The organism is Janthinobacterium paucivorans, from assembly GCF_051380805.1.
GTDB lineage: Bacteria > Pseudomonadota > Gammaproteobacteria > Burkholderiales > Burkholderiaceae_D > Janthinobacterium > Janthinobacterium lividum_D.
On record NZ_JBNYXR010000007.1, the window covers coordinates 1 to 57,671 of the forward strand.

At 58.8% G+C, this 57,671-nt stretch carries 45 protein-coding genes and 1 rRNA gene (1 of these 46 running past the window's edge); 30 read left to right on the forward strand and 16 right to left on the reverse strand.

Annotated elements, in window-relative coordinates:
* Window positions 1–107: ribosomal RNA gene (locus ACQ4V8_RS10400) — 16S ribosomal RNA — on the reverse strand; the annotation flags it as partial.
* Between the two features lie 465 nt (window positions 108–572).
* Here ACQ4V8_RS10400 and ACQ4V8_RS10405 point away from each other — a divergent pair.
* The 10 genes from ACQ4V8_RS10405 (at window position 573) to ACQ4V8_RS10450 (ending at window position 10,360) form a co-directional block, all read left to right on the forward strand.
* A complete protein-coding gene (locus tag ACQ4V8_RS10405) occupies window positions 573–2,093 on the forward strand; it encodes a B12-binding domain-containing radical SAM protein (RefSeq protein WP_010401963.1) in 1,521 nt (506 codons plus the stop codon).
* A gap of 57 nt (window positions 2,094–2,150) precedes the next feature.
* The gene (locus ACQ4V8_RS10410) at window positions 2,151–3,284 is read left to right on the forward strand and encodes an MlaE family ABC transporter permease (RefSeq protein WP_436571415.1); all 1,134 of its coding nucleotides are present in this window, start codon (window positions 2,151–2,153) and stop codon (window positions 3,282–3,284) included.
* Window positions 3,284–4,183, forward strand: a complete 900-nt coding sequence (locus tag ACQ4V8_RS10415; protein ID WP_010401975.1) for an ABC transporter ATP-binding protein — start codon at window positions 3,284–3,286, stop codon at window positions 4,181–4,183. The genes ACQ4V8_RS10410 and ACQ4V8_RS10415 overlap by 1 nt, the downstream gene beginning before the upstream one ends.
* Window positions 4,183–5,142 carry an MlaD family protein gene (locus ACQ4V8_RS10420; protein WP_010401977.1) on the forward strand — a complete coding sequence of 320 codons (960 nt, stop codon included), beginning with the start codon at window positions 4,183–4,185 and terminating at the stop codon, window positions 5,140–5,142. The genes ACQ4V8_RS10415 and ACQ4V8_RS10420 overlap by 1 nt, the downstream gene beginning before the upstream one ends.
* A 12-nt stretch (window positions 5,143–5,154) precedes the next feature.
* Entirely contained in the window at window positions 5,155–5,772 is a 618-nt protein-coding gene (locus ACQ4V8_RS10425; protein ID WP_010401980.1) for an ABC-type transport auxiliary lipoprotein family protein, read from the forward strand.
* A gap of 10 nt (window positions 5,773–5,782) precedes the next feature.
* Window positions 5,783–6,970 carry a VanZ family protein gene (locus ACQ4V8_RS10430; protein WP_010401981.1) on the forward strand — a complete coding sequence of 396 codons (1,188 nt, stop codon included), beginning with the start codon at window positions 5,783–5,785 and terminating at the stop codon, window positions 6,968–6,970.
* A 40-nt stretch (window positions 6,971–7,010) separates the two neighbouring features.
* Window positions 7,011–7,328, forward strand: coding sequence for a (2Fe-2S) ferredoxin domain-containing protein (locus ACQ4V8_RS10435; protein WP_029496727.1), 318 nt, complete (start codon window positions 7,011–7,013; stop codon window positions 7,326–7,328).
* A gap of 35 nt (window positions 7,329–7,363) precedes the next feature.
* Complete coding sequence (locus tag ACQ4V8_RS10440) at window positions 7,364–8,017, forward strand: alpha/beta hydrolase (protein WP_043463045.1); 654 nt, start codon at window positions 7,364–7,366, stop codon at window positions 8,015–8,017.
* A gap of 110 nt (window positions 8,018–8,127) precedes the next feature.
* A complete protein-coding gene (locus ACQ4V8_RS10445; RefSeq protein WP_010401984.1) occupies window positions 8,128–9,273 on the forward strand; it encodes a D-alanyl-D-alanine carboxypeptidase family protein in 1,146 nt (381 codons plus the stop codon).
* Between the two features lie 160 nt (window positions 9,274–9,433).
* Window positions 9,434–10,360, forward strand: a complete 927-nt coding sequence (locus ACQ4V8_RS10450; RefSeq protein WP_436571481.1) for an aldo/keto reductase — start codon at window positions 9,434–9,436, stop codon at window positions 10,358–10,360.
* A gap of 2 nt (window positions 10,361–10,362) precedes the next feature.
* On the opposite strand, the gene pssA is transcribed toward ACQ4V8_RS10450, so the two are convergent.
* Window positions 10,363–11,157 carry a CDP-diacylglycerol--serine O-phosphatidyltransferase gene (pssA, locus tag ACQ4V8_RS10455; RefSeq protein WP_261980836.1) on the reverse strand — a complete coding sequence of 265 codons (795 nt, stop codon included), beginning with the start codon at window positions 11,155–11,157 and terminating at the stop codon, window positions 10,363–10,365.
* 214 nt (window positions 11,158–11,371) lie between these two features.
* Between pssA and ACQ4V8_RS10460 the strand changes: the two genes are divergently transcribed.
* Both ACQ4V8_RS10460 and ACQ4V8_RS10465 read left to right on the forward strand, forming a co-directional pair.
* Complete coding sequence (locus tag ACQ4V8_RS10460; RefSeq protein WP_261980835.1) at window positions 11,372–12,322, forward strand: CAP domain-containing protein; 951 nt, start codon at window positions 11,372–11,374, stop codon at window positions 12,320–12,322.
* A 108-nt stretch (window positions 12,323–12,430) separates the two neighbouring features.
* On the forward strand, window positions 12,431–13,066 hold the full coding sequence (locus ACQ4V8_RS10465) for an Hpt domain-containing protein (RefSeq protein WP_010401989.1): 636 nt from the start codon (window positions 12,431–12,433) through the stop codon (window positions 13,064–13,066).
* A gap of 9 nt (window positions 13,067–13,075) precedes the next feature.
* On the opposite strand, the gene ACQ4V8_RS10470 is transcribed toward ACQ4V8_RS10465, so the two are convergent.
* The 6 genes from ACQ4V8_RS10470 to rpmH form a co-directional block, all read right to left on the reverse strand.
* Window positions 13,076–13,252 carry a hypothetical protein gene (locus tag ACQ4V8_RS10470; protein ID WP_436571416.1) on the reverse strand — a complete coding sequence of 59 codons (177 nt, stop codon included), beginning with the start codon at window positions 13,250–13,252 and terminating at the stop codon, window positions 13,076–13,078.
* 288 nt (window positions 13,253–13,540) lie between these two features.
* Window positions 13,541–14,920 carry a tRNA uridine-5-carboxymethylaminomethyl(34) synthesis GTPase MnmE gene (gene mnmE / locus ACQ4V8_RS10475; protein ID WP_436571417.1) on the reverse strand — a complete coding sequence of 460 codons (1,380 nt, stop codon included), beginning with the start codon at window positions 14,918–14,920 and terminating at the stop codon, window positions 13,541–13,543.
* 163 nt (window positions 14,921–15,083) lie between these two features.
* Window positions 15,084–16,820 (reverse strand): membrane protein insertase YidC, encoded by a 1,737-nt coding sequence (gene yidC / locus ACQ4V8_RS10480; RefSeq protein WP_436571418.1) that lies wholly within the window; start codon window positions 16,818–16,820, stop codon window positions 15,084–15,086.
* A gap of 11 nt (window positions 16,821–16,831) precedes the next feature.
* Entirely contained in the window at window positions 16,832–17,092 is a 261-nt protein-coding gene (gene yidD / locus ACQ4V8_RS10485; RefSeq protein ID WP_010401993.1) for a membrane protein insertion efficiency factor YidD, read from the reverse strand.
* A complete protein-coding gene (gene rnpA / locus ACQ4V8_RS10490) occupies window positions 17,089–17,526 on the reverse strand; it encodes a ribonuclease P protein component (RefSeq protein ID WP_128089130.1) in 438 nt (145 codons plus the stop codon). The genes yidD and rnpA overlap by 4 nt, the downstream gene beginning before the upstream one ends.
* A 23-nt stretch (window positions 17,527–17,549) precedes the next feature.
* Entirely contained in the window at window positions 17,550–17,684 is a 135-nt protein-coding gene (gene rpmH / locus ACQ4V8_RS10495; RefSeq protein WP_010401996.1) for a 50S ribosomal protein L34, read from the reverse strand.
* A 636-nt stretch (window positions 17,685–18,320) separates the two neighbouring features.
* On the opposite strand from rpmH, the gene dnaA reads away from it, so the two are divergent.
* From dnaA to ACQ4V8_RS10535, 8 genes are all read left to right on the forward strand, one after another.
* Window positions 18,321–19,715: a chromosomal replication initiator protein DnaA gene (gene dnaA, locus ACQ4V8_RS10500; protein WP_010401997.1), complete on the forward strand. Its 1,395-nt coding sequence runs from the start codon at window positions 18,321–18,323 to the stop codon at window positions 19,713–19,715.
* A gap of 271 nt (window positions 19,716–19,986) precedes the next feature.
* Window positions 19,987–21,093 carry a DNA polymerase III subunit beta gene (gene dnaN / locus ACQ4V8_RS10505; protein ID WP_010401998.1) on the forward strand — a complete coding sequence of 369 codons (1,107 nt, stop codon included), beginning with the start codon at window positions 19,987–19,989 and terminating at the stop codon, window positions 21,091–21,093.
* A 153-nt stretch (window positions 21,094–21,246) separates the two neighbouring features.
* On the forward strand, window positions 21,247–23,745 hold the full coding sequence (gyrB, locus tag ACQ4V8_RS10510; protein ID WP_070346067.1) for a DNA topoisomerase (ATP-hydrolyzing) subunit B: 2,499 nt from the start codon (window positions 21,247–21,249) through the stop codon (window positions 23,743–23,745).
* Between the two features lie 556 nt (window positions 23,746–24,301).
* Complete coding sequence (locus tag ACQ4V8_RS10515) at window positions 24,302–25,252, forward strand: WYL domain-containing protein (RefSeq protein ID WP_436571419.1); 951 nt, start codon at window positions 24,302–24,304, stop codon at window positions 25,250–25,252.
* Between the two features lie 4 nt (window positions 25,253–25,256).
* Window positions 25,257–27,152 carry a hypothetical protein gene (locus ACQ4V8_RS10520; protein ID WP_436571420.1) on the forward strand — a complete coding sequence of 632 codons (1,896 nt, stop codon included), beginning with the start codon at window positions 25,257–25,259 and terminating at the stop codon, window positions 27,150–27,152.
* Window positions 27,149–28,684, forward strand: a complete 1,536-nt coding sequence (locus ACQ4V8_RS10525; RefSeq protein WP_436571421.1) for a hypothetical protein — start codon at window positions 27,149–27,151, stop codon at window positions 28,682–28,684. Before ACQ4V8_RS10520 ends, ACQ4V8_RS10525 begins: the two co-directional genes overlap by 4 nt.
* Entirely contained in the window at window positions 28,678–34,071 is a 5,394-nt protein-coding gene (locus ACQ4V8_RS10530) for an FtsK/SpoIIIE domain-containing protein (RefSeq protein ID WP_436571422.1), read from the forward strand. The genes ACQ4V8_RS10525 and ACQ4V8_RS10530 overlap by 7 nt, the downstream gene beginning before the upstream one ends.
* A gap of 15 nt (window positions 34,072–34,086) precedes the next feature.
* Window positions 34,087–36,441, forward strand: a complete 2,355-nt coding sequence (locus ACQ4V8_RS10535; RefSeq protein WP_436571423.1) for a GmrSD restriction endonuclease domain-containing protein — start codon at window positions 34,087–34,089, stop codon at window positions 36,439–36,441.
* Window positions 36,442–36,443: 2 nt separating this feature from the next.
* Here ACQ4V8_RS10535 and ACQ4V8_RS10540 read toward each other — a convergent pair whose 3' ends face one another.
* From ACQ4V8_RS10540 to ACQ4V8_RS10550, 3 genes are read right to left on the reverse strand one after another with little or no spacing between them, the layout of a single operon-like run.
* The gene (locus tag ACQ4V8_RS10540) at window positions 36,444–37,283 is read right to left on the reverse strand and encodes a phosphoadenosine phosphosulfate reductase domain-containing protein (RefSeq protein ID WP_436571424.1); all 840 of its coding nucleotides are present in this window, start codon (window positions 37,281–37,283) and stop codon (window positions 36,444–36,446) included.
* The gene (locus tag ACQ4V8_RS10545) at window positions 37,276–40,614 is read right to left on the reverse strand and encodes an ATP-binding protein (protein WP_436571425.1); all 3,339 of its coding nucleotides are present in this window, start codon (window positions 40,612–40,614) and stop codon (window positions 37,276–37,278) included. The genes ACQ4V8_RS10540 and ACQ4V8_RS10545 overlap by 8 nt, the downstream gene beginning before the upstream one ends.
* Window positions 40,607–41,536, reverse strand: a complete 930-nt coding sequence (locus ACQ4V8_RS10550; protein WP_436571426.1) for a DUF4007 family protein — start codon at window positions 41,534–41,536, stop codon at window positions 40,607–40,609. The genes ACQ4V8_RS10545 and ACQ4V8_RS10550 overlap by 8 nt, the downstream gene beginning before the upstream one ends.
* A gap of 837 nt (window positions 41,537–42,373) precedes the next feature.
* On the opposite strand from ACQ4V8_RS10550, the gene ACQ4V8_RS10555 reads away from it, so the two are divergent.
* From ACQ4V8_RS10555 to ACQ4V8_RS10570, 4 genes are all read left to right on the forward strand, one after another.
* On the forward strand, window positions 42,374–42,805 hold the full coding sequence (locus ACQ4V8_RS10555; RefSeq protein ID WP_436571427.1) for a hypothetical protein: 432 nt from the start codon (window positions 42,374–42,376) through the stop codon (window positions 42,803–42,805).
* A 42-nt stretch (window positions 42,806–42,847) separates the two neighbouring features.
* Window positions 42,848–43,081 carry a hypothetical protein gene (locus ACQ4V8_RS10560; RefSeq protein WP_070346061.1) on the forward strand — a complete coding sequence of 78 codons (234 nt, stop codon included), beginning with the start codon at window positions 42,848–42,850 and terminating at the stop codon, window positions 43,079–43,081.
* The gene (locus ACQ4V8_RS10565; protein ID WP_436571482.1) at window positions 43,003–43,422 is read left to right on the forward strand and encodes a GGDEF domain-containing protein; all 420 of its coding nucleotides are present in this window, start codon (window positions 43,003–43,005) and stop codon (window positions 43,420–43,422) included. The genes ACQ4V8_RS10560 and ACQ4V8_RS10565 overlap by 79 nt, the downstream gene beginning before the upstream one ends.
* 223 nt (window positions 43,423–43,645) lie before the next feature.
* Entirely contained in the window at window positions 43,646–44,797 is a 1,152-nt protein-coding gene (locus ACQ4V8_RS10570) for an AI-2E family transporter (protein WP_010402017.1), read from the forward strand.
* A gap of 152 nt (window positions 44,798–44,949) precedes the next feature.
* On the opposite strand, the gene ACQ4V8_RS10575 is transcribed toward ACQ4V8_RS10570, so the two are convergent.
* The gene (locus tag ACQ4V8_RS10575) at window positions 44,950–46,683 is read right to left on the reverse strand and encodes a methyl-accepting chemotaxis protein (RefSeq protein WP_436571428.1); all 1,734 of its coding nucleotides are present in this window, start codon (window positions 46,681–46,683) and stop codon (window positions 44,950–44,952) included.
* Between the two features lie 608 nt (window positions 46,684–47,291).
* Between ACQ4V8_RS10575 and ACQ4V8_RS10580 the strand changes: the two genes are divergently transcribed.
* From ACQ4V8_RS10580 to ACQ4V8_RS10590, 3 genes are all read left to right on the forward strand, one after another.
* Window positions 47,292–47,891 (forward strand): MarC family protein, encoded by a 600-nt coding sequence (locus tag ACQ4V8_RS10580; RefSeq protein WP_029496732.1) that lies wholly within the window; start codon window positions 47,292–47,294, stop codon window positions 47,889–47,891.
* 54 nt (window positions 47,892–47,945) lie between these two features.
* Window positions 47,946–48,491: a DinB family protein gene (locus tag ACQ4V8_RS10585; protein WP_436571429.1), complete on the forward strand. Its 546-nt coding sequence runs from the start codon at window positions 47,946–47,948 to the stop codon at window positions 48,489–48,491.
* 303 nt (window positions 48,492–48,794) lie between these two features.
* Window positions 48,795–52,133 carry a DEAD/DEAH box helicase gene (locus tag ACQ4V8_RS10590; protein ID WP_436571430.1) on the forward strand — a complete coding sequence of 1,113 codons (3,339 nt, stop codon included), beginning with the start codon at window positions 48,795–48,797 and terminating at the stop codon, window positions 52,131–52,133.
* Window positions 52,134–52,237: 104 nt separating this feature from the next.
* Here the strand turns inward: ACQ4V8_RS10590 and ACQ4V8_RS10595 are convergent, their stop codons facing one another.
* Window positions 52,238–53,638 carry a heavy metal sensor histidine kinase gene (locus tag ACQ4V8_RS10595; protein ID WP_436571431.1) on the reverse strand — a complete coding sequence of 467 codons (1,401 nt, stop codon included), beginning with the start codon at window positions 53,636–53,638 and terminating at the stop codon, window positions 52,238–52,240.
* Window positions 53,635–54,354 carry a heavy metal response regulator transcription factor gene (locus ACQ4V8_RS10600; RefSeq protein ID WP_010402024.1) on the reverse strand — a complete coding sequence of 240 codons (720 nt, stop codon included), beginning with the start codon at window positions 54,352–54,354 and terminating at the stop codon, window positions 53,635–53,637. The genes ACQ4V8_RS10595 and ACQ4V8_RS10600 overlap by 4 nt, the downstream gene beginning before the upstream one ends.
* Before the next feature lie 138 nt (window positions 54,355–54,492).
* Between ACQ4V8_RS10600 and ACQ4V8_RS10605 the strand changes: the two genes are divergently transcribed.
* Together ACQ4V8_RS10605 and uraH are read left to right on the forward strand one after the other, a co-directional pair.
* A complete protein-coding gene (locus ACQ4V8_RS10605; protein WP_196856586.1) occupies window positions 54,493–54,987 on the forward strand; it encodes a GlcG/HbpS family heme-binding protein in 495 nt (164 codons plus the stop codon).
* A gap of 11 nt (window positions 54,988–54,998) precedes the next feature.
* Entirely contained in the window at window positions 54,999–55,409 is a 411-nt protein-coding gene (gene uraH / locus ACQ4V8_RS10610; protein ID WP_010402026.1) for a hydroxyisourate hydrolase, read from the forward strand.
* A gap of 14 nt (window positions 55,410–55,423) precedes the next feature.
* Here the strand turns inward: uraH and ACQ4V8_RS10615 are convergent, their stop codons facing one another.
* Complete coding sequence (locus ACQ4V8_RS10615) at window positions 55,424–56,122, reverse strand: glutathione binding-like protein (protein WP_010402028.1); 699 nt, start codon at window positions 56,120–56,122, stop codon at window positions 55,424–55,426.
* A gap of 196 nt (window positions 56,123–56,318) precedes the next feature.
* Here ACQ4V8_RS10615 and ACQ4V8_RS10620 point away from each other — a divergent pair, with 196 nt between their 5' ends.
* Window positions 56,319–56,744 carry a YdgH/BhsA/McbA family protein gene (locus ACQ4V8_RS10620; protein WP_010402030.1) on the forward strand — a complete coding sequence of 142 codons (426 nt, stop codon included), beginning with the start codon at window positions 56,319–56,321 and terminating at the stop codon, window positions 56,742–56,744.
* 1 nt (window position 56,745) lies between these two features.
* Here ACQ4V8_RS10620 and ACQ4V8_RS10625 read toward each other — a convergent pair whose 3' ends face one another.
* Window positions 56,746–57,671: the 3' portion of a methyl-accepting chemotaxis protein gene (locus tag ACQ4V8_RS10625; protein ID WP_010402032.1), read on the reverse strand. The gene runs 715 nt beyond the window's last position; the window shows 926 of its 1,641 coding nt (coding positions 716–1,641); its start codon lies off the right edge, out of view; its stop codon occupies window positions 56,746–56,748.

Here is a 57,671-nt window from a genome sequence, read left to right on the forward strand (position 1 = left end):
CCCGTTCGCCACTCGCCACCAGAGCAAGCTCCGTGCTGCCGTTCGACTTGCATGTGTAAGGCATGCCGCCAGCGTTCAATCTGAGCCAGGATCAAACTCTTCAGTTTAATCTCTGTTACTTTGCCGTTTTACCGGCACCATCATTGCTGATGGGTCGCTCACTCAAAAAACTGACAGGCCACTACTTTCGTAGCGCCTATTTCATTATTTCTTGTGAACATTTGATATTTTAAGTTTTACAGCGATCCGAAGATCACTGCTGCACTTACATCAAATGCCCACACTTATCGACTGTTAATTGTTAAAGAACTGTGATCGGTACTGCTTTCGCGCTATCGACAAAGCGTTGTGTTTGTCAGCTGCGAAGAAGAAAGAGTATGAAGCGTTTCGGCCATTTCGTCAACCTTCTTTTTTTACTACCCAGCCCCTGAAGGCTGTCCCTTTTGTGCCGCAAACTAGTGCGTCTCATCGGGGAGGCGAACTATAGCTAACTCTAGGCCGGGAAGCAAGCTTTATCCGGATAAATCATCGTTGCAGCGTAAAATGACTGTTTTCCCCGAATTACACCCGCCATGACCATCCTGCTCTCCACCTTGAACGCCCGCTATACCCACGCTTCGCTGGGCTTGCGCTATCTGCTGGCTAATATGGGGCCATTGCAGGCGCAAACGCGGCTGCAGGAATTCGTCATCGGCAGCAAGACAACGGAGCTGGTCGAACGCATCCTGACGAACAAGCCGCGCATCATCGGTTTTGGCGTATATATATGGAATGTCGAGGAGACGACGAAACTGGTGGCCATGCTCAAGCGCGTCGCGCCCGAGGTCATCATCGTGCTGGGTGGGCCAGAAGTGTCGCACGAGGCGGGCGAGCAGGAAATCGTCAAGCTGGCCGATTACCTGATCACGGGCTGGGGCGACGTCACCTTCCCCAAGCTATGCGGCGAGATCCTCAATGGCCCCAAGCCGCTGATGAAGATCCATGCTGGCGTACAAGCCCCTCTGGCGGAACTGCAACTGCCCTACTCTTTATATACGGACGACGATATACGGCACCGCACGATTTACGTGGAAGCGTCACGCGGCTGCCCGTTCAAATGCGAATTCTGTCTGTCGGCGCTGGATAAGACGGCCTGGCCCTTTGCCCTGGAGAACTTCCTGGCCGAGATGGAGTCCTTGCATGCGCGCGGTGCCCGCCTGTTTAAGTTCGTCGACCGCACCTTCAACCTGAATATCAAGACCAGCCTGAAGATCATGCAGTTCTTTCTGGACAAGATCGAGGCCAATCCGGACGATCCGATCTACGCCCACTTCGAGCTGGTGCCCGACCATCTGCCCGATGCCTTGAAAGAAGGCATCAGCAAGTTCCCGCCCGGTGCGCTGCAGTTCGAAATTGGCATCCAGAGTTTCAATCCGGACGTGCAATCGCTGGTTAGCCGCAAGCAAGATAATCAAAAGGCCGCCGATAACATTCGCTGGCTTTGCGAAGAATCAAACGCCCACTTGCACGTGGACTTGATCGCAGGCTTACCGGGCGAGGATGAAGCGAGCTTTGCGGCGGGCTTCAACAAGCTGGTGGCCTTGAAACCGCATGAAATCCAGTTCGGCATATTGAAGCGGCTGCGCGGCACGCCCATCATCCGCCATACGGAAAACTTTGGCATGGTGTTCGATCCGCACCCGCCCTACACCATCCTGGCGAATACACAGCTCGATTTCATGAGCATGCAGCGCTTGGTGCGCTTCTCCCGCTACTGGGACCTGGTCGCCAATTCGGGCCGCTTCGCCAATACGGTGCAATGGATGCTCGGCGATGCACCGTTTGAAAACTTCATGGACTTTTCGAACTGGCTGTACGCCCACACGGATGCCACCCACCGCATCGCCATGGAGCGCCTGGCCAAGCTGGTAGCGCAATGGCTGCAAACGCGCGGCATGAGCGCGCTTGAGGCCCACGCCCTGGTGGCAAGCGACTATGCGGGTGGCGCGCAAGCGGCCACGCAGGCCAAAACAAACGAAGTGAACACTAGCGGTGCCAAGGTGCGCCCGGACAGCGCCCTGCCACAGAGACAGGCGCGCCACCTGGCGTCCTGAGATGATGGCGATTGAACAGCGGTGGCGGTCTGCGCCATTCTCCCTTAAACTGGTGCGATGCCGACTGTACAATCGCCGAAACTGACCCTCTCCCAGACCAGCTCCCAACAGGGATCCCTTGTCACTGCCAGCGGCACTTGGCAAGTGCACGCGCTGGCGCATGACAATGCCATCAAGGCCATCGAAGCCCAGCTCAAGCCCTTGCAGGGCGATGCCAAGGTGCAATGGGACCTGTCGCAGATCGACAGCATTGACCATATCGGCGCCCAGCTGTTCTGGAACGCCTGGGACAAGCAGCGCCCAGCGCAGCTGACCCTGGCGCCTTCGCTGGAAGAGTTTTTCCGGCGCATAGAAGAAACGGGCCCCCTGGAAACGCCGTCCTCGCGCGCCAACCGCCTCACGCCCGTGATGAAGCTGGGCATGACCATGCTGCTGTTTTTCGAACATTTGAAGGGTTTTATTGCCCTGGTGGGCCAGGTGACGCAAGATATCGGCCGCTTTGCGCGCCATCCCATGCGCGGACCATGGCGTGAAATTTCCGCCAATATATTCCATGCGGGCTTCCAGGCGCTGGGTATCACGGCGCTCGTGGGTTTTCTGATCGGCGTGGTGCTATCCTATCTATCGGCACAGCAGCTGCGCGCCTTTGGCGGCGATATTTATCTGGTCAACCTGCTAGGCATGAGCGTCATCCGCGAACTGGGGCCGTTATTGGCGGCCATTCTCGTCGCTGGCCGCTCGGGTTCGTCGATCACCGCGCAACTGGGCGTCATGCGCGTCACGGAAGAGCTCGACGCCATACTGGTGATGGGCATTTCGCACGGTTTCCGCCTGATCATGCCGAAAGTACTGGCCCTGGCCATTTCCATGCCCCTGCTTGTCATCTGGACGGATACGGCCGCGCTGATCGGCGGCATGGTAGCGGCCAAGGTGGAATTGAACTTGTCGGCGCGCTACTTCATCCAAAAGCTGCCTGATGCCGTACCGCTGGCCAACTACATGATCGGCCTGGGCAAAGGCGTTATCTTCGGCATGCTGATCGCTCTCGTCTCTTGCCACTTCGGCCTGCGCATCAAGGCCAATACGGAAAGCCTGGGGCACGGCACCACCACCGCCGTCGTCACGGCTATTACCGTGGTGATCCTGGCCGATGCCGTGTTTGCCATCGTCTTCAATGGAGTAGGATATTGATGACTCACAACGATATCGCTGGCAAGGTGCGCGAGGGCAACGAGGGCCGCTTCAACCTGCATGGCAGCGCACCCGTGGTGGAAATCACCAACTTGTGGACCAAGTTCGGCCGCACCGTCGTGCACCAGGACTTGAACCTGGAAATCGAACGGGGCGAAATCCTCTCCATCGTGGGCGGCTCCGGCACGGGCAAGACGGTACTGCTGCGCCAGATGCTGGGCCTGGAACATCCGGCGCGGGGCTGCGTCAAAGTATTTGGCGAAGATATTAACAAGGCCAGCTCGGACCAGTTGCAGCAATTGCGTAACCACTGGGGCATGCTGTTCCAGCAAGGCGCGCTGTATTCGGCCCTGACCGTGTTCGACAATGTGGCACAGCCGATGCGCGAACTGCGCGTGCTGCCTGAAGCACTCATACGCGACGCGGTGCTGTTAAAGATGAACATGGTGGGACTGGGTCCGGAGCATGCGCTGAAAATGCCGTCTGACTTGTCGGGTGGCATGATCAAGCGCGTGGCGCTGGCGCGCGCATTGGCGCTGGAACCAAAACTGCTGTTCCTGGACGAACCGACGGCCGGCCTGGACCCGGACTTGTCGGAAAGCTTTGTCTCTTTGATCCAGTCGCTGCACCGCGAACTGGGCTTGACGGTGGTGATGGTCACGCATGACCTCGACACCTTGTTCGCCCTGTCCACGCGTATCGCCGTGCTGGCTGAAAAACACGTGATCGCCCTCGGCCCCACGCGCGAAGTGATCGAAGTGGACCACCGCTTCATCAAGCAATTTTTCCTCGGCGACCGCGGCAAGCGCGCGCTGGCCGTCCTGGACGAAAAACAGGCGGCAGCAAAGGCCGCACAGCCAGGCGACGACGCCGGCACAGACAAGAAAGCGGAGAAGTAATGGAAAACAGATCACATGCCCTGATGACGGGATTTTTTACCCTCACCCTGCTGGTGGCCGCCGTTTTGTTCGGCGTCTGGTTCAACCGCGACCGAGTGGAACGGGTCCCGTACTTGCTGGCCACCACCCTGTCCGTACCGGGCCTCAATCCACAGGCCACCGTGCGCTACCGGGGCCTGGAAGTGGGCAAGGTCGACGGCATCGATTTCGACACGCAAAAGGCGGGGCAAATCCTCGTGCACATCAGCGTCGCGCCCGACACGCCCATCACCAACACCACCTTTGCCACCCTGGGCTACCAGGGCGTAACGGGCATTGCCTATATCCAGCTCGACGATGAACATGTGGGCTCGACACTACTGGGCACCAGCAAGGACAAGCCGACACTGATTCCCCTGCGTGCCGGCTTGCTCGACCAGCTGGAAAAGCGCGGCAAGCGCATCCTCGACCAGGCCGAGCAGATCACCAACAAGGTCAACAATCTGCTCAGTTCCGACAACCAGGCGGCCATGCTGGGCGCCTTCAATGAAGTGGGTAAGGCGGCCAAGGCCTTTGGCGCCATTCCGCAGCAACTGGCGCCAACCTTGACGCAATTGCCGCAACTGACGGAACAAACGCGACAAACCTTGACAGCCGTCAGTACGGCCAGCAAGAACGTATCGGACTTGACGGCCACCTGGAAAAAACTCGGTAACGACATCCAAGCGCCAGGCGGCGTGCTGGAGAAGGTGAATGGCACGGTCGAACGGGTCGGCCATTCGGTGGAAACGGTGGCCAATGGCGTATCGCTGGAAGTGCTGCCGCAGGTCATCGAACTGAGTGGCGAGGCGCGCTCCTCGATGCGCGCACTGAAAACGACCATGAGCACGCTCAATGAACAGCCGCAGAGCATCTTGTTCGGCGCCCCAGACATCCCGCCCGGCCCGGGCGAGCCCGGTTTTTCGGCGCCGGGCAAATAAGGAGAACCCACCATGCAACTTTCACGCAACGTCACCGTGCTGGCCCTGGCCGGCACTTTCCTGCTGGGCGGCTGCGCCAGCCGCGCCCCCGTTCCCACGTTTTATGATTTCGGCCCAGCCGCGCCGCAAGCAGCGGCGGCACAAGCGGCCGCACCAGGCGTGCCCGTGCTGGTCATGGCCGACGCCACCGGCCCTTCCTGGCTGGACAGCCAGCGCATGTATTACCGATTACTGTACGCCGATGCACAGCAATCGCGTCCGTACGCCTACAACCGCTGGAACACGCCGCCGCTGCAACTATTAAGCCAGCGCCTGAAAACCCGCTTAGCGCAGAGCGGCGTGAAAGTGCTGTCGACCACGGACGCGGCCGCCGGCATGCCCCTGCTGCGCATCGACGTCGACGATTTTTCGCAAAACTTCGATACGCAAACGCGCAGCAGCGGCCACGTCTCGCTGCGCATCTCGCTGTTCCGCGGGCACCGCCTGATCGACCAGAAAACCTTCAGCCGCAGCAGCCCGGCCAACAGCGCCGATGCGCAAGGCGGCGCGCAGGCACTGGCGGCGGCCTCGGACGCCATCGCCGCCGACCTGCTGTCCTGGCTGGGCACGCTGACCATCGCGAAAGAATGACCGCTACAGAATGAGCGCATCCGCAGCCCCTGCCAGCTCGCCAGCGCCACTGCCGCCCGCACGCTCGTCGCCCGTATCGCGCGCGACCCTGCTCGCCTACGTCTTTCTGATCGTGTACGCCAGTTGGTTCCCGTTCACGGGCTGGCACAGCAATGGCTTGTCGCCGCTGACTTTCCTGGAAAACACGCACATGCCCCGCTACTGGACCGGCTTTGACGTGGGCATCAACGTCGTCGGCTACGTCCCGCTGGGCGCGCTGATCGTGTATTCGCTGTTTCCAAGAATGACTGGTTTCTTTGCCATCGTGATCGCCAGCCTGTGCGGCGTCCTTATTTCCGGCGGCATGGAAGCGGTGCAAACCTACCTGCCCAGCCGCGTGTCATCGAATCTCGACTTTTATACCAATTCGGCTGGCTGCTTCATTGGCGCCATCATCGGTGCCTTGACGGCGCGCAAGCTGCTCGACCATAGCCATCTGTACCGCTTGCGCCAGCGCTGGTTTGCCCAGCACGCCAGCCAGGGCCTGGTACTCGTGGCTCTGTGGCCGCTGGCGCAAATTTATCCGCAAGGTTATCTGTTCGGCCTGGGCCAGCTGCTGCCCATCCTGTCGGACTGGCTTTCCAGCCTGATGGACATGGACATCGACCTGGCGTCCTACCTGCGCCCCGATACAATATTGACTGTAGAGCAATATTGGCTATCGGAAACCATCATCACGGCTTGCGGCATGACGGGCGCTGTGCTCACCTTGCTGTGCCTGCTACGCCGCGCCGCGCCGCGTGCCGTGCTGATGCTGAGCCTGATCGCCGCCGCATTGATCGTACGTTCGATGGCCAGCGCGCTGCTGTTTTCGCCGGAAAACGCTTTCGTCTGGATCACGCCGGGCGCCCAGGGCGGCTTTTTGATCGGCCTGATCATGCTCGGCGGCCTGGCATTCGCACCCCACGTGGCACAGCGCCGTATTGCGGCCGCCACCTTGCTGCTGAGCCTAGTGATGGTGAATACAACGCCGATCAACCCGTATTTCATGTCTACCTTGCAAGGCTGGGTACAAGGTAAGTTTCTCAACTTCAATGGCGCGGCGCAATTCCTGGCCTTGCTATGGCCTTTCATGGCCCTGTGGTTCCTGTGCCTGCCCTCGCACCGCCTGAACCGGCAGGACGATGCGCAACGCCAGCGTCGCGAAGACCCCCTATAAGCGCTATCATGGCGCATTCATGAATCAGCAGGAGCATAGTATGAGCGACGCACCGTATTTTGAACGCCACGTTTTTTTCTGCATGAATAAACGTGAAGACGGCCGCAACAGTTGCGGCGACCATGGCGCGGAAGCGGCGCAAAAGCATTGCAAGCGCCGCATCAAGGAACTCGACATGAATGGCGCAGGCAAGATCCGCATCAACCAGGCCGGCTGCCTGGACCGCTGCGAAGAAGGCCCGCTGCTGGTCATCTATCCGGAAGCAACCTGGTACACCTATGTCGACACCAGCGATATCGATGAAATCATCGATACGCACCTGGTGGGTGGCAAGGTCGTCGAACGCCTGAAGATTTAATACCAATTTAAGACAATGCCACCAGTATGAGCATCATGAACAGAAACTCGGAAAAATTTACCCTGGCCGGCCATGCGGGCAGCATGCAAGGTTTGCTTGATTTCCCTGCAGACACCCCGCGCGGCATCGCCCTCGTTGCCCACCCGCATCCGCTGTATGGCGGCACAATGGATAACAAGGTCACGCAAACCCTGGCGCGCGCCTTTGTCGCCCTCGGTTACGTCGTGGCGCGCATCAATTTCCGCGGTGTCGGTGCTTCCGAAGGCGTACACGACCATGGCGTGGGCGAAACGGACGATATGCAATTGCTGTACGAACACATGCGCAGCCTGTATCCGGGCTTGCCCGTGGCCTTGTCCGGTTTCTCGTTCGGCACCTTCGTGCAATCGAAACTGCAGGAACGCCTGGCCGCCGCCGGCACGCCCGTCGAGCGCCTGGCGCTGATCGGCAGTGCGGCTGGCAAGTGGGCTATGGCCGAGATTCCGGCCGACACGATTTTGATCCATGGCGAACTGGACGACACGATTCCCCTGTCTGCCGTCTTCGACTGGGCCCGTCCACAGGACATTCCCGTAATCGTGATCCCCGGCGCCGACCACTTTTTCCACCGCAAGCTCAATCACATCAAGAACCTCGTGATTGCCCTGTGGCATGGTGACAAATCCGCCATCGCAGCAGATGATCATTGAAGTGTGGGCTTACTACCGTCTCCACGGCTATAATTGATCCGTTTTTTCCACGTGGCCATGTTAATAACAACATGGCCCCCAGCCTTCATCTTTTTCGCAGACCAGCCTCCATGAAAAAACTTTTAGCGGCACTGGCCTCCAGTGTACTTTTCCTATCCGCCGCCTACGCCCAGAGCGTTCCAGCTCCGACCATCGCCGCCAAGTCCTGGTTGCTGCTCGACGCCACCAGTGGCCAGATCATTGCTTCGCAAGATCCGGGCGCGCGCATCGAGCCAGCATCGTTGACCAAGATCATGACCGCTTACCTGACCTTCGCCGCCATCCGCGAAAAGAAACTGGCGCTGGACCAAAAAGTGAATGTTTCCGTGCGCGCCTGGAAAGTCGACTCGAGCAGCTCGAAGATGTTCATCGACCCGGCCACTCCTGTGTCGATCGACGACTTGCTGCATGGCCTGATGATTCAATCGGGTAACGATGCCGCCGTGGCACTGGCTGAAGCCGTTGCCGGCGATGAAAGCACCTTCGTCGTGCTGATGAACCGTGAAGCCCAGCGCATGGGCCTGAAAAATACGCGTTTTGCCAATCCGCATGGCTTGCCTAGCCCCGATAACTATTCCACGGCGCAAGACTTGTCCGTCCTGGCCCAGCGCGTGATCGCCGACTATCCGGAATTCTACAAGATCGATTCGGTTAAAAGTTTCACGTATAACAAGATCACCCAGCCTAACCGCAACCGCCTGCTGTGGCTGGACCCGACCGTGGACGGCATGAAGACCGGTCACACGGAAGCGGCGGGCTATTGCATGATCGCTTCGGCCCGCCGTCCAGGTGGCACCGGCGAGCGCCGTCTGATCTCCGTCGTGCTGGGCACTTCGTCGGACCAGGCGCGTACGCAGGAGAGCCAGAAGCTGCTGAACTGGGGCTTCCAGAACTTCGATACGGTCAAGCTGTACTCGAAAGGCCAGGCGGTGGCCACGCCGGAAGTGTGGAAAGGCTCGAAAGGCACCGTGAAAATCGGTTTTGCGCGCGATGTGCTCGTCACCGTGCCAAAAGGCATGGCTGCCAAAATGAAGCCGGTGCTGGAACGCAAGGACCCGCTGGTCGCGCCACTGGCTGAAAACGCCTCGGTCGGCAAACTGAAAATGATGGTGGACGACAAGGTTCTGCTGGAACTGCCTGTCGTGGCGTTGGAAACCATCAACCAGGCCACCATTTTTGGTCGCGCCTGGGATTCGATGCGCCTGTGGATGAAATAAGCACTGAGAAGCACTGAGCATCCCCCTAAAAAATGCCCGCAGACACTGCGGGCATTTTTTTCGTCTTGCGCCGCGTCCAATGACTTCAGCGCAGCATGCTATAGATTAGCTGGCTATAATCGTGGCAAGTCCCTCCACGCCACCATCAGAAAGCCAGCCCATGAGCCATGAGTTTCCCGCCAGCCTGCAAGCACCGCGCAGCCGTTTAAGCCACAACGGTCCCGAACTGTCGCGCATCGTCGCCGGCATGTGGCGCATCGGCGAATGGAATATGTCGGCGCAGCAGCGCCTGGCCTTCATCGAGCAATGCCTGGCGTTGGGCGTATCGAGTTTCGACCATGCCGATATCTATGGCGACTACAGCGCCGAAGGCTTGTTTGGGGAAGCGCTGGCCCTGCAGCCAGGCTTGCGCGACAAGATGGAACTGGTCAGCAAGTGCGGCATCAAGCTGCTCTCACCGCACCGTCCCGGTCATGCCATCCAGCATTACGACACGAGCGCGGCGCACATCACCAGTTCCGTGGAACACACCTTGCGCCAACTGCACACGGACCGTCTGGATTTGCTGCTGATCCACCGCCCCGATCCGTTGATGGATTTCGACGCGATCGCCGCGACGTTTACCCAGCTACAACAAGCGGGCAAGGTCCTGCACTTTGGCGTGTCGAACTTTAGCCGCCACCAGTTCGAGTGCCTGCACCGACGTTTCCCGCTCGTGACGAACCAGGTAGAATTTTCGCCGTTGCACGTGGCGCCCCTGTTCGACGAAACTTTCGACGGCTTGCAGGATGTGGGGGTGGCGCCGATGATCTGGTCGCCGCTGGCCGGTGGCCGGCTGTTCCAGGGTGGCGATGCGAATGTGGAAAACTTGCGCAATGTCATCAAGCAGATCGCCGACCAGCTGCAGCGCCCGTTTGCCAGCGTGGTGTTTGCCTGGATCATGCAACTACCATGCCGCCCCCTGCCGTTGACAGGCTCGGGCCGCATCGAGGCCTTGGGCGTAGCCGTGGAAGGCACGCAATTTTCGCTCAGCCGCAGCGACTGGTTCGCCATCCTGCGCGCCGCGCGCGGGCACGAGGTGGCTTGAGATTAATCGATTTCATCAGCGTCATTAAAGACTTGCGGCAACGCAATGCCGCGCCAGCCCAGATACCAAGCCAGGTTCAGCGCCAGGGTGGCGGCGATATAGACGGCGAAGAATAGCGCAAAGAAGCTGGTCTTGAGCCACACCAGCAGCGCGATGGCCACGATGAGCAGCAGCAGCGCAGCCAGGCTTTTCTTTTGCTTGGAGCTGGGGAAGCGCAAGGTCGACACCATCAGGCTACCCACGCCCACCAGCAGCAGCATCAGCAGGTAGCTATGCAGCATGGAATCGATCGGTGCCGGCCAGGCCACCACCACGGCCGCCACGCAGGCGGCACCGGCAGTGATCGGCATGCCGACAAAATACAGGGGATCGGTACGCCCGACATTCACATTGAAGCGCGCTAGGCGCATGGCGCCGCAGGCGACAAAGAAGAAGCTGGCCATGCCGCCAAAACGCAGCAGCAGCGGGTCGTGCACCCCCATTTGCACAAAGCCATAGCAGTATAACAACACGGCTGGGGCGCAGCCGAAATTCATCACGTCGGCGATGGAATCGAGCTGCACGCCGAACTGCGAACTGGTGTTCGTCAGGCGCGCCACATAGCCGTCGAGCGCATCGAACACCCCGGCGAGCACCAGCAGCGCCGCAGCCAGGCGATAGGCATCCGCGTCGCCCACTGCGGCGTTATCGACGGAAATGACGATGCTGGCAAAACCGCAGGCTATCGACAGCAAAGTTACCAGGCTGGGTAAGGCGTATTTGGCGCGCTGCAGGCGCGACTTGGGCAATGTGTTCAAATTATGGGCAATCTAAGTAGCGGATATAAGGCAATGCAGCGGCAAAAGCTGCGCTGAGCGCATTCTACCCTGCGCATACGCAGCAATATCTGCGCACGAGCACACGACATATCTTTTCATGGATGCTCTACGCCAGATCAAAATGCCTTAGAATCGTTTCACAGAGTAGCACGCTGGTCCCCATTGCAGTCCGCTGATCCATACAGGAGTCAACTTGATTGTCTCGTCACTACCTTGTAAATACTGGCTAACCGCCCTGCTGAGCGCGGCCCTGTTGAGTGCTTGCGGCGGCGGCGATAGCGGCGGGAATACCTCGCCGAGCACAGCGACCCCGGCTGGACAGCTGCTACAGGAGCCGGGCGCTCCCGTGTTCAGCAACAATATTGCCACCGATGGCTTCAACTGGTTCAACTTCCGGCGCAGCCAGATCGGCCTGTCGCCACTGGTGCGCAATGGCTTGATCGACAGCGCGGCCCTGGGCCATTCGAATTATCTCAATATCAACAGCACGGTGGCGCACGAACAGTTACTGGACAAACCTGGCTTTACTGGCGTCAAACTGGGCAACCGCCTGGCCAAGGCCGGCTATGTCCTGGCGTCGCTGCAGGGCGAAGTCATCGCTGGCGCGAGCAACACCTCCGGCTTCTACCTGGCCGAAGAGCTGGTCACCGCCATCTATCACCGCTTCGTCATTTTCGAGCCGCTCTTCAAAGAAGGTGGCGCGGGTGCGGCCGTCAATGCTGCCGGCTACGCGTATTTCACCAGCGACCTGGCAAGCAACCGCAGCTATGGCCCCGGGCTGGCAGCCGCGCAAATCGTCACCTATCCATTTGGCGGACAGCAAAGGGTAGCCGTCAGCTTCTCCAGCGATAGCGAGGCGCCCGATCCCGTGCCGAACCAGGATGTCGTCGGCTACCCGATCAGCGTGCATGCCAACTACGGCACCAGCGTCGACGTGACGGCGTTCAGCGTGCGCCAGCGCGGCGCCGGCACGGACCTGGCGGTGCGCCTGCTCGCCAGCGGCAGCGATGCGCACACGCCGATCTCGGCCGCAGCCATCGTTCCACTGGCGCCGCTGAGCGCGAACACCAGCTATGACGTGCGTTTCATCGGCAAGATCAATGGCGCGGACATCGCGACCAACTGGTCATTCAGCACGCGCTAGCCTGGCATCGCATGGCTGGCGGGCGCGCTGTTGAGGACGCCAGGATGTAAAATGGCGCTTCGTGCTTTACTGACATTGACAAGTTTTTGGGCTCTCTGCACACCAGGCATGCTGAAACCACACACCACTTGCGATGATGATGCCGCCTTAGCGGCATCCGACATGGTCCGTATTCTCGACGTCGAGAACGGACTAGACCGCATCATGGGCGACCGCATCCTGTACCTGAAAATCCTGCGCCGCTTCCTGCATGACCACGGCACCACGCCGTGCCAAATCCGCGTCGAATTCGACGCCGGCAACTATGCCAGCGCGCGCCTGAAAGCGCATACCCTGAAAGGCGCCGCCGGCATGATCGGTGCGCACCACGTGCACAGCCTGTCGGCAACCCTGGAATCGGCGCTGCGTGCTCAGGCGCCCGACCTGGCCCGACAGATGCTGCAACTGGAACTGGCGCAGGATCAATTACTCGGTGCGGTGAGCAGCATGTTGGGCACGCCGGAAGCGAGCCATACGGCGGCGCAAGACGTCGCGCCCGATCCTGCCGCACCAGCCATCCAGTTGCTACTGGCACGCCTTGCCAGCCATCTGCGCGAAGGCGATGGCGCGGCTATCGACATCCTGGAAAACTCAGCCAGCCTGCTGGCCGCCAGCCTGGGCGTGCAGGCGTACCAGGAGGTGGCGAGCGCTGCATATGAGTTCAACTTCGACGGTGCTCTCGCGGCGCTGCTGCGGCGCCGCTAAATAGCAAAATCAACGATGGTATTGCGCCTCTTCCGCGTAAGCCAGACCGCAACTCTTGCCGCAAAAGCGGCGCACGGCGTCGAGCGGCTTGTCGCAATACCAGCACGCGCCTTTTGGCGGCAAGCTGGCGATCAATTCCGGCATGGCGGGCAATGGCCGCGCCAGCACCCCATATTCGCCCTGCACGACGTCCGGCTGTTTGCTGTCTATGGCGCTTCCTTTCCTTGCGGCACTTTAAGGCCGCTCAGCAAGGTTACGTCAGCGCAGTTTGAGGCCCATGACATTTCTCAAAGGCGTAGATGCTAAGCTGGCTTTCGCTAGCTGCGCACCGCATCCTTAGCCTGTTCATCGATGATTTTCTGCGGCCATGGCTATCGGGCATACTTGCTCGACAAGCACTGCCATCGCCGCCGTGCCTGGGGCAAAGAGCTTGGCACGCCGGCGAGCGAGATGTTCATCGACATGACGCTTCTTCTATTTGCCTATGCAAAAGCGGCTGAAGATCACGCCCAGCAAATCGTCAGGCGAAAACTCGCCCGTGATGCTCGACAATTGCACCTGTGCCAGGCGCAATTCTTCGGCAAACAGGTCCAGCGACTGGTCATCCTGCGCCGCGTGCGCGGCAGCGATGTTCAAGTGCTTGCCGGCCGACTTGAGCGCGATCAAATGGCGTTCGCGCGCCAGGTAGAGCGATTCACCCGTCTGCTGCCAGCCAGCGATGCGTAGCAGCTCGGCGCGCAGCAAGTCGATGCCGATGTGTTCATGCGCCGACAGATACACGTGCGTGGCATCGGCCAAAGTATCCACGCTGGGCTTATGGCCGGACAGGTCAATCTTGTTCCACACGCGCACCACCGGCACGCCTTCGGGGAAGGCGGCGACGATGGTTTCATCTGCCTGCGTGGGACCATGATCTGCATCCAGCAGGTGCAAGATGACGTCGGCCTTGCCGATCTCGCCCCAGGTGCGTTCGATGCCGATACGCTCGACGGCATCGATAGTGTCGCCGGCACTGCGGATGCCGGCCGTGTCGATGATGTTGAGCGGAATACCTTCGATCTGAATGGTTTCGCTGACCTTGTCGCGCGTGGTGCCGGCGATCGGCGTCACAATCGCCACGTCGGCGCCGGCCAGCGCGTTCAGCAACGACGACTTGCCCACGTTGGGCTGGCCGGCCAACACGACATTGAGGCCTTCGCGCAGCAGCGCGCCCTGCGCCGCTTGCGCAAACACTTTATTGAGCGCTGCGATGACAGCCTTCAATTGACCGCGCGCATTCGATTTCTCCAGGAAATCGATCTCTTCTTCCGGGAAGTCCAGGGTCGCCTCGACCAGCATGCGCAAACCCGTCACCTGCTCCACCAGCGCGTGGATGGTGTTGGAAAACGCGCCCGACAGCGATTGCGAGGCAGACTTGGCGGCCGCCTCCGTGGAAGCATCGATCAAGTCGGCTACGGCTTCGGCTTGCGCCAGATCAAGCTTGTCATTCAAAAAGGCACGGCGCGTGAATTCGCCCGGTTCGGCCAGGCGCAAGCCGCTATCCTTGCCCGCCTCCAGCACGCGCGCCAGCAGCAGTTGCAACACGATAGGGCCGCCATGGCCCTGCAATTCCAGCACGTCTTCGCCCGTGTACGAATGCGGGCCTTTGAAGTGGATGGCGATGCCCTGATCGATGATGCTGCCATCAGTTTCCGTAAATGGCAGATAGGTGGCATGGCGCGCTTTCAACTGCTGCGCGCCGAACAGGGCCGTCATTAAGGGAGCGAGGTTTTTGCCGGAGGCGCGTACCACGCCGATGCCGCCGCGTCCGGGGGCGGTGGCGATGGCGGCGATAGGGGAAGAGTCGAGTTTCATGGGGATATTGTAGATTATTCGGGGAAGCTGTACGCAAAGGAATAATGGCGAAGCGACGACGCTTGTGGCGCCGATTCCTCAGCGGAAGGCTGGGGTCAGACCCAAAGGGTCTGACCCCAAAAAAAAGCCCGCGCGAGGCGGGCTTTCTGTTCGCGGGCCGGAATTACTTGGCGGCGACCGCGTATTTCTTGGTGATCACCCATTGCTGGCCGATCGACAGGACGTTGTTGACGACCCAGTAGAGTACCAAGCCCGACGGGAAGAAGAAGAACATCACCGAGAATGCCAGTGGCATGAACAGCATCATCTTCGCTTGCATCGGATCGGCCGGGGCCGGGTTCAGCTTGGTCGTGATGTACATCGAGATCGCGTACAGCACGGGCAAGATGCACCATGGGTCATGCTGAGCCAGGTCGGTGATCCAGCCCATCCATGGCGCGCCGCGAATTTCCACGGACGCGTTCAGCACCCAGTACAGGGCGATAAAGACCGGCATCTGGATCAGGATGGGCAGGCAGCCGCCCAGCGGATTGATCTTTTCGGTCTTGTACAGCTCCATCGTGGCCTGGTTCATCTTTTGCGGATCGCCTTTGAAGCGCTCGCGGATCGCCTGCATCTTCGGCGTGACCAGTTTCATCTTCGCCATGCTGCGGTAGCCGGCAGCCGACAAGGGGAAAAACGCCAGTTTGATCAAGATGGTGAAGGCGATGATGGTCCAGCCCCAGTTACCCAGCACGCTGTGAATCTGTTCCATGACCCAGAACATGGGCTTGGCGATGATGGTCAGCCAGCCGTAATCCTTGACCAGTTCCAGGCCAGGCGATACCGATTCCAGCAAATGCGCGATTTGCGGACCCGAGTACAGCTTGCTGTCCATGCTGGCCGTGGCGCCTGGCGCCAGGGTAGGCAATGGCAGCACGTTGCCGATGGCGTACAAGTTGGTGCCGACCTTCTTGGTGAAGATGTCGCGCTTGGCGTTCTCAGGCGGAACAAAGGCGGAAACGAAGAAGTGTTGCGAAATCGCGAACCAGCCGCCATTCGCCGAGGCCGGATGCAGGCCCTTCATGGCGTTGTCGTTGCCCTTCTTCTCGTCTTCCAGGGCCGATTTCTCGATTTTCTCGAACGTCAGCTTCTGGTATTTGTCTTGCGGCGTGTACAGGGTCGGACCCGTGAAGCTGCTGTTGAAGAACGAGTCGCCGACCGGCTTGTTGCCGTCATGCGTCAGTTGCAGATACAGCTGCGGCGTGACAGGCTCTGCGCCCACGTTGGCCACGTCGTGGCGCACGTCGATGACGTAGTCGCCACGTTTGAAGGTGAACGTCTTGCTCAGCATGACGCCGCCTTCGACCGCTTCCATCACCAGTTGCACCTGCTTGCCGTCACCGAGGGTGCGCACGCCAGGCTGCACGGTAAAACCGCTCGCATGGGTGGGGAATGGACCGCCGACCAGGCCCGATTGCGCCAAGTAAGTATGGTTCGCGCCTTCGTCGAACAGCACTTCGTTTTGCTTGCCGTCGTCAGGCTGGCATACCTTGAACAGGCCGAAGCAACCGCCAAACCAGCCCGGATTGCCTGCGCCTTTGAATTTCAGCAATTCCAGACGCTTGACCTGGCCACCCAGGGTGTCGATATCGACCTTGATGACGTCGGTGGTGATGGTAATCACTTCGCGCTTGAACGCGGCGGGATCGACAGCCTCACCCGGCAGGGCAGGCACGCCTGCTGCAGCCGAGGCAGCCAGGGCATCCGTCTTGGCAGGGGTCGCAGGCGCCTTGGCGGTTTGTTCCGTGTTCGCGGAGAACATCGACGGCTTGCCGTTCGAGATCATCCATTCGTTCCAGAGAATTACCAGCGAGACGGAAAACACGATCCACAGGATGGTACGTTTATTGATATCCATTAGGGTATTTGTCAGGAGTGGTTGCAACCGCAAGCGGTCGTTGAAGATTGTTTGCAATCGGCCGGCGGCACCGGGTCGACGCCCCCTTCATTCCAGGGGTGGCAACGGCACAGCCGCTTGGCAGCCAGCAGGCTACCCTTGGCAGTACCATGCACGCGCAGCGCTTCCATCGCGTAATGCGAACAACTCGGATAGAAACGGCAATTCTGTCCCAGCATGGGGCTGATCAGCAACTGATAAGCGCGCAGCAGGAACAGCAGCAGGGTTTTCATGGCGCGGACGGTGGTGGCGCAGCAACAGAACGGGCTTGGGCGGCGATTTGCGCCGCGAACAGGCGGCTCAATTCTTCACGCAGCTCGGCTTTGAGCCGGCTCGTGGTGGCCGGACCATCCTTGCTGTTGACAGCGCGCGACAAACGCACCACGCAGTCGACCGGCGGCATCGCGCTATTGCGAAACAGCTCGCGCGTGACGCGCTTGATCGTGTTGCGGGTCGCCGCGCGCGGCGCGAAACGCTTTGCCACAACGACGCCCAGCCGCGCATGCGGCAGTTGATTATGTCGGGTGTACAGCACAAAATGCGCTGTTTTTTGCGAAGGGCGCAAACGAAAAACGGATGAAAATTCATCCGTTTTAACAATACGCCGAAAGCGCGCGAAGTCGTGTGAACCTTCGCGTTGATTGCCGACTGGAGTACAGCTAGCCACGCGATCAGCTGTCAACGACAAGCCTAGACGGCCAGACGTTTGCGGCCCTTTGCGCGACGTGCGTTGAGCACATCACGGCCACCACGGGTAGCCATACGAGCGCGGAAGCCGTGCGTACGCTTGCGACGAACGACGGAAGGTTGGTAAGTACGTTTCATGTTGGTCTCGCTAAAAACAAAAAAAATGCAAAATCGGGTCTGACGTCCCGTCAGTTTTTGGTGCCAATGACAATCGCGCACTTATGCCAAGGCACAAGCTGGCCAATCTCATCGCCCGCTTGAACGCGCACCAAATCTACTACGCGCAGCGATTTGCGGCCTCCGGTGCTCACTGTGCCTTCGCACAGTTGCGCGCCTCAGCCACAACTCATCACCGCTCGCTACGATTTGGTACTGCGTCGTTAATCCACGCTTAGTCCATATTGTCGTTCCAAATGAATAAACACGGAATACGGGCGGGGAACCCTGAATTATTCAGCATATCCCCCCCTCTTGTCAAGGATTGCCGCGATTGCCAGGAAATTTTTGCGCCAGGCTGTGTCTGCCGCCAAGGCCACGCCACAAGCCGCGCCAGCACTGCCGGCGACGGGATAACCGGGGGATAAGTCGCCTCTTATACACACGGCGCCCCACCCCGCCACAGAAAAATAAGCGTCGTGCCTGTGGATAACTTTGGCAGTCGGGAGTAGAATAGCGCGTTACGTGTGGCGAGCCCTCGCGCGACGCCGGCCTTGCAACACGGTGACCGCAGGGCAGAATCGATACGCCCTCCCACACCTTTTCACATAGACATACATGGATAATTTCTGGCAGGCCTGTTCCGCGCAGTTGGAACTGGAGCTGACACCGCAACAATTCAGTGCGTGGATCAAACCGCTTATCCCTCTCGATTACGCAGAGGGCAAGCTGCGCATTGCTGCGCCCAATCGCTTCAAGCTCGATTGGGTCAAGACCCAGTTCGCCAGCCGCATCACTGCCCTGGCCATACAGTACTTCGAAGCGCCCACGGAAGTGCAATTCGTGCTCGATCCGCGCCTGGCCCTGCCGAAGAAGCCCGTCACCGCCAGCACCCCGGCCAGCGATCCGAATGGCGGCGCGCCCAGCGCGCGCGCCGCGGAACCGCAGCCCAGCGTGCCGGAACTGAGCATCGGCGCGGCACCGCGCCGTGAACAGAGCCGCATCAACACCGACCTGACCTTCGACAGCTTCGTCACCGGCAAGGCCAACCAGTTGGCGCGCGCTGCCGCCATCCAGGTGGCGAACAATCCTGGCGTGTCGTATAACCCGCTGTTCTTCTATGGCGGCGTCGGGCTGGGCAAGACCCACTTGATCCACGCCATCGGCAACCAGGTGATGGCCGACAATCCAGGCGCGAAGATACGCTACATCCACGCAGAACAGTATGTTCGCGACGTAGTGACCGCTTACCAGCGCAAGGGTTTCGACGATTTCAAGCATTATTATCACTCGCTCGACATGCTGCTGATCGATGATATTCAATTCTTTGGCGGCAAGAGCCGCACGCAGGAAGAGTTTTTCTATGCATTCGAGGCATTGATTGCCGCAAAGAAACAGATCATCATCACCTCGGATACGTATCCGAAGGAAATCACGGGCATGGACGACCGCCTGATCTCGCGCTTCGACTCGGGCCTGACAGTGGCCATCGAACCGCCGGAACTGGAAATGCGCGTGGCGATTTTGCTGAAAAAAGCCAAGCAGGAAGGCGTGACCTTCTCCGACGACGTGGCTTTCTTTGTCGCCAAGCACTTGCGCTCGAATGTGCGCGAGCTCGAGGGCGCGCTGCGCAAAATTCTGGCGTACTCGCGTTTCCATGGCAAAGACATCACGATCGATATCGTCAAGGAAGCCCTGAAGGACTTGCTGTCGGTGCAGAACCGCCAGATTTCCGTGGAAAACATCCAGAAAACAGTGGCCGACTTTTTCAATATCAAGGTGGCCGACATGTATTCGAAGCGTCGCCCCGCGAATATCGCCCGGCCGCGCCAGATCGCCATGTACCTGGCCAAGGAATTGACACAGAAGAGCCTGCCGGAAATCGGCGAGCTGTTCGGCGGCCGCGACCACACCACGGTACTGCATGCCGTGCGCAAGATCGCGCTGGACCGCACCAAGAACCCGGAATGCAACCATGAATTGCATGTGCTGGAGCAAACCTTAAAGGGCTAACAACACCTGACAAAACCTGCTGCGCGACGCGCTTTGCGGCCTGCGATGCTCACCGTGCTCTAGCACGATTGCGCTTCTTGGCCAAAAATCACTGCCGCCCGCTACGGTTTTGTTCGGCGTGAAGCACGACTGGGCAAGACTGGCTCAAAACGTGCTTTACCCTTATCATCTGGGAGGGCACCGCAGCCGGTCTGTCGGGGCTCCCCATGAAAAAATTATTAAATTAATACGTTAAACGTCGTACTGTTCAACCTATACATTGAGGATAAATATGCAATTGGTCAAAACCACCCGAGATACCCTTCTCCGGCCACTGCAGATCGTGAGCGGTATTGTCGAGCGTCGGCACACTATGCCGATTCTGGCCAATATCCTCATCCGCAAAGACGGTGAAAATGTCTCCTTCCTGTCGACCGACACCGAAGTGCAGATCACCACGCACGCGCAAATCGGTTCCGGCGCGGACGTCACCGGCACCACCGTGGCCGCACGCAAGCTGCTGGACATTTTGCGCGCCCTGCCCGAATCGGGCGACGTCACGATGACCCTGCTGAACAAGCGCCTGACCGTGCAAACGGGCAAGTCGCGCTTCGCCCTGCAAACCCTGGCGGCGGAAGAGTTTCCGACCGTGCAACAGGCAGAAAGCTACAACGCGTCCGTCACCCTGCCGCAAAAAACCCTGAAGCACCTGTTCAACATGGTGCATTTCTCGATGGCGCAGCAAGACATCCGCTATTACCTGAACGGCTTGCTGCTGGTTTTGGATGGCAATCATGTCATCGCCGTGGCCACCGACGGCCACCGCCTGGCGTTTTGCCAGGTAGCCACCGAGCAGACGTTTGCGCGCCAGGAAGTGATTATCCCGCGCAAGACCATCATCGAACTGCAGCGCCTGCTGGAAGAGAACGATGAGCCGGTCCAACTGGACATCGCCGCCAACCAGGTGAAACTGACCTTTGCCGACATCGAGCTGATCTCGAAGCTGGTGGAAGGCAAGTTCCCCGACTACACGCGCGTGATTCCAAAAGGCTACAAAAACGACTTCACCATCAGCCGCGATGAACTGCTGCGCTCGCTGCAACGCGCCGCCATCATGACGAGCGATAAGTTCAAGGGCGTGCGCTGCATCATCACCCCGGGCAGCATGAAAATCAGCTCGACCAATGCCGACCAGGAAGAAGCCGTCGAAGAGCTGGAAATCGACTATGGCGGCGACGCCGTCGACATCGGCTTCAACGTCACGTATCTGCTGGACGTGCTGAACAACCTGAAGTGCGAATACGTCAACATCGCGCTCGGCGACTCGAACTCGTCCGCCCTGATCTCCATCCCGGACAATGCCGATTTCAAGTATGTCGTCATGCCGATGCGGATCTAAAGACCACAGCCATGACGTAGGTCGGATTAGCGCAGCGTAATCCGACATGCTGAATCGCCGTCTGTCGGGTTATGCCGTTCCGGCTAACCCGACCTACGGTCATCAGCGAGCAGCCCCGAATCAATCAGCAATCGTTATTTGAGAAAGCAGTCCATGTCCGAGAATCCACAAGACACCCCGATCCAGGCCAAAACGGAAGAATACGGCGCCTCCTCCATCCAGATCCTGGAAGGCCTGGAAGCCGTACGCAAACGCCCGGGCATGTACATTGGCGACACCTCGGACGGCACCGGCTTGCACCATCTGGTATTCGAAGTGCTGGACAACTCGATCGATGAATCGCTGGCCGGCCACTGCACGGACATCCACGTCACCATCCACAGCGACAATTCGATCTCGATCACCGACAACGGCCGCGGCGTGCCGACCGGCCTGAAAATGGACGACAAGCACGATCCGAAGCGTTCGGCGGCGGAAATCGTCATGACCGAGCTGCACGCGGGCGGCAAGTTCGACCAGAACTCGTATAAAGTCTCGGGCGGCCTGCATGGCGTGGGTGTGTCCTGCGTGAATGGCCTGTCGAAATTACTGAAATTGACCATCCGCCGCGATGGCAAAGTGCATCATATGGAATTCGTGCGCGGCGTGCCGCAAGACCGCCAGATCGTCATGGTCGGCGACATCGCCACCTCGCCGATCAAGGTCATCGGCGAAACCGACAAGCGCGGCACCGACGTGCATTTCTGGGCCGACGAAGAGATCTTCACGCACGTCGAATTCCACTACGAAATCCTGGCCAAGCGCATCCGCGAACTGTCCTTCCTGAACAATGGCGTGAAGATCAAATTGTCCGACCAGCGCACGGGCAAGGAAGAAATCTTTGCCTTCGAAGGCGGCACGCGCGGTTTCGTCGAATACATCAACAAAGCCAAGTCGGTCTTGCACCCAACCATTTTCCAGGCCACGGGCGAGCGTTTGTCGGATCAGGGCACGAACATCTCGGTCGACGTGTCGATGCAGTGGAACGATGCCTACAATGAACAGGTGCTGTGCTTTACGAATAACATCCCGCAACGCGACGGCGGCACCCACCTGACAGGCTTGCGCGCAGCCATGACGCGCGTGATCAACAAATACATCGATGAACACGAGTTCGCCAAAAAGGCGAAAGTGGAAATCAGCGGCGACGACATGCGCGAAGGCCTGACCTGCGTGCTGTCGGTGAAAGTGCCGGAACCGAAATTCTCGTCGCAGACGAAAGACAAGCTGGTATCGAGCGAAGTGCGCGGCCCGGTCGAAGAGATCGTCGCCAAGACCCTCGCCGATTACCTGCAAGAAAGACCGAACGATGCCAAGATCATTTGCGGCAAGATCGTCGAAGCGGCACGCGCGCGTGAAGCGGCCCGCAAGGCCCGCGACTTGACGCGCCGCAAAGGCATCATGGATGGCCTGGGCCTGTCGGCCAAGCTGGCCGACTGCCAGGAAAAAGACCCCGCCCTGTGCGAACTGTACATCGTCGAGGGTGACTCGGCAGGTGGCTCGGCAAAACAAGGGCGCGACCGCAAGTTCCAGGCGATTCTGCCGCTGCGCGGTAAAGTGCTGAACGTGGAAAAAGCCCGTTTCGAGAAAATGCTGTCGTCCGAGCAGATCACCACCCTGATCGCCACCCTCGGCACATCGATCGGACCGGACGAATTCAACGTCGAAAAACTGCGCTACCACCGCATCATCATCATGACCGATGCGGACGTCGACGGCGCCCACATCCGTACCCTGCTGCTGACCCTGTTCTATCGCCAGATGCCGCAACTGGTCGAGCGCGGCCACATCTACATCGCGCAACCGCCGCTGTACAAGGTGAAGTCGGGCCGCGACGAGCGCTATCTGAAAGACGATGCCGAAGAAGCGAGCTATATGATGACGGTGGCGCTGAACACGGCCGTGCTGGTGCCGCGCACAGGCGCAGAAGGCATTTCCGGCGAGACGCTGACGGAACTGGTGCGCAAATTCAACCTGTCGAACAGCATCATGACGCGTCTGACGCGCGTCATCGACCGCGCCGCCCTGACGGCCATCATGACGGGCGTGCAACTGGACCTGTCGACCCTGGACTTGGCGCAAAACTCCGCCCTGGCCCTGCAGACGGCCATCAACGACAGCGCCGTGCGCGTGCATGTGCGTTCCGACGACTTGTCGGAAAAACACAAGCTGCACATCGAGCGCATGCATCACGGCAACATCAAAGTGACGGCCATCGACGCCGACTTCGTGCAAGGCCCGGACTACGCCGTGCTGAGCAGCGGCGCCGCCACCTTCGAAGGCTTGATGGGCGAAGGTGCATTCGTGCGCCGCGGCGAAGGCGAGCGCGTCAAGGAAATCGCCGTGGTCGACTTCCATCAAGCCATGCAATGGCTGCGCGACGAAGCCGAACGCACCGTCTCGAAACAGCGCTACAAAGGTCTGGGCGAAATGAACCCGGATCAGCTGTGGGAAACCACGATGGACCCAACCGTACGCCGCTTGTTGAAAGTGCAGATCGAAGACGCGATTGCTGCGGACCAGATCTTTACGACACTGATGGGCGATGACGTGGAACCACGCCGCGCCTTCATCGAAAACAATGCGCTGCGCGCGGGCAATATCGACGTTTAATCGGCATTGTCGATAGAGGGGGCGACACGATGTGTCGCCTTTTTTTTGATCAGATTGAACAGCACGATGACATCTACCCTGAGCTACTAGCATCGTAGGACGCCAAAGTATGTGCAGCTGGCGCCACAATTTTCGATTAAAAACCGCTGGTTTGTACGACTGGCCTATTGTTTTCGCTAAGCAGAATGCAAAAGCCGTGCAGAATTAATCAGCAACTGATGACACGAGGATTGAAAATCCTTGTGTCGGCGGTTCAATTCCCGGAATAAGTTAGCCGCGACCGTCAAGCGGTCGTTAGCAGGGTTTGTCATCCCGCTGCATATTGACCACTACGACTTCGTATTGTTTTTTTACCCACGCTCCGGCTGCCCATCCTGGTATTAGAACAGCACGTCGCATATACCAATAAGCCACGTCGTTATTCAACTTCTTTTCTGGTGTGAACATGCTCGAAAAGTATATTCTAGACCGTATCAAAATGACCCGTATGCTATTATTGCAACTCTTGACGCGATGTTTGCTTTCACGCTAGAGGAGAAAAACATAGGGGAGATTATTGAAGGTCACGGACATCGGGTTGTCGCAAACTCAGCGAGAGCGGTTGGCTGTCCTAGAGTTGCAGGCCTTTTTCACGGGTGAGCTCCAACGCGGTGACATAGAATCGCGCTTTGGTATCAAACCTGCGGCGGCTTCGCGCGACCTGAGCATCTACCGCGAGATCGCGCCAGGCAATCTTGATTTTGACCAATTAAGTAGGCGCTACCTCCCTGCCGATGGATTCACGCCGATATTTAAGTTCCACCCCGAACGCGTGCTCAGTTGGCTGCTGCTGGGTTTCGGCGATGGCTTAGAATTGGGGCTCAAACTGTCAGCTCTTTGCAAGGGACTAGGCCAGCTTCCCCATCCAGACATGGATATCCTAGCTGCCATCACCCGAGCTTTGTTCGCCAGGCGTCCGATCCGCATCAACTATTTGTCTCTTTCCTCTGGGCCGAAGCGCCGCGATATCGTCCCTGCCGCTTTGGCAAACAATGGCAAGCGTTGGCAAGTTAGATCGTTTGACCGCGAGTGCCAGCGGTTCGGAGACTTTGTGTTGACTCGCATCACCAAGGTCCAAGAGCTAGATTACGAACCCGAGGCCCGCAAACTTCTCAGTGCCGATGAACAATGGGCGCGGATTGTGGATTTGGAAATCGTTCCTCATCCAGGCATCAAGCAGCTCAAGGCAATTAAGGCCGACTATGCCATGACTGACGGCCTACAGAAGATAAAGACTCGAGCGGCCCTCGCTGGCCACGTCTTGCGGCGTTGGTCCATCGACACCAGTCCGGACCATCGGCTCGATCCAGATTCCCACCACCTTTCGCTTCGCAACACGCCAATTCTATATGGTGTCGAAAGCGCGATGCCAGCGCCTGGCGTTGAGCCATTGGAGCCTTCGCGGGACGCGGCAATATCGAAACTCAGCCAACCATGGCAAGACAGCCAACCATTCATACGGGAGTGAGCAATTGACAGAGCAAACTACGATTGCCAATGAGCCGGGCGCGCCTCCATCGAGTGCGTGGGTGCGTTTCCTGCGCACTTATGGGCCAACCCCGAACAACCTTACGATGTTCGATGAATACGTGGCCGGAGCCGTAGGCAGGGCCAAGGTGCAGCCCATAGCTCTCAGCACGCCGATGCTTGATCCCATGAAGGCTCATGTCGCTTCGGGTAAGCCGGGCTCTATGCTGATCGCGGGCACGGCCGGCGATGGGAAAACTTACCACTGTCGCGCGCTGTGGGCATCAATGGGCGGCGACCCGCGCGCGTGGGCCGCAAAGGGAAACATCAAGGAGCACCGCCTAGCAGATGGCCGTTTGGCTGTATTCATCAAAGACCTCAGCGAGTTCAACGGAGAGGAAAGCGATGCCCCGTTAGCCCGTCTTGAAAAGTCGGTGCTTGGTGGCGACGACACCGAGATCGTTATCTTAGCCGCCAATCACGGCCAAGTGCTAGACAGGCTTCGCGACTTAGGACGCAGGCAAGAGCGCAAACATCCCTTGCGCAAACCATTGCAGGAGTTTTTTTTGCAGGCGGGCCAAGAGCCCGAGCGTCTCGCCGTGTTCGATCTAAGCCGTAGCGTGGGCCGGATGGCCTTGGAGGAGGTAGTCGCGGCGGTCGCTAAACACGTCGAATGGGATAACTGCGCTAGATGCTTATTGAAATCTGACGGCAAGGTCTGTCCGATCTATGAGAATCGGGAGCGCCTGCTCGGCAGGAGCGATGCCGCTCAACTGGGGCGCCGCTTGGGCGATTTGGTGGAGATTGCCAGGCTCAACGGTCAGCATTTGCCAGTCCGCGACCTACTCGCGCTCTGCGCCAACATGATCTTGGGACACCGCGACGCCAAAGACGGCTTAATGTCATGCGCCGAGGTCGCAAGGATTCAAGAACAAGGAGCGGTGGATCGCGCGAGCGTTTATGGCAATGCGTTCGGAGCGAACCTGCCCAAGCGGCGGCTTGCCGATCGGCCTGTATTTAAGGCGATGGCGTCCTTTGGCGTTGGCGACGAGACTACGAATGGTGCCGATGGCCTCCTGGTCTACGGCAAGGACGACGTGAAGCTCGCGCCGACGTTCGCCCGCCTAGTCGGTAGCGATCCGGTCTACGGCGCCACGCCTAGGCTATTAAGCGCCCAGAATAAATATCTCGAAGGTGAAGAGGCCGCCCGGATTGACGGAGGAGCCGCGGGCTTCATGGAGCTGTTGCAGGAGCAGCGCCGAAGGCTCTTTTTCACCTTGCCGCCCGGTGAGGAAAGTTATCCCTTCTGGGCGATGACGGTGTTCCGTTTCGCGGGCGAATATTTAGAGATGCGCGCCGCAGTTCAAGAAAAGAAGGCGGTTGCCGAGGTTGTGCGTGGTCGACTTGTGCGCGGCCTTAATCGAGTGATGACAGGCCTGTTGATCGACAATGTCGATAGAATTTTCGTCGCTAGCTCAGGAGGCTTTACCCAATCACGTGTCAGCGTCCTTTGCGATACCGAAGCCCCATCGCGGCGCGTCAACGGCGTGGGCATGGCTATCAAGCTCGATGCGAAGACTGGTCGGCCTTTGCTAGACGTATCGCTGGCCCAAGGCCCAGGCAATTCCGTGGCCTTCGATCTCACACCTATCCGGTTTGAGTTCCTTTCGCGCGTTGCAGAAGGCGCATTGCCGGGAAGTTTTTCCAACGAATGCTTAGAGGACATGCTGGCGTTCAAAGCCAAGTTGCTGCGCAAGGCAGAACTCATTAGAGGCAGGAGCCATCTGGACGACGATGAAGAGGTCGGCGCTGACAACGGCTCGCTGACGCTCAACTTTATCGACATTGAACAAGGTGGCCATGGGTTCTCTCGGCCTATAACCGTGAGGATTTCGGAATGAGACAGCGCGTTGACATTGATCGGGTCGACTTCGCCGTCGATGAGCACATTTGGGGCCATCGTCTCTATGATGAGCAGTTGCCGCATTTGACGGTGCTGGAATTCCTGGGCGTGTTGGGATCGAATCTTGATAGCCCGTTGATCGCCACTCCGAATGACAAGGTGCGATACCGTCCCCAGCATCAAATTCGCCTGCGTGGCCTGCTGTTCAACAACCCCTTCGTCGAGGCGATCCGCGAACGGTCCATCACTGACGACGAGAAGTGGCGCGAGTGGGGTGTCTTGTTTGCCCAAGATGCGACCAAGCATGGTGACGAGGATATGGCTTATCTACGCAAAGCATTTTCCAGCTTTGACGATTTTGCCAAGGCCATCGAATTGCTGCGGTCGTCAGCGTTTGAGGCTCGTAGCAACAAGCGTTGGAGCTCGAAGTTCGTCTTTCCCTTTGGCCCCGACGCGATGTTCGAAGATTTGCGGATAGACTCGGGTGGGGCGAGCAACGATCGTCGGTTTTTCGCGCGGACCGGCGAACTGCTCTATTTGATGCTTAGTCGCGCGACTCACGGGCCGGAGCTAGGCGCGCAGCTCTCTGAGCGGCTCTTCGACCGCTCGGCCCCGATGAACCGGCTTGTCCGGGCATTGCAGGGCGAGCCGCAGTTGGCATCCAACTCGCGCGATGTGGGGTATCTGCCTCATGCATCCAACCCACGCTTTGATCAACTCTGTGACGACTGGTTGGCGATTCTTGCCAAGGACATGCCGATCTACGACGCTTTGGAGCACTTGATCACCTCGGCTGGACTGAACCTCCTGCTCTATTTCCTTGAACAGGCCAAGGTCCAAGCGGGCGATGCCGAGCCTGTGGAATTTGTTTGCGAAATCGTCTCCAAGGAGCGGACCAAGGTTAGGGCTCTATCCGGCGACAGCTACCAACTCAACCAGGGTCTTTCGCCCAAAGCTGTCCGGGCGTCCATCGAGCAAACCCGCATGTTGCCCGAGTGGGAGTCTGCGTCCAATTCGGACTACCCCGATGCGGCGCGGGCTAGCATCATGCGCGAGCTCTTCCAGTGGCCGTCGAGCGATTCGGACGACGAGGCAGATTACACGCGCATGTCCGGCGACAAGCTTATTGAGACCCTAGTGGATATGGCGCTCTCCCGTCATGAGCAGCATGTTGGAAAAATTCACGCGTCGTGGTCGAGGGCCATTGGGCTTAGCTCGCGGCGCCTTGCCCGGCGCACGCGATACGCACCCAACGACCGGCTCATCAAGACGTTGGTAGTGGCCATCGTCGATGACCGCATGCAGTTCGACGAGTTCTTATCCGAGGCCAAGAGGCGCTACGGAATCGTCATTGGCGATGCGGAAGGCTCGCGCCTTGTCGCAGATAAGAAGGTAGACCAGGAAGTGCTCAGCGAGAACCGCGCCAATCTGGAAGCGCGGCTGGTTGGACTAGGGTTGGTGCGTCGGCTATCCGACTCCTGCTCGTTCGTGGAAAACCCATTTGGATTTAAGGGAGAAGAAAATTGCTGACCGATCGGATCATTGGGCGCGTCGGCGCTGACATACTAGCGAAGCGCATTAGTGACGCTCGCCAGGCCGATGGCTCGGCGCAGGATTCGGCGGCGCTGTTCCGTCTCGACAAGCTGTCGGCGTCGCAAGTTGCCTCGGTCGTTCGCGCCGTTCTGGCCAACCACGATCTCGCCGCGCGTGTTGACCTCATGATTCCAGAGTCTTTGGTCGAGGGACAAGGACTGCCGCCCGAATCGCTGATTCAGCATAACGCTGGCTTTGTGCGCAACAATGCGCAGACGGACAAAGAGGCGATCCTCACCGCCAACGGCAATGAGCACAACCTGGCCGATACGCTTGGTCACGTTACCGCGTTGGGCGCCAAAGAGCTGCGCGCTGACGTGTCGGCATGGGTCGATGCAACATGTCATGTCGCGGGCATGGCGCCGGTTCCAGACGACCGCCTGGTGTTTCGCTCGGCCCTTAAAGGTTTGATTTCTGCCAGCGACCTTTCGCTGGTTCAGCTCGGCGACTTCTGCGCCCATATCACTGAGGCGATGTCGCCAGCTCGTAGCTTGCCGATTCGTGAGGCCATCGGCTGGTCCTTGCCTAGGGTGGGCCTGCCAAGAGACACGTCATTCTTCGCTAGCGCGAGAACCTATGGGAGTTCTGACAAGCCGTGGAAGAAGGCCTTTGATAAGCTATTCACTCATCGCGCTCCGCTTATGTTGCGGCTGCGGCCAAATGGCCAGCCACTTGACCCGGATGAAATGCGCCAACGATTGGAAGACAACGCGGCCGACATTTCCGATGCTGCACGCGTGGCCTTGGAGGCATTCATTAATGCTCCGGCAGGTGACAGCCAGGTAGCCGCCGAAGTGGCGGAACTTGAATGGGAGACCGATGGCGTCTGCCATATTTTCGACAAACCCAAGGAAAAACTGCAGGGCCTGGCCGAGCATACGTTGAAGTTTTTCGAGCACGATTGTGAGGATGCCGAGGCGCTCGACGAGAAATGGAAACGCCACCTTGAAGATCTCAAGGCCCGCGAAAAGCGCTCCGAATGGAATGACGACGACAAGATTTTCTTCGAGCTACACCGCCGCCATATCGAGCAGTCCCGGCAGCTCCACGCGCGCTGGGAGAAGGCTATCTTTGGCAAGGCCATCGAATGCAATGACTTTCTTGATGGCTTTATCAGTGTGGTTCACCATCTTTTGGCGGGTGCTGGCGACACGGCAGGAGAGCGCTTCCTGCGCTTCACGGTCAACAAGGGGCGCAAGGAGTGGCGTGAGCGCTTCAACTACGACGTCGGCTCCTATTTCTCCGCGATGTATCGCGCGTTGAAGGAGCTGATGGGCTCGAAAGTGGATTGGAAGGTTGAGCGCATGGGGACCGGCAACCTGCCTGACCCGCTCTTTGATTACGAGAAGTTCTTCGCCAAGGAGAAGGAGCTTCGCGGGACGCTCAAAGCTGTTTCATCGCTTGCCCGGAACGCGGTCCAGATCAAATTCGACGTGGCGCTTGTTCAGCGAGTGGGTGATCGCGAAACGGTCATCGACAAGACGCAGCTCGTGTGGAGCTATCGGCCCGAGTCCATCGGCCTGGCGATGGTGTCCGACATGCGCCGCCTGTTGGAAAAGGGCGGTGTCGGTTGCACCGAAGTTCCGCGGCGACTCGTCAGCAAGAAGGGGGGGGTGCAAAGCGTTTCGCTGCTCGACACTGGAACGCTTGAAGCCACTTTCTCGCGCGATGCCGGCTCGCTTGTTCCGCCTGCCAATAAGCTGCGCAGCTTCAGAGCCGAAATCAAAGACCGCATTAAGGATCTTGCGGCCGAGGGGCGGTTGACCAAGGAGCAGCGTGACGAGTTGCGCGCGGCGTGGGACGCATTCGAGGCTGACTACCTTTTGGCCATGAAGGATTTCGTCGATACTGGCCTGCAAGGCGAGGCTGTCATGCGCCAAGCGGAGTCGTTCGCCGCGTTGCTCAATGCGTTGATGGTCCATGCTCGAGGGGATGTTTGTCGCGCGAAGCTGGTGGCCGAGGTGCTTTCGATCGGCACGTCTCGCGTTTCAGGGGAGCAGCCGTCGCTCATCATTCCGCCTTGGCACCCGGAGCGCATGAAGGCGCTTGCGGTGAAGACGCGGCGAGTGGCGGGTTTGGCGACCCATTTGCTCACCAGCGAGAGTGTTTTGTTTGGGCACCGTGACATTTTCTTCCGGGAGTTTTCCGAAGAGCTCGCTCATCCGTTCTATCCTGAGATTGCAGTTTTACAGCGTGGCAGCGAGCCGTTGCTTATGTCTGAGAGCAGCACCGTCAATGGATATAGTCTCTTTGAGCGGCCAGTTCGTGGCGACGAGGATTCGATGACCGACGTCGACCCGACGGCGGCAGCCAAGCAGGCGCGTGAGCTTTTGGAGCGCTATATCGGCCTCCAGCCTCACGAGGCGGCTAATCTCAGCGTCTTGCTTTACAACGCCGATGCCGCGGAGCTTCCATTGGCCACCGTGCGCGAACTCGCCGGCCTGCAAACGGAGGATGAATTCCAGTGTAACGTGTCCGTCAGGCACAGCGATCCGGCTAAGCTGCGCCGAGTCTACGCGGAACTGGTCAACAAGGCCGGGGATGATTCTGACATGCCGGTGGTCAGCGAGACATCGGATAACTTCATTTCCAAGCTGCGCATTGCCGTCACGCCGGCCTCCGCGACGCCAGGTCAAAGAGAGGGCGGCTTTAAACCTTTCGATGTGGCGTTCTTGCATGATGTGGTGTCGCGCACGGCTGTCGAAGAGTGGCTCCCGGTGGACTGGACCAATGATCGACCGAGCTTGGAGCATGCTCCATCGCGCTGGTCATATCGCAGCGTTTCCGGTGAGAACGAGCTTAAATCGACCACTTTCCTGACCTGCCCTTGGCAGACAGCCTCGGGCTGGGCTTATGTCAGTGCCGTGGCTGCTGTACATCGCCAGACTGACGCTCCGGTGGGGGCCCGCTATCTGCCTGCGCGTCGCATCTCATTGCAGCATGAGGCTTTGGCCTCGACCATGAACGATGCCCACGCGTTGGCCGAGTGGGTTGCCACTTATGACGAGCTGCTTGATAAGCGGCAGTTGCAACACAACGGCATCACGGTGGTGCGATACCGCCGAGCTTCCACGAATGGTCGCAACATGATCGTGAGCTCAACCTCCGAGTTGCGCCTGCTCGGCGTGCTAATTCGTCGGCGCCTGGGCGAGCTCAGCCTTTCGCTAGGTGGCGACGAGCTCGATGCGGTCGCCGTGCGAATGAAGAAGGATGCCCTATCGGTCTCGGGCGACATCGTCCTGCGAGCTGCCAAACGAGGCGTATCCGCTGGCGAAATGCTCGGGTTGGTCCTCAGCCGCCATTTGGTTTCCGAAGAATTCGCCGCCCAGGCCGCTGCAGGCCGGTCGTTCAGCGTGTTTTTCTTGCTCGACGACTATGCCGATTGGCTCGCGCAGCGCGAAAGTCGGATCGCCGACATCCTGGCGCTTTGTGTTGAGGAAGTCGATGACAAGATTCGGCTGCGCATCTCGGTGGTCGAGTCAAAATATGTCAATGCCGATGGCGCTGCCGAGGCCCGACGATCATCTAAGGCGCAGCTCATGGCGACGCTGACCACGTTCCGCGCCGCTTTGTTTGGCGACCCCGGCCGCCTTGATCGTGATGTGTGGCTCTCACGCTTGGCCGACTTGCTTATCGACGCTGAGATTCCGCCTGGTCTCTCCGGACTATTGGAGCGTGCGCGTGCGAAGCTGCGCGAAGGCGACGTGGACATCGCGCTGCGTGGCTACTCGTATGTGTTCATTCATTCCGGTGACGCGGGCCAGTATCAATCGGCATCTGAACAAATCGAAATCGACAATACCGACGGCGTTCAGGCTTGGCAGGAAGTCTTTGATCGGCCGGAGTTGCGCAAGCTCGTGGAAGCCTATGCAGCGGGAGTCGGCGCCACTGATGTAAGGACATTGCTAGGTGGCGCGGAGCCGTGGAAGTCGGTTGAGTTCAATCGTCCCGCCGCGCGTGTTGCTTGGCACGCGATGATAGAACAGCTTGGCCAACAGTCGGAGCAGGCACAAAAAACTACGGTCTCTGTTGAGTCAGTTCAAGCGACCCCGGCAAGGCCGCCGATGACCGTTCCCATGGACGCGACACCAACAACCCCAATTACCCAAACCGAGGTAATTGCTCCGGCGGCTGCGGCGGCGCTGGGACTGCACCTGTCGGCTTTGATCGCTGCCAAGCAGGTCGTATTGACCTTGGCGGATCATGAGCGCGAGGCATGGGCGCAGGAGACCACAAAGAGGCTCAAAACGGCATTGAACGGCTACGGCCTGCAGGCCGCAGTATTGGGCACTCGTATGACACCTAATGGCTGCTTGGTGCGCCTTGCTGGCTCGGATCGTCTTAGGGTGGAAGACATCGAGGCAAAGCGCACACAGCTACTGACTACTCACGCCATCAACTTGGTGACCGTGCAGCCCAAGCCGGGTGAGATCGTGGTGACGATTGCAGGAGTTATACGGCAGGCAGTCTCGCTGTGGGATTTATGGGCTAAGCGGCAGCTTAATCGCAACGTCGCTGGCATCAACACCTCTTTCGTCCTAGGGCTTCAAGAGATCAATGGCTCTTTGCTCTATTTGAACCTCGGAGGTGAGTTTGGCGGATTGTCGTCGCATGAGCCACATTCGTTGGTGGCGGGAGCCACAGGCAGTGGCAAGTCGGTTCTAATCCAGGCTATTCTTCTCGACATTGCAGCGACCAATCCGAAGGACCTCGCTCAGATCATCCTCATTGATCCGAAGATGGGAGTGGACTATGCCGCTTTGGAGGACTTGCCGCATATGCGCGAGGCTATCATCACGACCAAGGAGCGCTCGACCGAAGTGTTGGCCGCCCTTGTTGAAGAGATGGAAAGTCGATACCGAGCCTTCGCCCAAGCTCGTGCGCGGGACTTGGCCACGTTTAACGCCAAGGCTGCGCCTGACGCTCGCTTGCCCATGGTGTTCCTGATCCATGACGAATTCGCCGATTGGATGCTCGACGACGCTTATAAGGGGGCGGTGGGAGCTGCAGTGCAAAGGCTTGGCGTGAAGGCTCGCGCCGCTGGCATTCACCTAATTTTTGCGGCGCAGAGGCCTGACAAGGACGTGATGCCCATGCAGTTACGCGAGAATTTGGGCAACCGTTTAATTCTCAAGGTAGCCAGCGAGGCCACCTCTAAGATCGCGCTTGATCGGCCCGGAGCTGAATTGCTGCTGGGTAGAGGACATATGGCGGCCAAGCTCAATGGTGAGCAAGGCTTGGTCTTCGCGCAGGCCCCGTTCTTATCGGACCGGGACATTGAGGCGGCCGTAGCCGCCATCAGCTCCGACAATTCGATTAACTAATTCAAGGAGCTACTAATGGCACAACCATTCAAACACGACGCCGCTAATCTGCATGATTTTTTCTCTCAAGGGGGCCGGGGATTCTATATCCCGTATTACCAGCGAAACTACTCGTGGGATGAAGAGAACGCCAGAAAACTGATTGAAGATATTTTTTCAAGCATCAAACGCACTCTGACTAAGCCAAACAATAGCATCTTTCTCGGCACGGTCATTCTTCACGAAGAGAAGAATGCTGTTACGGGCGTTCATACGGATACGCCGAACCTTTTGACGAAAATCGTGAATGTAGTCGACGGCCAGCAGCGGATTACGTCGATTGCAATGCTTGCTTGTGTGATCGGGGAGCAAATTACCGAGATGGTTTCAAAGCTGCAAACATTGGCGGGAGCTGCGCCGGAATTTGATAAGCTTGCGACTGAATTGACAGACGAACTTCCGAATATCCGTCGTTTTTATTCGGTTGAGATCTCAAAGACGGGCGCTCAGCCCGCGTTAAAGCCGAAGATCATCAGAGCAGATGATGTGTCCACGAATCCGGTTTCTGATCAGTGGACGCTTAGTGGCGACATCAATAAATTTTACCGTTCAAACACCTCAAGCTTCCTGTCAAAGTTTATCGCAGGAATCGCCCTCGATGCGATCCCAACCGACGAACGTGTGGGCTTAGTGCTCCGTGTTTTCAGAGAATATATCTCCGAGCAAATTAATACGGCCGATGTTAGCCTAGCGACTGGCTTGTTGTCGGCGAATTCTGTGACCGACGGCAGCCTGTCGAACTTCATGGCTTACCCGCCCAACTGGACGACGATCCATTCTCTCCCGCCGGATGAGCAATCAGTTTACTTCGGGGGAATGCTGCTCCTGGCTGCATGTTCGTTCTTGAAGAATTCATGCCATTTGGTTGTCATAGAGTGCCTAGATCTAGGGTTGGCCTTTGACATGTTCCAGTCGCTGAACGCGACCGGAACACCACTTACAGCGTTCGAGGTTTTCAAGCCGCAGATAGTCAAGGCATGGGGCACCGGCTACTCGACCGTAATCAAGTCCCAGGTTGATCGTATCCAGAGTGTTTTTGAAACCGAAAGCAATTCGTCGGACAAGGAAGAGCTCACCGACAAGGTTATCGTCTCCTCGGCACTGGTCTTCAATGGAATGGAAAGAAGCCGACGTTTTAGCGAAGAGCGTGATTGGCTGACGGACACTCTTGAAAACTCACTCGTGGCGGGCTCACCGACTCAAAAATCGATCGATTTCGTCACTTGCATTGCTGACCAGGCTGAATATTTTCTGAGTTTTATCAAGCCGCGAAAATCTCCGAAAAACGCAAATAGCTTCGGCCTCTGCACTCAGTTGCAGACGATGGGCTTGACGCCTCAACAGGCGGACCGCGCCGCGTTTTGCGTGTTCTACCTTAAAGACGCCGGTCATCAATTCGCACATGTCGTATTGAGCGTCTTTTACTCAAAGTTGCTCCGCGCTCAATCGAATGCGGCGGCCAAAACAGCGGCGGCGGCAGAATTTGTGTCAGTGTGTGAGGCTACTGTAGCTTTCTTCACTCTCTTCATGGGCGCTCAATTGGGCAGGTTCCCTGACTCCGACTATAGAACCTTATTCCAATCCGAAGCCGGGAACATCTCCTTTGCCAATGGCGCGGCGAATCAGACTACAACATTCGTGAAGACGGCATTCAGAAAAGCGCTGGAAAGCCAGAAGATCTACGACGCGGCTGATCCTGTTGTCGCCCGCCAGATTTGGGTGGATCTGGCTAAAGAAAATGCTTGGTATTCCAGAAAGGCAGTTTGCCGGTTCGCGCTGTTGGCTTCGGCACATGACGCGGCTCCGGATCTCACGACCGACAACGAGGGTTTTTTTACAAACGGCATGGCGAGCTCGGCGGATCTGTTAAATTGCCGCGTGTGGCATTCGAGCCAATACGAAGTCATCGAGCACGTTGCTACTCAAGATCAGCCGTCGTCGATTAAGTTCGCAGCACACTTTGACGCCACTGTCTATCCGGGCAATTATTCGATCGTCGATAAACTAGGTAATTTGACGCTGCTTTCCCGCCCAGTGAACTCGTCGATCTATTCCGAGTGGCCGGACAAGGTCTTCTACTATTGGAATCTCACCACGCCCGCGTCTACAGCTAAGGGGCCAACAGGAGCAGCTCTTGCCGTATCCTTAGGCATCGGCAGCGTACCTCCGGCGCTTTCGACGCTAGTCGCTTCTTCGAACTATCTCTCGCATCTGGCGCCGCTCGCATTCAGAGGACAGTGTGGTCTTCATTGGGACGCGGCGTTCATCGCGAAACGCTCTGAGCACCTGTGCCAACGGGTCTTCGACAAGCTCGACGCCTGGCTTCGATAGCTTTATTTGTGGCAAACCACGCAAGCGCCGTTGCCTTCATCCTCCCCATAGATGTCATCGATGTCCTCAAGCGTTTCGACAGGACGTAGAGGATTGATCGGGCGATTCGCGAGATCTCTTTGCTTACGGCGCTCGAAGTCGGTGACGATTTGGATCACGCGCGCGGGCTTTTCGAGCTCGTCCAGCGGCTCGCCTTGGGTCCACGTGAATGGCGAGCCGTGCTCCAATGCGTTCTTCTCATATTGTTTGGCCTCCTCGAATGCGTCAGGGTGACGTTCTTTGAGCCGCACCCACTCGATTTTTTGCTGGAAAAAACAGAAGGTACATCCGCTACGCGAACGCCAATCATAATATTTTGGGATGCCGACGCCGGACGATTCCAAAATATCCATCACACCCTTCTTGTCGATTCCGCCCTCGCGAAAAGGAAGACGAACTTTCAAGTTCTCATGCTTTGACGTATAGCCTTCGCGATATTCCTCGTCGGCGCGGATGGCTACGTAACTTGTGACCGTGTCGCCTGCGGCCAGCATTGGCCTAATCCATTGTTCGAACGGCGCAAGCTTCAACTGCCTGGTGCACCAGCGTGTTTGAGCAGAGGGAAGGAAATGCTTGTATTCCCGCAGCCAAAAATCGAAATCGCGGCGCGGGTTTAGCCTGGCGATTGGCTTGCCGAGGAAACCTTCGAGGCGGCCTAAGAATTCATAGACCTCGGGGAGTTCTTTGCCAGTGTCGGTGAAAAAGTATTCAACGTCGAGCTCCGGATGGTGCTGACGAACGAAAACAGCGAGGGCGGCGCTATCCTTGCCGCCGGATATTCCGAGAACATGCTTTTCAGCCATGAGAATTCTCCATATTTGCGTCGTCTTCGAGAGTAAGGCGCATTCCAGCTTTCGCCAACGCGGCGAGCAAAATCTCTGTGCTATGTCCGCCTGCCTGAAGAGTGGTCGCTAGTTTTTCAGCCATCGATTCAACCGCATCGCGATGTCGATCGGGAATAGAGAAAGAGCGCGACACAGTGCGCGTTTGAGCGCCGGCACCAATAACCACGGCGAAGGCTTCGGTAGTCGGCTGGCGACCTTTAACAGATGCAAAGGCTTCTGCTTGTCTGAATCGAAGCGCGGCTTGGGCGATATCTAAAAGAGCGTGATCGATATCACGATCGTTCCAATCACGCGGAGGTTTGTTGGCGGCCAGGCTCAAAATGCCCTCGATGCTCTCCTTGCTTCCATCATGTTTAGCAAGTCGGGCGGCAAAAGCGTCTTGACGCAGGTCTCCTGTCACGCCGTTCAAAACTTCCGCTCGCGCGCGCAGCCTGTCTAATTTATCGACAGGCGCATCAAGAGCCTCGAGCATTGAGGACTCAATGCGTGCAAGCAAATTGTCATAAGCGTGTGCGATCTCAGTAATAGGACTCCGGAGCGCATCGACATAGGATCGATCGCTATTCTTCTCAAGAAGCGCTGCCAGATCAATGAACAGAACTTTGTGAGGATCGCTGGCTTTTAGCAGTGTGTCGCGCACAGCCCGAGCGATATCGCTGATGGTATGGGTGCGTTGACTCCATGCCGGCAAACCAAAGACAAGAGCGACGAGGCCACGCGCCGCTTCCAAAGGATCACGAGTGTTCGCGGACGCGCCAACTTCGGCAAGAATGTTGGAGATCCCAGCAAGAATACTGGCCTTCTCTTGGTCGATCAAAATCCAACGCATGGAAAAACGCGAAGAGTCTTGAAGGTATTCGTCAATGTCCGCATCGGTGACGCGCGGAATAAACATGCCTTCCTTATACAACGCGAGGTTGCCTTTGTGGGCAAGCAAAAACGCAGTGAACAGCACGGGCATGATGCCTTTGCGGACGCCATACGGCGGCTTGGCCCATAGGTCGTAAAGGTCAGAAATCTTCACCCTCGTGTTCGCATCAGTGAAGAGCTCGCGCGTCCCTTTCCAAAGATTGGAAAAGGTCGGGGCGTGTTGGTCGTCAGGCGGCGAGAATCGCCATGCGCCATTGCTATCCTGTCGGTGCAGGCCCGTTGCTCGGAGCAATGTCTCATAGAGGCCGCGCTCGGCAGGGAAGCTCGATACGCCGAGATTCTCTTCTCCTTCATGGTCGAGCATGCAATAGAGCAGGTCGCGGCGAGCCTTGACGCTGTTGCTCGAAGGGCTGTCGCGGTTCAAAAGCTCGCTCCACAGTTCCGGGGCGGAAGGGTAGACCGCATCGGCCAAATTGGATGTGACAGGGGATAGACGCCCGTTTGTTTCGAACTCGTCTTCGCCAGCGATCCATCGCGCGTTGATCACAGCTTCACGAAGTTGCTCTTCAAGATTGGCGCGCACCGACGAGATTCTCGCTTGCACTTCGCGGCGCGCGACCGGATCGCCGTTGAGCTCATGGCGCGACTGGACAATTTGAAGCGCGAGAAGCTCGGAGCCGAGATCCTCGATTTTGGCGTGGTTGCGCGGAATGCCAATGACCACCGGCCAAGGCTCCACTCTTGAGTGTTCGTGGCACTTTTGCAGCGCGGCTTTGCTGTTGGTGTTTGAGCCTGGTAGCGCCAGGAGAAATAGGCCGAAGTCGCCATTGTGGGGTTTGAACTTCGTGGCGATGCGTTGGACGTCGTCCAAACGGCACAGCGCCATGTTCATCCATCGCATCGTGCCAGTTTCGTGATAGTGACGCTTTGCGATGACCGGATAAAGATTCGTTAAGCTTTCGATCAAGGAGAAATCGACGCCAGACATCCCTGCTCGGGCTTGCGAAATGGCGTTGTCAATGTCGAAGTCGCTGCCTTCGAAAACCGACCAGGCTCCAATGTGTTTTTTGAATAGGATCACTCTCCAGTTGGAAAGCTGCTCCAGAGCGGCTTCGACTTGCTCAAGCGTGTGGCCATAGCAAAGCGATTTGAGAACGGTCGCCTCCGCCGCAAGCCCCGATCCATTGCGGAAGAGATCGATCACAGCAATGTTCTTGATGAGCTCGACATGCAATGCATCAGTGGTTTTTGCTTCGGCGCGCTCGACGGCCTCGACGGCCTGAGCCCAACGGTGTCCATCCGGCGACGACAGGATCGCCGGCTCTAAGTTGGAGCGCAGGTAGTCCCAATAATCGTTGGGGCGGTAGCAGGACGATTGCAGTTGTGGCGTGGACTCTAGGTAGGAGCGGAATCCGGATGGCTCGACCGAAGCCAAGAAGCCAAATGTGCTTCGTTCGTTTTGCCCAAATTGGCGTTTTGAGATTGGACCTAACAGAGCCGCCATGGCCGGATGCAATGGCCAGCAGGCATATAAGCTTTTGGAGAAGCTCTCGCCAACAGCGGGGCGCCGTGCGCGGATGGAGTCCGCGATCTCAATGGATGCTGGCATCATCCAGTCTGGCGTTGCATCAACGTGGATGGCGCGGCCGATCAACTCCACAACCTCGTCGCTTGCAGCGACCAAAGGTATGTCGGAGTATCGACCTTGAACTTTGACCCAGTCGTCGCGCGTCCCGATGCCAAGCCGAGCCGCATATTGACTGAACGATTGGTGAAGGATGCCAATGACGACAACCTTGCCAGCGGTCCGCGCCGCCGCTTCCGCGAGCTCTTGGAAGAAATAGACGTCGTCGCCCACGCCCAGCGCGGAAGCTTCGAGAAACTTGCCCATCTCATCAATGATGATCAGGACGCCGTCGTTCTTCTTAGACTCGGCGGCTTCGCAAATGTCCGCGATGAGGGCCGAAGGGTTAGTCTTGCGTCCATCATGGCTAAACCCCTGCGCTTGGCGAAGACCTTTGGCGAGCTCGGATACGACACTCGCTCGTTTGCCGACGATCGGGACGGTCAACCAACCCTTGCGATAGGGCAGAGCCTGATCAAATGAAGGCACATCTTCCAGCCTCAGGACCTCTCGGGCTTTCGCGCGCAGATTCTTGTCCGCCCCCAGGGCGCTCGCGAATGCAACAGCCAGCGACGATTTGCCGCCGCCGAAGGGGCCGGTCCAACTAAATGCCCGCTGATTACTCTCCAACAGTTGCTTGGTCATGCTGCTTAAAACGGAGGTAGCCGTTCCATGGCAGATATAGCCGTTCAAAGCGTCGGGGCGGCCATGATCGATATCGATGCGTATTGAGCGCTGATAGTGACGTGAGACGTGGACGATGTCCGAGAGTTTGATAGTTTGCGTGTTAGACATAGGCCAGCTCGATCATGCGTTCGCTGAGGTTTTCAGCCTTGTTGATGTTGCGATGAACTTGCCTCAGGCCTGCTGTGTCGGTCCAAGAAAGCGCTCCGAGTGTGAGGTCCTCAAGCGCAAGAAGGCGCTCGGCGATCGAATCCTCGTCGAGCTTGAATACCCGTCCCGGCGATCCTTCGCCAAACGCGATGGCTTCGAAAGGGAGAGAGCTGAGTCCCGGCGCGGCCGTCTCCCAAAAATCCAAAAGCGCGTAGGCGAACATTCCATCATGCAACGTGGCCTTAGGGCCGCGGCGGAAGGCGAAGTAGCCTTTGCGCTCTTCAAAAATCAATCCCAACTCGCCAAGCATTGGCTCGGCATAGTCCTCGGGTGAGCCGCCTGTGAACCGTGGAGCATAGCCGCGAAGGCACGTTTCGATATCTCGCGACAAAGTTGCGGGAGACAGCTTGCGATTGGGGTCCAAGCTTCGTGCGTATTCGGCCAATGGGGCTTCAAGGTCCTCGCGCGAGAATGACGGGATGGTGACATGGTTGAAGAGCCATTTCCATGTGGTCGCCCGATTGCCTTTTCCTGCGAGCCACCAATGCGCATACCAAGCAGTGGTGGGATTTTCCGAATAGGGGTCCAAGCCGCCGTCCTTCAAAACTGCGTTGGCGGCATCGGTGACTTTGTAGGCTCCGCTCGGAGCACCTTCCTCCGTCATCACATTGCACGCCAACGCCCAATGCCGTATCGCAGCGACCATATTCTTGCCAACGCCGAATTCGGCGATTGCATTGTCGTCGGTGAAGGTCGATTTCAGGATGATGCCCTGAGACTTCGCTTGGTCAAAGACTTTTTTGAGCCACATTTGACGAAGCGGAAACGTCTCGTGTCCTGAGAAGTGTGCCTGAACGCATTTGGGTGCTGTGTTTTTCTTCATGCTCGTAATTATAACTGGAGACCTTCGCCAGTGGCTCGTTTTCACCCGTGGTTATCACAGCAACTGGCGATCTTCACCAGTGAGCGTAGGATGCTTATTGCGGTCGCATGCAGACATCTGCACTAATTTTTGCTATTTAGTACTTCTTGCGGCATGACAATAAAAGCAAAAATAATGAAATAAAAACGCCATACTTTTTAATAATTACTGTACAAATATACAGCATTTTCGCATTTTTTGCGGTTATTCTTATTTCCTCTCGATGAGTTCGAAATATTTTCCAAAAAAATATTAAAAACTAGTAACTGTTCAGCCGAGGGCTAGCTGAATCGAGTTTCCAGCGAAGGCCCGTTGCAGGACGGCGAGCATGCCATGGGCCTGTTTGCGTAGCGTGTCGAGGCAGGAGCAAATGATGCAGAAGTTTTGGGCGACCAGCAAAGTGCGGAACGAGCCGCAGGTTTTCTACTTCACCTAGGGCATGAGGACGGCGCGTTCGTCGAGGTTGTTGGTGGACAGCACGGCAGGACCGGACAGGAACAGCAGCACCGCGTCAAGACGCCGACGATGCTGGCGGCGATATCCTGATTTGTCCTGCTGCGCCAGACGGTTTACAGCATGGCCTCGGTATAGCTGTGTTGATCGAGCAATAAACGCCCTTCCTTCACAATGCCGCGGCAGCAGGACAGTCCCCATCGTTTTACTCTCCCGTATCACCATCCCCCCAGAAACCAGTAAACTAGTTCTTGAGCGCAACTACTTTTATAGGAGCGTCACGCGGCCCGCCGGTGCCGGCGGGCATCCCCGCCGCAAGGCTTATTGTCTGCCTAGAAAAATGCGATGTTCACTACACGCAGCCTGTCTCCTGCCCTGTATTACCTCTTCTTTTCAGGAGAGCCGGAGCAACAGCAGCGCTTTTTCAAGGAACTGCATTTCATTTCGATAGTTATACTGACGTTTGGCCTGTCTTGCTGGCTGGTCACGTTCAGCCTGACCCTGTCGCGCGCTTCACTCGATCATGCGCATGCGGCGATGTCCCTGGCAGGCATGCTGGTGGGACTGGTGCTGGCCCTGTATGCCAGGTCGCTGCAAGCCATCATCGCCAGCGGCACCATCAGCGTGCTGTTCATCAGCTTCGGTTTTCGCGTGCTCATGCTGGGAACGGAAGAACCCGCTTTCTGGGTGTTGCCGCTAGGCGTGATGATCACGCTGACGACGGCCCCCATCTTCAGCGGCATCGCGTATTACCTGGGCGTATCGCTGTACGTGTAGGCCATCCTGGGGATAGGGCAGTTTCCCGTCCATGACGGGCGCGTGGACCAGCATTGGCCCTTGCTGGCCGTCACTATCAGCGTGATGATCGGCTTGGCGCTGAATATCTATTTTCTCGTCTTGCGCATCCATAACTACCGCTCCCAGCGCGCACTGGCAACGATGGCCTACAAGGATGGATTAACCGGGCTCAACAACTGGCGCATGTTTACAAAAAGCGCCCGCATCCCGCAACCGACGACGCACACGCCCGCTTATTTCTTGATGATGACATAGGCGACTTCCAGCAAATCAACGACGTACACGGCCACGAGGTGCTGAAACAGGTCGCGGACATCATCGCAGGGCTGTCGGGCGGGCACCTCTGCGGCCGCCTGGGCGGTGAGGAATTTGCCATCATTTACCAGGGCGATGCGAATGCGGCTTGTACCTTTGCCGCGCAGCTGGTCGACAGTGTCGAGGCGGCTTTCGCGCCGAAGCGCAAGGTGTCCGTCAGCATAGGTATAGCCGAACTGAACAAGGAAGCCGATTTGTCGCGCAGCTACCGGCGCGCCGATGCATCGCTGTACCAGGCCGAGAAAAGCGGCAAGAACCGCTACGCGTTCAATGCCACTTGATTGCGCGCGGCTGACGGCGTTTCATCGAGCAGCGCCAGCTAGCGCAAAAAATAGGTTCACGGGGAGCGAGGATAGGGGAAAGTATTACCGTTACGCGCAAGAACATGGCTTTTTAGCATTTTACGGTATGATTTCCGGCCGTGCGACGCGGCCCGGTGCATGCCTTGCCCACCCTGCCCTTCCAGCCAGCCGCGCTTGCGCAGCATTCTGCCCTAAGGATTATATGTTCGGTTTTAACTTGCGCGTTGCCAAGATGGTGTGGACGGCTTTCCTGATCACCTTCCTGCTCTTTCTCACCTACAAGGTCTCTTCGACCCTGATCGTGGTGACGTTTGCCGTTTTCTTCAGCTATCTCGTGTATCCACTGATCGAACTGCTGGAGCGGTATGGGCCGAAGCGCCTGCCGCGCACGGCCAATATCGGCATCGTCTTCCTGGTGGTGATCTTGCTGGTGGCGATACTGAGCTCCATTTTCGGGGCGCGCATCGAGGAAGAGGCGATCAAACTCAGCGATCAGTTGCCGATCCTGCTTAAGGGCAACAACTTTGCCGAGCGCATCCCGTTGCCGGAATTCATGGAGCCCTTGCGCGCGCGCCTGCTGTCGTTCATGCAGACGCAGCTGAGTAGCGGCACGGGACAAGCCATGCCGCTGGCGAAAGAACTGGGCTTGACCGTCATGCATGCGGCCAGCAACCTGATCTATCTGGTGCTGGTACCCGTGCTGAGCTTTTTGCTGATCAAGGAAGGGCCGGACATGCGCGACGGCTTGCTGTCCCTGTTGAACCGCCCGAACAAGAAACTCTGGGGCGCCATCATCGATGACCTCGACATCTTGCTGTCGCGCTATGTGCGCGCGCTACTACTGTTGTCAATCGCCACTTTTATGTCCTACAGCATCGCTTTTTCCCTGATGGGTGTGCCGTACAGCCTGCTACTGGCGGGAGCTGCTGCCTTACTCGAATTCATCCCGTTTGCCGGCCCGCTGGCGGCCGCCGTCATCGCCGTCGTGGTGGCCGGTTTCAGCGGTTTCGAGCACGTGTTCTGGCTGATCGGCTTTATCGCCGCCTACCGTTTATTCCAGGATTACGTGGTCAACCCGTACTTGATGAGCGAAGGCGTGGAAGTAAGCCCGCTGATGGTGATCGTCGGCTTGCTGGCCGGCGACCAGCTCGGTGGCGTGGTGGGCATCTTCCTGTCCGTACCCGTGATGGCTGCCATTAAGATTGTCTTCGTGCGCGCCCGGGCGGCCTTGCAGGCGCGCCACGATGCGTTGGAGAAAGCGGAACAGGCGGCAGAAGAAGCACGCGCGCAAGCCTTAACCGAGGCTGCGCTGCTGCAGGACCAGGGCAGCAAGGTGGCCCTGGAGCAGCAATAATTCGGAATCAATACCACCTAAAAACCATCACCAGCACCAGCGAACTCGGCGCCGCCGTTGTGCCGTGAGGCGCAACGGCGCTAGCACGAAGCTGCCGAAACAGTGAGTATCACCGACCGAAAATGCGGCCGGCAGCAGCTTGATACAGGTGCTTAAAACTCTTCCCACTCACCGCTGTTATCTGCGGCAGGCTTGGCCGGACGCGGTTTTGCAGCTGCCGCAGGTGCCGCCGCCGCAGATACTGCCGCGGTGCGGGCCGGCGCCATGCGCAAGGCCGGGCGTTTCAAGCCTGTGCTGGCGGCGGCCGCGACAGGCTTGGCGAGGGCCGGGCCGCTCTGGGCGGCATCGAGTTTAAAGATGCTGACCATCTCGGCCAGCGCCGCTGCCTGCTCTTGCATCGATTGCGAGGCGGCCGCTGCTTCTTCCACCAAGGCCGCATTTTGTTGCGTCACGGTATCCATTTCCGCCACAGCTTGATTAATCTGGCCAATGCCCAGTTCCTGTTCGCGGCCGGCGGCACTGATTTCACCCATGATGTCGGTCACGCGGCGGATGCTGGACACGATTTCGTCCATCGTCGTGCCCGTCTGGCTCACCAGCGTGCTGCCAGCACTCACGTTATGCACCGACGCTTCGATCAGTATTTTGATATCTTTGGCAGCGCTGGCCGAGCGGTGTGCCAGGTTGCGCACTTCCGTGGCGACGACGGCAAAGCCACGGCCCTGCTCGCCCGCGCGTGCCGCTTCCACGGCTGCGTTCAGGGCCAGGATGTTGGTCTGGAAGGCGATGCCATCGATGACGCCGATAATGTCGGCGATCTTTTTCGACGATTCGCTGATGGTGCCCATGGTCTCGACCACTTGCGCCACCAGCGCGCCGCCCTTGACGGCCACATCCGATGCGGACACGGCCAGCTGGTTCGCCTGGCGCGCATTGTCGGAATTTTGCTTGACGGTCGAGGTCAGCTCTTCGAGCGACGATGCCGTTTCCTCCAGACTGGACGCTTGCTGCTCCGTGCGGCCGGACAGGTCCAGGTTACCCGAGGCAATTTCATTGCTGGCCGTGGCGATGGTGCTGCTGCCGTCACGCACGCCGCGTACGGTGCTCGACAAGCGTTCCTGCATTTGCTGCAAGCCCGTCAGCAAGGCGCCCATTTCATCGTGGCGCGTGATGACGATGTCATTGGCCAGGTTGCCGTCCGCAATGGCACCAAAATGGCGCAGGACTTGCTCCAGCGGGCCAAAGATGGCGCGCAGCAGCAAAATGCTGGAAATAATGGTCAGCAAGGTACCCACTACCATGCCGGTGATGGCCATGCTCACTTGCGTTTGGAAGCTGGCCTGGCTTTGCGCATACTTTGCGGCGGCCAAGCTAGCCTGGTGCTGCGTCAATGCATCGGAAGCCTGGTCCAGAGTCGTATAGAGGGGCGACAAGCCCTTCATCATCAAGCTATCGGCTTGCGCGATATTGCCTTCACGCAAAGCCTTGCTCAGGAGCAGCAAACCGTTATTCAGGAAATCGTTGCGATTCTTGTCCATGTCGTCGGACAGGCGCTTTTCTTCCGCGCCTTGCGGCAGGCCCAGGTACACCTTCCAGGCCTTGTTCGACACTTCCAGCAATTGATCTGCACGCGCCAGGGTATCCTTGGCATCGGGCGCATCCGGGTGCACCATCACGCGGTCCATGGTAAAACGGGCGCGGCCCAGCGCGATTTGCGATTCGCCGATCGCTTGGGTCGACGCCAGCTGATTGCTGAAGACCTCATTGAGACTATTATTGGCCGATTTCAGGCTGATGATGCTCATCAAGCCCAGTACGGCGATCAGCAAGCCCAGCACACACATCGTGGCAATCAGGCGCATTTTTATTGTTATATTCGACAACATGCGATTTTCCTTGGTAAGGGTGCAACCATGCCTGCGCATGCCGTACGGATAGCAGCAGGCGCCAGATAGGCGGAGCAATTCTCAATGGTTCAAGACAAAATTCGGTCGATACGGCGTTACTGGCGGCAGGGGGAAGGCGGCCCGCTTGTTATCGTCAGGAGTGAAATACAGGGCAACAGGGTTAGGGTTTCCTGTACTTTTTATTTCCTTATTGAAAGATACATGGAAAGATTGGCAGTAGCAATACGCAGCCGGACTTTTCATGCTGTGTAGCAAGCGGATGATGTTTTTTGCGCAGAACTACGATTTTGCGGCCGTGAGCAGTCGCGCGGGAATGCCAAGTATGTTAAAAACAATTTTTTTGATGCGCTAAGCATCAACCGGCATCGACCGGACTCTGCCTGCAGCGCTTGTTGCAGAAACAGGCGGGCTCGATCAGCATGTCGGCACACGCCTACCGCGTTTTACTGGGCAGAAATCATCGCGGCGCAAAAAAAATGCTGCTATGCATCAATAATGATGGGAGATCGCCGCAGCTCTTGTTATCATCGCAAGCCCTATCGCACTGCGCCCGTCCTGGCAGCGGCGTTGACTTCACTCACACCACCATGACACAGAATTTCTTCCAGACTTTTATCCTGCTCTTGCTCGTCACCGATCCGTTCGGCAACGTTTCCCTGTTCGTCAATGCCCTGAAGGGGGTACCGGTCGAGCGGCGCTGGAAAGTCGTAGTGCGCGAGTGCATGATCGCCTTCGGCATCTTGCTGCTGTTCATGTTCTTCGGCCGCCATTTCCTGAACGCCTTGCAATTGTCTGAAGTGGCGCTGCGCATCGGCGGCGGCGTGATCCTGTTCTTGATCGCCATGCGTATGGTGTTTCCACAGCCCAACGCGGGCAATAGCGACCACGAGATGGGCGGCGAACCGTTCATCGTGCCGCTGGCCATCCCCGCCCTGGCTGGCCCGTCGGCACTGGCTACCGTGTTGCTATTTTCCTCGCACGAAATGAACGATGTCATTGCCCACGTGGCCGGGCTAACGGCCGTGGCCATCGTCTGGCTGGCCGTCTTCCTGTGCGCCGAACGCTTGCAGCGCGCGCTCGGTCCTAGGGTCATGACGGCGTTCGAGCGCCTGATGGGCTTGATTCTGACGGCGATGGCCATTGAAATGTTGCTCGCCGGCATACGCGCATTTTTGAAATCCGTCTGACATCAATCTGACATCAATCTGACATCATAGCCGCCATACACTGGAGCAATCATCATGCAGCGCTGTGCCCACCTTGGCCTGATGGCCGCTTACAACCAGTGGATGAATGCCAAGGTCTACGCGGCGGCGGCTAGCCTGCCGCCCGGCGAACTGCAGCGCGAGCGGGGCGCGTATTTCGGCTCCCTGCTCGCCACGCTGAACCACGTGATGGTGGGCGACACCCTGTGGCTGCAGCGCTATGCCAAGCATCCAGCCAGCTTTCCCCGGCTCGATCCCATCCGCGCCATCACGCCGCCCACGTCGCTGACGCAGCCGCTGTTCGCGGCCGAGGATTTCTCCGCCATGCACGCACACCGCTTGTGGCTGGACCAACTCATCGTCGACTGGAGCACTTCCATCAGGGAAGAAGACCTCGACCATTTACTCGACTACCGCAACAGCAAGGGGCAGAACCGGCGCGAGTTCTTCAGCCTGCTCATGCATTTCTTCAATCACCAGACACACCACCGGGGCCAAGCCAGCACGCTGCTGTCGCAGGCCGGCGTGGACATCGGCGAAACGGACCTACTGTTCATCATCCCGAACCATCCCGGGCACTAAGGAAAGGCACTCGCGCCACGCTTTCAGGGCGCCCCCACCAGCGCCAGCCGTCACACGTCCCACGACTCAGTGCGCAGTGGCGCGGCGCAGCAATACTGCTGCCGAGAGCCGATGGGAAACGTGCCAAGTCATGGCAAGCCCCCGCAGACGTGCAGGACCGGCAGGAAGTTACCGGCTGACTTTTTTTTTCGTCTGCAAACAGCACTTTTTTTGCGGCAAAGCCCGCGCAATAGGCGAAAGTGCAAAACGTGCAGCGCGCAGACGCTTTACAATCCCCGCTCGCTTTACAAACTATTGGTCATCATGAATCAGGCAGAACAGCAACGCCTCCTGGCTATCCTGGAGTATTGGCACAAGATCGAATTCTTTATCCCGTTTGACCTGAATCAAATCACGGACGTTGAAGACCAGTCCACCGTGCGTCTCCTGCACCGCGAACAGCTGGCGCAACTGCCGCTGCAGTTCGCCACGCAATGGCAAGTCCCGTCCGACCGTGAAATTGAAGGCTTTCAACTCTTTTTGGGCGTCTTCGACAAGGCGGAAATCTTGCAGGCGTGCCCGCCGGCCAACGGCCCGGAAAAGCTGGCCGAAACAGAAAAAACGGAACTGCTGGGACGCTCCTGCTTTGCCCGCTTATCCCTGAATGCACTCGGTGAGCCGCAGTTCGACCCCGTATCCGTATCGACCTTGCCGTGGGCACTGGGCCGCGCGCGTACACCGGACTGGTCGGGCCTGAGCCTGGACGCCTTCAGCGATAGCCAGCTGGTACTGCAGGACAGCTTGCGCAATTTCGCCGCCAGCCGCACGCCGCAGCAAGTGACGGACGAAGCGGGCAATAGCTCATCTCCGCTGTCCGGCATGGAAATCGCGGCCCTGGCCGACCTGCTGCGCGACTGGGCCGGTTTCCACCCGTCGGCCGGACAACCGCTGGCCGTGCTCGAATTACGCACGCGCAAAAAACGCGCCGCCGTGGCGAACGCCGCGACGCTTGAGTCGAGCCAGAGCCGCAGCCTGGACTTTGGCGACGCGGTGGAAACATCGATCGATATCCTCAACAGCTTTTACCTCGATGACCTGGAACAGATCATCCGCGCCTTGCGCGGCGGCAAGCTTCCAGCCACCGTGGCCGCCTATCTGACGCCGCTGGCGCACGACGAACGCATCGACCTGTACAGCCCGGCCGGACGCCAGGCACTGGCCGCCATGCTCAATCCGGCCAATATGAACCGGGGACACTGGCTGGAAGACGCCAGCTATGCCATGAGCTTGATGCAGCAGTTCGCCATCCACGGCGCGCGCACAGGCTTGCAAGAACGCGGCATCTTTTCCGTCAACGGGCCACCGGGCACGGGTAAGACAACGTTATTGCGCGAATTGTTCGCCGACAACATCGTGCGCCGCGCGGCCGTACTGTCCTGCCTGGACCGCGCTGGCGACGCCTTCATCGGCAAGGTGGCCGTGGCCTTCGAAGGCGTGCGCGATCCGATTACCATCGCGCGTTTGCGCCCGGAACTGACGGGCTTTGAAATGGTCGTCGCCTCGTCGAATAATGCGGCAGTGGAAAACATTTCCGGCGACCTGCCGAAACCGAAACAACTGGGCAAGGAATGGGCGCGCACGCGCTATTTTGAAAGCGTCGCGCGCCGCGTCATGGCAGACGGCAATGGCGCCAACCGCGCCTTGAGCGAGACGGAAGCGCCGTGGGGCTTGATGTCTTGTGCGCTGGGCAATAGCGCAAACCGCCGCCGCTTCGTCAGCAATTTTTATGACGACGACTGGGACAAGAGTACGGCGCGCAAGACGTCGAACGCACAGAATATCCGCCAATGGCTGGCCAGCTACCAGGGCGTCAGCTTCGCCCAGGCGGCGCGCGAGTTTCGCGAAACGCAACACGTGGTGGAAAAGACGCTGGCCGAACAAGCCCAATATGCGGCCCTGTGGCAAGCCGTGGGCACCTGCACGGAAGCTGACTTCATCCAGGCCAGCCAGCAAGCGCTGATTGCTGCCGAACAAGAGATGGATGCTGCGAATGGCGCCCTGGCCACAGCGCTGGCGCAGCAGGACACCTTGCTCGCCAGCAAGAAGGACTTGCTGGAAGAAGAACGCCTGGTAGCGCTGACGCAGCCCGGTTTCTTTTCCCGTCTGTTGCGCACCACAGCAGCGCGCGCTTACAAGGACGCCGTCATCGCCAACGCCGAAGCGCAGCGCCAGGCCGCGCGCGACGTGTCCGCTATCAAGCTGCTGCTGAAGGGCGAACTGGAGCCGCGCTGCGAGCGCGCACGCCACAGCCTGCACATCGCCCTGCGCACGGCACAATCGCGCCAGCGCGAATGGGATGACAGCACGGAATTGCTGCGCCGCGCGCGCATGCGCTTTCCCACCATCATCGCGCCGGCGAGCCTGGACGAGCTGGACGGCGACGCGCTGCAAATTGACGGCCTGTGGCATGAACCGGCGCTGGCGCGACTGCGCTCGCGCCTGTTTGCCAAGGCCCTGGCCCTGCACGAAGCGTGGCTGGCGGAAGTGGCGAAAAAAGGTGGCCCCGGCTTTGGCGGCAACTTGCTGGCCGTGTCGAAATTGCTCAAAAACAAACGTGCCTACGACCCGTCGCATATCGCCATGGTCTGGCACAGCCTGTTCATGGTAGTGCCTGTCGTATCGACCACGTTCGCTTCGTTCGCGCGTCAATTTCAGGGCATGGGCGCCGAATCGCTGGGCTGGCTATTCATCGATGAAGCGGGCCAAGCCGTGCCGCAAGCGGCGCTCGGTAGTCTGTGGCGCGCCAAACGCGCCGTTGTCGTGGGCGACCCACTGCAGATTGAACCCGTGTTTACGGTGCCGACCGGCCTCGTGCAAAGCCTGTCGGCCCTGTCGCCGCATACGCGCGATGGCAGTTACGCGCCGACTGCCGTTTCCGTGCAGACGCTGGCCGACAAAGCCAACGCTTATGGCGCGCATGTCGGCGCCGGCAGCGCCCAGCCGCTGTGGATAGGCAGCCCCCTGCGCGTGCATCGCCGCTGCGTCGAGCCGATGTTTTCGCTGGCCAACAGCATCGCGTATGAAGACAAGATGGTCTACGGTTTGAGCCAACGCACACCGCCGGCCAGCGCGCGCGGCCTGACGCGAGGCCCCAGCCGCTGGATCGACGCCGTCGGCCCCGTCAGCTACAAGCAGGTAGTGCCGGTGCAACTCGATTTCGTGCTGGAAGTGTTATTGAAACTCTACCGCCGCGACGGCAAGCTGCCCGAGATGTATGTGATTACGCCATTCAAGGCGGTGCGCAACGAATTACGTTCGCGCATCATGGACCTGGACTGGGACCGCCGCCTCGGCTATGGCAAGGCGCCGACGGCGCACGAATTGCGCCAGTGGAGCAGCCAGATGGTGGGCACCGTGCACACCTTCCAGGGCAAGGAGCAAAGCGTGGTGATGCTGGTCCTCGGTGCCGACGACAGTACGGCTGGTGCCGCGCAATGGGCGGCCAGTACGCCGAACCTGCTCAACGTGGCCCTGACACGCGCCCAGCATCATGTGTACATCGTCGGCAACCCCTTGCTGTGGGGCCAGTTGCCGCACTTTGCGCCGGCGTGTGCGCAATTGCCGCATACGGGCATGCATGAGTTTTTGGTGGAAATGGGATAACGGCCCCGAGACCATGCGGAACCACGTAATCCGACAATATTATTGGCGGCTCTTGTCGGATTACGCGTGGCTTCGCCTCGCTAATCCGACACCACCCCAGTCAATTACGCCGGGAAAACGAGGGTAAATGTCGTGGCGGCCGCGTCGGATGCGACCGTCGCGCTGCCGCCATGCAACTGCATGATGGCCGTGACGATGGCCAGCCCCAAGCCCGTGGAGGCGGCCGAATCGCTGCGGGCCGGATCGGCGCGGTAAAACCGCTCGAACAGATGCGGCAAGTGGCGCGCGGGGATGGCCGCTCCCAGGTTGCTCACGCTCAATTCCACGCCCTCGTGTGTCGTATGCGAACGCAGCAAGACCGTGCTGCCCGGCGCCGCGTGGCGTATCGCATTCGACAGCAAATTGCCCAATGCGCGGCGCAGCAGTTGCGGCTCGGTCGTCACTCTGCCGCTGCCGTGGCAAGCCAGCGCCAGCCCGCGCTCTTCGGCCAGGCCCTCAAAGAAATCGGCCAGCCTTAAAAACTCGTCCTGCACGGGCAAATCCTGCTTGACGAGTATCATTTCATCTTGCTGCGCGCGCGCCAGAAACAGCATGCTGTCGATCATGCGCGACAGCCGTTCCAGCTCTTCCACATTCGACGACACCAGCTGCTCATACTCAAGCGCGCTGCGAGGACGCGCCAGCATCACCTGGCTTTGCCCCAGCAAATTGGTAACGGGCGTGCGAAATTCATGCGCCAGGTCGGCGGAAAACTGCGACAGCCGCGCGTAACCTTCCTGCAAGCGCGCCAGCATGGCGTTGAGCGCCTGGATCAACGGCAACAGTTCAGTCGGCGCGCCGCGCGCCTCCAGTTGCTGCTCCAGCTTGCCGGGCCTTACCAGGGCCGCATGGGCAGCGATATTACGCAGCGGGCGCAATCCCCGCAGCAACATGACGCTGGCCAGTATCGCCGCCACCAGCGCGCTGACGGCGACGGAGACGACGATCTGCCAGCGGTAGGCGGCAAACATGGCCGTGCGGTCGCCGTACACGCGGGCAACGCTAATGTCGGCCATTTGCGCCGGATCGCCGATGCGCGCGCTGGCCGCCACGACCCTGGCCGGATAGCCGTCGCGGCTGGTCCAGCTGGCGATGTCGTTGGCCGTGACGGCTGCATCGACAGGCACGGGAACAAGACGCACCACGTTCTCGCCATGCGGATTGACATCGATCAAACGCGTGCCATCGGCACGCACGATGCGCACCAGCGAATTCTCTTGCCCGCTCATGGTGTCGCGGAAATACTGCGGCCGTTCGCGGATGATATCGAGGGTGCCCGCATTGCCCAGCAACTGCTGAATTTGCCGCAGTTTTCCCAGCAATAAAATGTCGTCGCGGCGCTCGATTTCCGCCACGAATGAACGGTACAGATGCATGCCCAGGCCGGCCGACACGAGCGCCACGATCAGCACGAAGACAAGCGTGACGCGCAGGGTCAGCGAGCGACGCAGTTGCGCCAGCGTCATGCGGCGCTACCAGCGTCAGGCGCCACGGGCACGGACGGCGCGCGCAATTCGCAGACATAGCCCATGCCGCGCAAGGTGTGGATCAGCTTGGGTTCGAACGGATCGTCGAGCTTGCTGCGCAGGCGGCGGATGGCGGCATCGATGACGTTGGTGTCGCTCTCGAAATTGATATCCCACACTTGCGAGGCGATGATGGAACGCGACAACACCTCGCCCTGGCGCCGCGCCAGCAAATGCAGCAAACCAAATTCCTTGGCCGTCAAGGTGATGCGCTGTCCTTGCCGGCTGACCTTGCGTTTCATGACGTCGATTTCCATGTCGCCGATGCGCATGACCTCGTCTTCACGCGGTGGTCCGCGCCGCAGCAGAGTGCGGATGCGCGCCACCAGTTCGGCAAAGGCGAATGGTTTGACCAGGTAATCGTCGGCGCCCAGTTCCAATCCTTTGACGCGGTCCTGCACTTCATCGCGCGCCGTGAGAAAAATCACGGGCACGTCCGCGCCCCCCTCCTGCAGCCGCAACGCGCGCAAGACTTGCCAGCCATCCATGATGGGCAGCATGACGTCGAGCACGATCAAATCGGGCGCTTCTGTGCCTGCCATGTGCAGGCCATCGCGCCCATTGCGCGCCAGGCTGACCGTAAAGCCGGACTCGGCCAGGCCGCGCAGCAAATAGTCGCCCGTCTTTGGTTCGTCTTCTATGACCAGGATGCGCATGGCGGCTTTCGAATGAGAATAACGCCCTATTTTACGCCGCGCGCCACGCGCTGCAGATGATAAAAATGTCATCTGGCGATCATCTTCTCGTAGGGTAACACTGGCCATACTGATGTCACTTTATCCCAAGGATGCCAGATGAAAACACTTTTACTCGGCAGTACCCTGCTCTGCCTGCTGGCCAGTCCCGCACACGCGCAATTGCGCAGCATCAATGACGTGTCGCTGGCATCGGCAAGCAAGCTTGCCGATGCGGCCATGGCCGCGTGCCAGGCGCAAGGGCGGCACATCGTCGTCACCGTAGTGGACCGTGGCGGCAACATCGTTGTCGTGCAACGCGCCGATGGCGTCGGGCCACACAACACAGAGGCGAGCCGGCGCAAGGCGTACACGGCCTTGTCCACCAAAAGCGACACCTACACGCTGGCCGTTGCCGCGCGCGGCAACCCGGACATGCACAATTTGAGCAGCATGCCAGAGTTGCTGCTGCTGGGCGGCGGCCTGCCCTTGATGGCCCAGGGGCAAGTGGTGGGCGCCATCGGCGTCGCCGGCGGCGGTGGCGCCCTGCCCGACCGTGCCTGCGCCCGAGCTGCCTTGGCCGCCGTCCCTGAACTCGATCTCCCCACACCCTGAAAGAAACGACGATGACTTATCTGAAAAAAATCACTGCCGCCCTGGCTTTCGCCAGCCTGTCTGGCATGGCCATGGCCGCCGCCAATCCCTTGAGCGTGCACATCCTTGACCTGCAGAGCGGCCAGCCAACGCAGGGCGTCACGGTGACCCTGGAGCAAAAGCAGGGCGACGGCTGGAAACCACTGTCGAGCGGCGTGACGAATACGCAAGGGCGCATCGCCGCCATGTATCCGGAAAACAGCGCCATGCAGGCGGGCGACTATCGCATCGTCTTCAAGACGGGCGAGCACTATGCGCGCCTGAAACAGGAAACATTCTTTCCGGAAATCCCCGTGCAATTCCACGTGGAGAAGACGGACCAGCACTACCACATACCGCTGCTGCTCAGCCCTTTCGGCTTTTCCACGTATCGGGGTAACTGAGGAGCAACTGAAACTTAGCCTAGCGTTTTCGCCGTCTGGCCGAACAGCACGCTTTTCGCATCGTCGCTGACGGTGGGCTGCACATTGATTTCGGCCGCCCGCGCATACGCGCGCACGGTCGCAGGACGGGCGGCAATGGCGGCGAACCAGCGCGCCAAGTGCGGGAAGTCTTCCAGCTTCTGGCGCTGGCGCGCATGCGGCACGATCCACGGGTAAATCGCCATGTCGGCGATCGAATACGTGTCACCGGCAACGAAGACGCGATCAGCCAGGCGCTTGTTCAGCACGCCATACAAGCGGTTCGTTTCGTTCACATAACGCGTGATGGCATAGTCGATGGGTTCGGGCGCATATTGCACGAAATGGTGGTTTTGTCCGGCCATGGGCCCCAGTCCGCCCATTTGCCAGAACAGCCATTGCATCACCTCGGCGCGTGCGCGTGCGCCCGCCGGCAAGAATTGCCCGCTTTTCTCGGCCAGGTATTGCAAGATGGCGCCCGATTCGAACAGCGACAGGGGTGCGCCGCCATCTTCCGGCGCGTGGTCGACGATGGCGGGGATGCGGTTGTTGGGTGCGATGGCAAGAAATTCAGGCTTGAATTGATCGCCCTTGCCAATGTGTACGGGAATGATGTTGTAGGCGATGCCCGTTTCTTCCAGGAACATCGTGACTTTGTGCCCGTTGGGCGTGGTCCAATAGTAAAGGTCGATCATCGTGCTCTCTTAGTGTGGGTAGGATGCTAAGCTTGTCGGCGGGGCGCGCTTGGAGATTATCGCACCGCAGCTGGTGTGCATGGCTATAATGCCACGTCAGCAAAAAACAAGATGGCGCCCGAGGCAGGGTAAGCACCCACTGCCGCCGTCACGCAGCCAGCCCAACATTCCAGAGCACAAACCAAGAAAGCCGACCATGCGCAAACTCCTGATCGTCATGCTATCCATCCTGCTGTCAGGCTGTGTCCAGGATTTCGCCATCTATATGTTCGACGGCCAGGAGCATTCCCTGACTATACGCCGTCAGCAACGTTATTTTTGGCAAGATAGCGTAGAAGTACAGCTGATGGCCACCAATTTGCCGCAATGCCAGCGCCTGCATATTCTGTCGAGCGAGGCAGCGGCCGACATCAAGGTCGAGCTGTTTGCGGCTGGCGATGGCCTGTGGAATATCCGCATGGGCGAGCAATTGTGGCAGGCGCAAACGACTACCTGCAATGATCTGACGGAAATGGAAAACGACCCGCAAGCCGACCTGGGCCAGCCGGTCGGGCAATTCGTCGTCGTCGATGACAAGCTGGAGTTCGAAGCGGCGCCGCCAGCTGCGGCGCCGGCTCAGTAAATTAGCGCGCTGCCAGGCTGCGCAGCGGCTTTTTCGCCACGGCGCGTGGCGCGCCAGCGGCAGCCAGGCGCGACGCCGTCGCCGGCTCCTGCGCCGACAGCTTGAAGCGCGCCACCAGTTGCGCCAGCACGGCCGCCTGATCTTGCATGCTGGACGCTGCGGCCGCCGCCTCTTCCACCAGTGCCGCATTTTGCTGCGTCACACTATCCATTTCCGTGATCGCCTGGTTGACGTGGCCGATGCCCGTGCTTTGCTCGTGCGAGGCGGCCGTGATATCGGCCATGATGTCGGTCACGCGCGAGACGCTGGCCACTACCTGATCCATCGTCGTGCCCGCCTGAGCGACCAGGGTGCTGCCGGCTGCGATACTGTCGACGGAAGCGCCGATGAGTTCCTTGATTTCCTTCGCTGCGCCAGCGGACCTCTGGGCCAGATTACGCACTTCCGACGCCACCACCGCAAAGCCGCGCCCCTGCTCGCCCGCGCGGGCCGCTTCCACGGCTGCGTTCAAGGCCAGGATATTGGTCTGAAAGGCGATGCCGTCGATAACGCCGATGATATCGACGATCTTGCGCGACGAGGCATTGATGGTGTCCATGGTGCCGATCACTTGCGACACCACGGCGCCGCCCTGGCGGGCCACGGCCGAAGCGGACTGCGCCAGCGCATTCGCCTGCTCGGCATTGCCCGCATTTTGTGTCACGGTCGAGGTCAATTCCTCCATCGAAGCGGCCGTTTCTTCCAGCGCACTGGCTTGCATTTCCGTGCGCGCCGACAAGTCCATATTGCCGCTGGCAATCTCGCTCGATGCCGTGGCTATCGTATCGGCGCTATGGCGGATTTCACTGATCGCATCGACCAGATTGGCTTGCATAGTTTTCATCGCATACAGCACGCTGTGGCGGTCGTTGGCATGCGTGCGCACAT

What these genes read in the sequence shown, in the direction of transcription:
- ACQ4V8_RS10405 (WP_010401963.1), top strand. Translation starts at nt 573, where the DNA reads ATGACCATCCTGCTCTCCACCTTGAACGCCCGCTATACCCACGCTTCG.
- ACQ4V8_RS10410 (WP_436571415.1), top strand. Translation starts at nt 2,151, where the DNA reads ATGCCGACTGTACAATCGCCGAAACTGACCCTCTCCCAGACCAGCTCC.
- ACQ4V8_RS10415 (WP_010401975.1), top strand. Translation starts at nt 3,284, where the DNA reads ATGACTCACAACGATATCGCTGGCAAGGTGCGCGAGGGCAACGAGGGC.
- ACQ4V8_RS10420 (WP_010401977.1), top strand. Translation starts at nt 4,183, where the DNA reads ATGGAAAACAGATCACATGCCCTGATGACGGGATTTTTTACCCTCACC.
- ACQ4V8_RS10425 (WP_010401980.1), top strand. Translation starts at nt 5,155, where the DNA reads ATGCAACTTTCACGCAACGTCACCGTGCTGGCCCTGGCCGGCACTTTC.
- ACQ4V8_RS10430 (WP_010401981.1), top strand. Translation starts at nt 5,783, where the DNA reads ATGAGCGCATCCGCAGCCCCTGCCAGCTCGCCAGCGCCACTGCCGCCC.
- ACQ4V8_RS10435 (WP_029496727.1), top strand. Translation starts at nt 7,011, where the DNA reads ATGAGCGACGCACCGTATTTTGAACGCCACGTTTTTTTCTGCATGAAT.
- ACQ4V8_RS10440 (WP_043463045.1), top strand. Translation starts at nt 7,364, where the DNA reads ATGAACAGAAACTCGGAAAAATTTACCCTGGCCGGCCATGCGGGCAGC.
- ACQ4V8_RS10445 (WP_010401984.1), top strand. Translation starts at nt 8,128, where the DNA reads ATGAAAAAACTTTTAGCGGCACTGGCCTCCAGTGTACTTTTCCTATCC.
- ACQ4V8_RS10450 (WP_436571481.1), top strand. Translation starts at nt 9,434, where the DNA reads ATGAGCCATGAGTTTCCCGCCAGCCTGCAAGCACCGCGCAGCCGTTTA.
- ACQ4V8_RS10465 (WP_010401989.1), top strand. Translation starts at nt 12,431, where the DNA reads ATGCTGAAACCACACACCACTTGCGATGATGATGCCGCCTTAGCGGCA.
- mnmE (WP_436571417.1), bottom strand. Translation starts at nt 14,920, where the DNA reads ATGAAACTCGACTCTTCCCCTATCGCCGCCATCGCCACCGCCCCCGGA.
- yidC (WP_436571418.1), bottom strand. Translation starts at nt 16,820, where the DNA reads ATGGATATCAATAAACGTACCATCCTGTGGATCGTGTTTTCCGTCTCG.
- yidD (WP_010401993.1), bottom strand. Translation starts at nt 17,092, where the DNA reads ATGAAAACCCTGCTGCTGTTCCTGCTGCGCGCTTATCAGTTGCTGATC.
- rpmH (WP_010401996.1), bottom strand. Translation starts at nt 17,684, where the DNA reads ATGAAACGTACTTACCAACCTTCCGTCGTTCGTCGCAAGCGTACGCAC.
- dnaA (WP_010401997.1), top strand. Translation starts at nt 18,321, where the DNA reads ATGGATAATTTCTGGCAGGCCTGTTCCGCGCAGTTGGAACTGGAGCTG.
- dnaN (WP_010401998.1), top strand. Translation starts at nt 19,987, where the DNA reads ATGCAATTGGTCAAAACCACCCGAGATACCCTTCTCCGGCCACTGCAG.
- gyrB (WP_070346067.1), top strand. Translation starts at nt 21,247, where the DNA reads ATGTCCGAGAATCCACAAGACACCCCGATCCAGGCCAAAACGGAAGAA.
- ACQ4V8_RS10525 (WP_436571421.1), top strand. Translation starts at nt 27,149, where the DNA reads ATGAGACAGCGCGTTGACATTGATCGGGTCGACTTCGCCGTCGATGAG.
- ACQ4V8_RS10535 (WP_436571423.1), top strand. Translation starts at nt 34,087, where the DNA reads ATGGCACAACCATTCAAACACGACGCCGCTAATCTGCATGATTTTTTC.
- ACQ4V8_RS10540 (WP_436571424.1), bottom strand. Translation starts at nt 37,283, where the DNA reads ATGGCTGAAAAGCATGTTCTCGGAATATCCGGCGGCAAGGATAGCGCC.
- ACQ4V8_RS10545 (WP_436571425.1), bottom strand. Translation starts at nt 40,614, where the DNA reads ATGTCTAACACGCAAACTATCAAACTCTCGGACATCGTCCACGTCTCA.
- ACQ4V8_RS10550 (WP_436571426.1), bottom strand. Translation starts at nt 41,536, where the DNA reads ATGAAGAAAAACACAGCACCCAAATGCGTTCAGGCACACTTCTCAGGA.
- ACQ4V8_RS10555 (WP_436571427.1), top strand. Translation starts at nt 42,374, where the DNA reads ATGTTCACTACACGCAGCCTGTCTCCTGCCCTGTATTACCTCTTCTTT.
- ACQ4V8_RS10570 (WP_010402017.1), top strand. Translation starts at nt 43,646, where the DNA reads ATGTTCGGTTTTAACTTGCGCGTTGCCAAGATGGTGTGGACGGCTTTC.
- ACQ4V8_RS10575 (WP_436571428.1), bottom strand. Translation starts at nt 46,683, where the DNA reads ATGTTGTCGAATATAACAATAAAAATGCGCCTGATTGCCACGATGTGT.
- ACQ4V8_RS10580 (WP_029496732.1), top strand. Translation starts at nt 47,292, where the DNA reads ATGACACAGAATTTCTTCCAGACTTTTATCCTGCTCTTGCTCGTCACC.
- ACQ4V8_RS10585 (WP_436571429.1), top strand. Translation starts at nt 47,946, where the DNA reads ATGCAGCGCTGTGCCCACCTTGGCCTGATGGCCGCTTACAACCAGTGG.
- ACQ4V8_RS10590 (WP_436571430.1), top strand. Translation starts at nt 48,795, where the DNA reads ATGAATCAGGCAGAACAGCAACGCCTCCTGGCTATCCTGGAGTATTGG.
- ACQ4V8_RS10595 (WP_436571431.1), bottom strand. Translation starts at nt 53,638, where the DNA reads ATGACGCTGGCGCAACTGCGTCGCTCGCTGACCCTGCGCGTCACGCTT.
- ACQ4V8_RS10600 (WP_010402024.1), bottom strand. Translation starts at nt 54,354, where the DNA reads ATGCGCATCCTGGTCATAGAAGACGAACCAAAGACGGGCGACTATTTG.
- ACQ4V8_RS10605 (WP_196856586.1), top strand. Translation starts at nt 54,493, where the DNA reads ATGAAAACACTTTTACTCGGCAGTACCCTGCTCTGCCTGCTGGCCAGT.
- uraH (WP_010402026.1), top strand. Translation starts at nt 54,999, where the DNA reads ATGACTTATCTGAAAAAAATCACTGCCGCCCTGGCTTTCGCCAGCCTG.
- ACQ4V8_RS10615 (WP_010402028.1), bottom strand. Translation starts at nt 56,122, where the DNA reads ATGATCGACCTTTACTATTGGACCACGCCCAACGGGCACAAAGTCACG.
- ACQ4V8_RS10620 (WP_010402030.1), top strand. Translation starts at nt 56,319, where the DNA reads ATGCGCAAACTCCTGATCGTCATGCTATCCATCCTGCTGTCAGGCTGT.